The organism is Arthrobacter wenxiniae (genome assembly GCF_013376105.1).
In the GTDB taxonomy this organism is placed as follows: domain Bacteria; phylum Actinomycetota; class Actinomycetes; order Actinomycetales; family Micrococcaceae; genus Specibacter; species Specibacter wenxiniae.
The window spans coordinates 1-56991 of sequence record NZ_JAAMFM010000003.1; the positions used below are offsets into that span (position 1 = coordinate 1).

At 67.8% G+C, this 56991-nt stretch carries 52 protein-coding genes and 2 tRNA genes (1 of these 54 only partly in view); 12 read left to right on the forward strand and 42 right to left on the reverse strand.

Annotated elements, in window-relative coordinates; genetic code table 11:
- From G6034_RS03165 to G6034_RS03210, 10 genes are all read right to left on the reverse strand, one after another.
- Nucleotides 1–130: sugar phosphate nucleotidyltransferase (locus G6034_RS03165; RefSeq protein WP_246295274.1), on the reverse strand; the 130-nt coding region annotated here is incomplete at its 3' end.
- Between the two features lie 207 nt (nt 131–337).
- Nucleotides 338–850 carry an acyltransferase gene (locus G6034_RS03170; protein ID WP_218063507.1) on the reverse strand — a complete coding sequence of 171 codons (513 nt, stop codon included), beginning with the start codon at nt 848–850 and terminating at the stop codon, nt 338–340.
- 291 nt (nt 851–1141) lie between these two features.
- The gene (gene wecC, locus G6034_RS03175) at nt 1142–2422 is read right to left on the reverse strand and encodes a UDP-N-acetyl-D-mannosamine dehydrogenase (protein WP_176633666.1); all 1281 of its coding nucleotides are present in this window, start codon (nt 2420–2422) and stop codon (nt 1142–1144) included.
- On the reverse strand, nt 2403–4160 hold the full coding sequence (locus G6034_RS03180) for a glycosyltransferase family protein (protein WP_343037917.1): 1758 nt from the start codon (nt 4158–4160) through the stop codon (nt 2403–2405). Before G6034_RS03180 ends, wecC begins: the two co-directional genes overlap by 20 nt.
- A 143-nt stretch (nt 4161–4303) precedes the next feature.
- Complete coding sequence (locus G6034_RS03185; protein WP_343037918.1) at nt 4304–5152, reverse strand: ABC transporter ATP-binding protein; 849 nt, start codon at nt 5150–5152, stop codon at nt 4304–4306.
- A gap of 34 nt (nt 5153–5186) precedes the next feature.
- Nucleotides 5187–6074: an ABC transporter permease gene (locus G6034_RS03190; RefSeq protein WP_176633669.1), complete on the reverse strand. Its 888-nt coding sequence runs from the start codon at nt 6072–6074 to the stop codon at nt 5187–5189.
- Complete coding sequence (locus G6034_RS03195; RefSeq protein WP_343037919.1) at nt 6067–7827, reverse strand: glycosyltransferase family 4 protein; 1761 nt, start codon at nt 7825–7827, stop codon at nt 6067–6069. Before G6034_RS03195 ends, G6034_RS03190 begins: the two co-directional genes overlap by 8 nt.
- A complete protein-coding gene (locus tag G6034_RS03200) occupies nt 7827–9023 on the reverse strand; it encodes a glycosyltransferase family 4 protein (protein ID WP_176633670.1) in 1197 nt (398 codons plus the stop codon). Before G6034_RS03200 ends, G6034_RS03195 begins: the two co-directional genes overlap by 1 nt.
- An 82-nt stretch (nt 9024–9105) precedes the next feature.
- On the reverse strand, nt 9106–9486 hold the full coding sequence (locus tag G6034_RS03205) for a hypothetical protein (protein ID WP_176633671.1): 381 nt from the start codon (nt 9484–9486) through the stop codon (nt 9106–9108).
- 321 nt (nt 9487–9807) lie between these two features.
- Nucleotides 9808–10845: an LCP family protein gene (locus tag G6034_RS03210; RefSeq protein ID WP_176633672.1), complete on the reverse strand. Its 1038-nt coding sequence runs from the start codon at nt 10843–10845 to the stop codon at nt 9808–9810.
- A 161-nt stretch (nt 10846–11006) separates the two neighbouring features.
- Here G6034_RS03210 and G6034_RS03215 point away from each other — a divergent pair, with 161 nt between their 5' ends.
- Nucleotides 11007–11504 (forward strand): DUF3515 domain-containing protein, encoded by a 498-nt coding sequence (locus tag G6034_RS03215; protein WP_176633673.1) that lies wholly within the window; start codon nt 11007–11009, stop codon nt 11502–11504.
- On the opposite strand, the gene G6034_RS03220 is transcribed toward G6034_RS03215, so the two are convergent.
- Together G6034_RS03220 and G6034_RS03225 are read right to left on the reverse strand one after the other, a co-directional pair.
- On the reverse strand, nt 11501–12667 hold the full coding sequence (locus G6034_RS03220; RefSeq protein ID WP_176633674.1) for a methyltransferase: 1167 nt from the start codon (nt 12665–12667) through the stop codon (nt 11501–11503). The genes G6034_RS03215 and G6034_RS03220 overlap by 4 nt on opposite strands.
- Nucleotides 12668–13524: 857 nt before the next feature.
- On the reverse strand, nt 13525–14262 hold the full coding sequence (locus G6034_RS03225) for a sulfite exporter TauE/SafE family protein (protein ID WP_176633675.1): 738 nt from the start codon (nt 14260–14262) through the stop codon (nt 13525–13527).
- A gap of 297 nt (nt 14263–14559) precedes the next feature.
- On the opposite strand from G6034_RS03225, the gene relB reads away from it, so the two are divergent.
- Complete coding sequence (gene relB / locus G6034_RS03230) at nt 14560–14787, forward strand: type II toxin-antitoxin system RelB family antitoxin (RefSeq protein WP_176633676.1); 228 nt, start codon at nt 14560–14562, stop codon at nt 14785–14787.
- The gene (locus G6034_RS03235; RefSeq protein WP_176633677.1) at nt 14771–15034 is read left to right on the forward strand and encodes a type II toxin-antitoxin system RelE family toxin; all 264 of its coding nucleotides are present in this window, start codon (nt 14771–14773) and stop codon (nt 15032–15034) included. The genes relB and G6034_RS03235 overlap by 17 nt, the downstream gene beginning before the upstream one ends.
- A gap of 179 nt (nt 15035–15213) precedes the next feature.
- Here G6034_RS03235 and G6034_RS03240 read toward each other — a convergent pair whose 3' ends face one another.
- From G6034_RS03240 to murA, 4 genes are read right to left on the reverse strand one after another with little or no spacing between them, the layout of a single operon-like run.
- Nucleotides 15214–16362, reverse strand: a complete 1149-nt coding sequence (locus G6034_RS03240; protein ID WP_343037920.1) for a D-alanine--D-alanine ligase family protein — start codon at nt 16360–16362, stop codon at nt 15214–15216.
- 3 nt (nt 16363–16365) lie between these two features.
- The gene (locus G6034_RS03245) at nt 16366–17403 is read right to left on the reverse strand and encodes an NAD(P)H-dependent glycerol-3-phosphate dehydrogenase (protein WP_176633678.1); all 1038 of its coding nucleotides are present in this window, start codon (nt 17401–17403) and stop codon (nt 16366–16368) included.
- Nucleotides 17400–18251 carry a lysophospholipid acyltransferase family protein gene (locus G6034_RS03250; RefSeq protein WP_425485451.1) on the reverse strand — a complete coding sequence of 284 codons (852 nt, stop codon included), beginning with the start codon at nt 18249–18251 and terminating at the stop codon, nt 17400–17402. Before G6034_RS03250 ends, G6034_RS03245 begins: the two co-directional genes overlap by 4 nt.
- Nucleotides 18248–19591, reverse strand: coding sequence for a UDP-N-acetylglucosamine 1-carboxyvinyltransferase (murA, locus tag G6034_RS03255; protein WP_176633679.1), 1344 nt, complete (start codon nt 19589–19591; stop codon nt 18248–18250). The genes G6034_RS03250 and murA overlap by 4 nt, the downstream gene beginning before the upstream one ends.
- A gap of 381 nt (nt 19592–19972) precedes the next feature.
- Here murA and G6034_RS03260 point away from each other — a divergent pair, with 381 nt between their 5' ends.
- On the forward strand, nt 19973–20905 hold the full coding sequence (locus G6034_RS03260) for a hypothetical protein (protein WP_218063509.1): 933 nt from the start codon (nt 19973–19975) through the stop codon (nt 20903–20905).
- Nucleotides 20906–20994: 89 nt separating this feature from the next.
- Here the strand turns inward: G6034_RS03260 and G6034_RS03265 are convergent, their stop codons facing one another.
- The 5 genes from G6034_RS03265 to leuC all read right to left on the reverse strand — a co-directional run bounded on the left by G6034_RS03265 (nt 20995) and on the right by leuC (nt 27645).
- Nucleotides 20995–24054: an ABC transporter ATP-binding protein gene (locus tag G6034_RS03265; protein WP_176633681.1), complete on the reverse strand. Its 3060-nt coding sequence runs from the start codon at nt 24052–24054 to the stop codon at nt 20995–20997.
- Nucleotides 23955–24917 (reverse strand): ABC transporter transmembrane domain-containing protein, encoded by a 963-nt coding sequence (locus G6034_RS03270; RefSeq protein WP_176633682.1) that lies wholly within the window; start codon nt 24915–24917, stop codon nt 23955–23957. The genes G6034_RS03265 and G6034_RS03270 overlap by 100 nt, the downstream gene beginning before the upstream one ends.
- Entirely contained in the window at nt 24914–25318 is a 405-nt protein-coding gene (locus tag G6034_RS03275; RefSeq protein ID WP_218063510.1) for a MarR family transcriptional regulator, read from the reverse strand. The genes G6034_RS03270 and G6034_RS03275 overlap by 4 nt, the downstream gene beginning before the upstream one ends.
- A gap of 293 nt (nt 25319–25611) precedes the next feature.
- Nucleotides 25612–26211, reverse strand: a complete 600-nt coding sequence (gene leuD / locus G6034_RS03280) for a 3-isopropylmalate dehydratase small subunit (protein WP_176633684.1) — start codon at nt 26209–26211, stop codon at nt 25612–25614.
- A 12-nt stretch (nt 26212–26223) separates the two neighbouring features.
- Nucleotides 26224–27645, reverse strand: coding sequence for a 3-isopropylmalate dehydratase large subunit (gene leuC, locus G6034_RS03285; protein ID WP_176633851.1), 1422 nt, complete (start codon nt 27643–27645; stop codon nt 26224–26226).
- A 245-nt stretch (nt 27646–27890) separates the two neighbouring features.
- On the opposite strand from leuC, the gene G6034_RS03290 reads away from it, so the two are divergent.
- Nucleotides 27891–28610 carry an IclR family transcriptional regulator gene (locus G6034_RS03290; protein WP_113718557.1) on the forward strand — a complete coding sequence of 240 codons (720 nt, stop codon included), beginning with the start codon at nt 27891–27893 and terminating at the stop codon, nt 28608–28610.
- A 115-nt stretch (nt 28611–28725) separates the two neighbouring features.
- The gene (locus G6034_RS03295; RefSeq protein ID WP_176633685.1) at nt 28726–29259 is read left to right on the forward strand and encodes a DUF1697 domain-containing protein; all 534 of its coding nucleotides are present in this window, start codon (nt 28726–28728) and stop codon (nt 29257–29259) included.
- Nucleotides 29260–29441: 182 nt separating this feature from the next.
- Here the strand turns inward: G6034_RS03295 and G6034_RS03300 are convergent, their stop codons facing one another.
- From G6034_RS03300 to gltX, 6 genes are all read right to left on the reverse strand, one after another.
- Complete coding sequence (locus G6034_RS03300) at nt 29442–31052, reverse strand: GTPase (protein ID WP_176633686.1); 1611 nt, start codon at nt 31050–31052, stop codon at nt 29442–29444.
- Nucleotides 31049–32908 (reverse strand): dynamin family protein, encoded by a 1860-nt coding sequence (locus G6034_RS03305; protein ID WP_176633687.1) that lies wholly within the window; start codon nt 32906–32908, stop codon nt 31049–31051. Before G6034_RS03305 ends, G6034_RS03300 begins: the two co-directional genes overlap by 4 nt.
- Before the next feature lie 90 nt (nt 32909–32998).
- A tRNA-Glu gene (locus G6034_RS03310) sits at nt 32999–33071 on the reverse strand.
- A gap of 91 nt (nt 33072–33162) precedes the next feature.
- Nucleotides 33163–33234: transfer RNA gene (locus G6034_RS03315), tRNA-Gln, on the reverse strand.
- Between the two features lie 129 nt (nt 33235–33363).
- Nucleotides 33364–34155: an HAD-IA family hydrolase gene (locus tag G6034_RS03320; RefSeq protein ID WP_176633688.1), complete on the reverse strand. Its 792-nt coding sequence runs from the start codon at nt 34153–34155 to the stop codon at nt 33364–33366.
- Between the two features lie 7 nt (nt 34156–34162).
- On the reverse strand, nt 34163–35662 hold the full coding sequence (gltX, locus tag G6034_RS03325) for a glutamate--tRNA ligase (protein WP_176633689.1): 1500 nt from the start codon (nt 35660–35662) through the stop codon (nt 34163–34165).
- 105 nt (nt 35663–35767) lie between these two features.
- On the opposite strand from gltX, the gene G6034_RS03330 reads away from it, so the two are divergent.
- Both G6034_RS03330 and G6034_RS03335 read left to right on the forward strand, forming a co-directional pair.
- On the forward strand, nt 35768–36124 hold the full coding sequence (locus G6034_RS03330) for an ArsR/SmtB family transcription factor (RefSeq protein ID WP_176633690.1): 357 nt from the start codon (nt 35768–35770) through the stop codon (nt 36122–36124).
- Nucleotides 36121–36618, forward strand: coding sequence for an SRPBCC family protein (locus tag G6034_RS03335; RefSeq protein WP_176633691.1), 498 nt, complete (start codon nt 36121–36123; stop codon nt 36616–36618). Before G6034_RS03330 ends, G6034_RS03335 begins: the two co-directional genes overlap by 4 nt.
- 99 nt (nt 36619–36717) lie before the next feature.
- On the opposite strand, the gene G6034_RS03340 is transcribed toward G6034_RS03335, so the two are convergent.
- Nucleotides 36718–38508 carry an NAD(P)/FAD-dependent oxidoreductase gene (locus G6034_RS03340; protein WP_176633692.1) on the reverse strand — a complete coding sequence of 597 codons (1791 nt, stop codon included), beginning with the start codon at nt 38506–38508 and terminating at the stop codon, nt 36718–36720.
- Nucleotides 38509–38665: 157 nt separating this feature from the next.
- Between G6034_RS03340 and G6034_RS03345 the strand changes: the two genes are divergently transcribed.
- Entirely contained in the window at nt 38666–40063 is a 1398-nt protein-coding gene (locus G6034_RS03345) for a GAF domain-containing protein (RefSeq protein ID WP_176633693.1), read from the forward strand.
- A gap of 42 nt (nt 40064–40105) precedes the next feature.
- Here G6034_RS03345 and G6034_RS03350 read toward each other — a convergent pair whose 3' ends face one another.
- From G6034_RS03350 to G6034_RS03365, 4 genes are all read right to left on the reverse strand, one after another.
- Nucleotides 40106–41551 (reverse strand): amino acid permease, encoded by a 1446-nt coding sequence (locus G6034_RS03350; RefSeq protein ID WP_176633694.1) that lies wholly within the window; start codon nt 41549–41551, stop codon nt 40106–40108.
- A gap of 151 nt (nt 41552–41702) precedes the next feature.
- Nucleotides 41703–42479: a fumarylacetoacetate hydrolase family protein gene (locus G6034_RS03355; protein WP_176633695.1), complete on the reverse strand. Its 777-nt coding sequence runs from the start codon at nt 42477–42479 to the stop codon at nt 41703–41705.
- Between the two features lie 160 nt (nt 42480–42639).
- Nucleotides 42640–43020, reverse strand: a complete 381-nt coding sequence (locus G6034_RS03360) for a DUF4282 domain-containing protein (protein ID WP_176633696.1) — start codon at nt 43018–43020, stop codon at nt 42640–42642.
- Between the two features lie 101 nt (nt 43021–43121).
- Nucleotides 43122–43952, reverse strand: a complete 831-nt coding sequence (locus tag G6034_RS03365) for a formate/nitrite transporter family protein (RefSeq protein WP_176633697.1) — start codon at nt 43950–43952, stop codon at nt 43122–43124.
- Between the two features lie 148 nt (nt 43953–44100).
- Here G6034_RS03365 and G6034_RS03370 point away from each other — a divergent pair, with 148 nt between their 5' ends.
- The gene (locus G6034_RS03370) at nt 44101–45123 is read left to right on the forward strand and encodes a mechanosensitive ion channel family protein (RefSeq protein WP_176633698.1); all 1023 of its coding nucleotides are present in this window, start codon (nt 44101–44103) and stop codon (nt 45121–45123) included.
- 102 nt (nt 45124–45225) lie between these two features.
- On the opposite strand, the gene G6034_RS03375 is transcribed toward G6034_RS03370, so the two are convergent.
- The 10 genes from G6034_RS03375 to G6034_RS03420 form a co-directional block, all read right to left on the reverse strand.
- Nucleotides 45226–46335, reverse strand: coding sequence for a branched-chain amino acid aminotransferase (locus G6034_RS03375; RefSeq protein WP_176633699.1), 1110 nt, complete (start codon nt 46333–46335; stop codon nt 45226–45228).
- Between the two features lie 176 nt (nt 46336–46511).
- Nucleotides 46512–47564 (reverse strand): 3-isopropylmalate dehydrogenase, encoded by a 1053-nt coding sequence (locus tag G6034_RS03380; protein ID WP_176633700.1) that lies wholly within the window; start codon nt 47562–47564, stop codon nt 46512–46514.
- Nucleotides 47565–47622: 58 nt separating this feature from the next.
- Entirely contained in the window at nt 47623–49044 is a 1422-nt protein-coding gene (locus tag G6034_RS03385) for a cryptochrome/photolyase family protein (protein ID WP_176633701.1), read from the reverse strand.
- 110 nt (nt 49045–49154) lie between these two features.
- Complete coding sequence (locus tag G6034_RS03390) at nt 49155–50003, reverse strand: prenyltransferase (RefSeq protein ID WP_176633702.1); 849 nt, start codon at nt 50001–50003, stop codon at nt 49155–49157.
- Nucleotides 50000–50353 (reverse strand): lycopene cyclase domain-containing protein, encoded by a 354-nt coding sequence (locus G6034_RS03395; protein WP_176633703.1) that lies wholly within the window; start codon nt 50351–50353, stop codon nt 50000–50002. The genes G6034_RS03390 and G6034_RS03395 overlap by 4 nt, the downstream gene beginning before the upstream one ends.
- Complete coding sequence (locus G6034_RS03400) at nt 50350–50688, reverse strand: lycopene cyclase domain-containing protein (protein WP_176633704.1); 339 nt, start codon at nt 50686–50688, stop codon at nt 50350–50352. The genes G6034_RS03395 and G6034_RS03400 overlap by 4 nt, the downstream gene beginning before the upstream one ends.
- Complete coding sequence (crtI, locus tag G6034_RS03405) at nt 50685–52301, reverse strand: phytoene desaturase family protein (protein WP_176633852.1); 1617 nt, start codon at nt 52299–52301, stop codon at nt 50685–50687. The genes G6034_RS03400 and crtI overlap by 4 nt, the downstream gene beginning before the upstream one ends.
- A 71-nt stretch (nt 52302–52372) precedes the next feature.
- On the reverse strand, nt 52373–53284 hold the full coding sequence (locus G6034_RS03410) for a phytoene/squalene synthase family protein (RefSeq protein ID WP_176633705.1): 912 nt from the start codon (nt 53282–53284) through the stop codon (nt 52373–52375).
- Nucleotides 53285–53286: 2 nt separating this feature from the next.
- Entirely contained in the window at nt 53287–54432 is a 1146-nt protein-coding gene (locus G6034_RS03415; protein WP_176633706.1) for a polyprenyl synthetase family protein, read from the reverse strand.
- A 12-nt stretch (nt 54433–54444) separates the two neighbouring features.
- The gene (locus G6034_RS03420) at nt 54445–54951 is read right to left on the reverse strand and encodes a MarR family winged helix-turn-helix transcriptional regulator (RefSeq protein ID WP_176633707.1); all 507 of its coding nucleotides are present in this window, start codon (nt 54949–54951) and stop codon (nt 54445–54447) included.
- A gap of 57 nt (nt 54952–55008) precedes the next feature.
- Here G6034_RS03420 and G6034_RS03425 point away from each other — a divergent pair, with 57 nt between their 5' ends.
- Both G6034_RS03425 and G6034_RS03430 read left to right on the forward strand, forming a co-directional pair.
- Nucleotides 55009–56529, forward strand: a complete 1521-nt coding sequence (locus G6034_RS03425) for an SDR family oxidoreductase (RefSeq protein WP_343037921.1) — start codon at nt 55009–55011, stop codon at nt 56527–56529.
- Between the two features lie 60 nt (nt 56530–56589).
- Nucleotides 56590–56991: the 5' portion of a type IV toxin-antitoxin system AbiEi family antitoxin domain-containing protein gene (locus G6034_RS03430; RefSeq protein WP_176633708.1), read on the forward strand. The gene runs 954 nt beyond the window's last position; only the first 402 of its 1356 coding nucleotides appear in the window; the start codon lies at nt 56590–56592; its stop codon lies off the right edge, out of view.

The window sequence follows — 56991 nt, forward strand, 5'->3', positions numbered from 1 at the left end:
ACGTGCTCCCGCTGCCCGTGAGGTCATGGAGGAACTTCGGCGCCGCCGCCCGCGACAGGGGCCACAGCCGCGTTCCGACACCCCCGGCGGGAATCACGGCAAAAAACTTCTCAAGCGGGCGAATATTCAACTCACGTGCGTCAGCGAAAGAGAAAGTATTAATGATTCACCTATTCAATATCAAAACATCAGTTTGCCTCAATAGAGGATTGACAAATATTCATCAGGTGCAAATTAGTCTGACGAATACAACTATTATAGTGAATGGCTTAGATCGCGTATCTCATCTGCCAGGAAGCCATATTCTATAACTCGTAGAAGGGTTTGCCAATTACTCTCAATTGTCTTGAATCTTTCTTAGTCCTTGTAAAACTTTATAGGCATGTCGCAATACAGGATTCTTCGCCGTTGGAGCTTCCAAACGTCGCACGATCTTTGCTGGCACCCCGGCCGCAAGGCAGTTGTCAGGTATATCCTTAATCACAACTGAACCCGCGGCAATCACACAACCTCTACCTATCTTTACGCCCCCGAGTATAGTCACAGAAGCACCAATCCATGTTCCGTCTCCAACGAAAATTGGATTTACGGTGTTTTTCCCTGCCCTACGATTTGTCGATCCAATTTCATGGCTATCAGTTACAAATCTACAAAACGGACCAACTGCCACATGGTTTCCAATGGTAGTTTCAGCCCGAATGTAATTATCTCGATTTATATATGTATTAGAACCGATGACTACGGGGCCCAAGATTTCAGTACCCCGCAAAATTTGAGTGTGATCGCCAACTGTGACGTCTCGCCCACCGTCGGTCATTATCACCACGCTTGAGTCAATTTTTGCTTGCATTTAAAGTCCTTCAGAATAACAGGCTACAAAAGGTCAATTGCCGATGATGATTATTACGCAACCTCGAGGCCGAATGGTCGGATCTGAAATCACGCTTTATTATGATGCAGGATATTTATGTTAGTAAATTTCCGTATTTATCCAAAAAAAGTTAAATAATTAGAACTCACGCTTTGATTACAGGTACTCAGATTCCCCGGAGAAAGATGGATATATTCCGAAAAGTGTTGAGCCTAATAGCTCATACATGGAGTCTGTTGCGGTTAATTTCGGTTTCTTGCTGACGAATTCCTAGTTTCGCCAGAAGCCTCGCGTGTCAACTAAGTGCTTGCCGGCTAGGGTGGCTCTGTCGATCTCGCTGAACTTGTCGTGGTTCACCAACAATGCGACTACGTCTGCGGCAGAAATCGCCTCAATCGCAGTCGTTTGCTTGATGTTGGAGAATCCCACCAGCTTCTTAGGCAGGATCTCTGAGTGCGGTGCCACCACCAGAATGGTGACGTCCGGACGCTGCGTGGCGAGTTTGTGGACAATGTCCACTGCCGGGGATTCCCGCATGTCGTCGATGTTCGGCTTGAATGCCAGGCCCAAGGCTGCAACGGTGGCAGCAGGATTGTCAGCAATCGGAGCCAGAATTTGCTCCACGACCCGCTGAGGCTTGGAATCATTTACCTCGCGTGCGGTCCTGATGAGCTTGGAGTTCTCAGGATCGGCGGCAACAATGAACCAGGGGTCAACGGCAATGCAGTGGCCCCCCACCCCAGGACCTGGCTGGAGGATGTTGACCCGCGGGTGGTGGTTGGCAAGTTCAATGAGTTCCCACACGTCCACACCCAGGTTCTTGCTGACGATGGAGAGCTCATTGGCGAAGGCGATGTTGACGTCCCGGTACGCATTCTCCACGAGCTTGGACAGCTCGGCCGTGGTGGCATCCGTTTCCAGGATTTCGCCCAGGCAGAAGACCTTATACAGGGCGGTCGCCGCAGCGGCGGCCCCCGGATTGAGCCCGCCAACAATGCGGTCGTTCGTGACCAGCTCGATCATTACCCGGCCGGGCAGTACGCGCTCGGGACAGTGGGCAAACAAAATTACCGGGCGGTCCTCTGAACCGTCAAGACTCAGGTCTGGGCGGCGGTCCAGAATGACCTGCGCCATGTGTGCCGTGGTCTGGGGAGGTGAAGTGGATTCGAGAATGACAAGCTCACCACCGCGCAGCTGGGGCGCAATCGCGCGGGCCGCGTCCTCGATGTAGCTGAGATCTGCGGACTTGTCGGCAAGGAACGGCGTGGGAACGGCGACGATGAACGCGTCCGCCCGGGGGGTTTCCTTTTGGGCGCTGAGGAAGCCTTGCGCCACCGCGCCGGCAACATTGGTCCCCAGATCGGGTTCAACGAACGGAACTTCGCCGCGGTTGACCGCCTCCACCGTGTCCGCCGAAACGTCCACACCAATGACCTTGACCCCGTTGCCCGCCAAAATTGCAGCCGTGGGCAGCCCGATGTAGCCCAGGCCAATGACGGCAACGGTTTCGATGCCAGCTGCAGTTGCTGAATTAGATGTCGGTGTGTTCATTGGGCTCCCCATAGAATTTTAGGTCGCCGGATGCGAGCAGCTCGGCGTCTTCCACTTGCCAGGTGTGTCGGTTGCCAGCCCTCACCTGGTAAAAATTGAACCTGTCTGCAGAATAGATCTGCATTCCGGCTTTTCCCGCATTGCGCAAGAATCCCGTGTCCTCCCCCAGCCCAAGGGCCGGGAACGGATTGGCATTGAAGGTTTCCTTGCGGGCCACAATGGTCGGGCCCATCACGAAGTCCGTGTACCGGTGTTCCTTGTGACCAAAGCGCAGGATGGTGGCCTTGGAAGCCTCCAGATGCATGTAGTGCGCCTGCTTGCCCACAATGTCCGCCCTGGAGAAGTCCATGGCGAACAACTGGTCCGAGAGGTAGGCCGTACCGTAGTGGTCGTCGTCGTCCATCTTTGCCAGGACATCCCCGTCGGCTGCGGCAACACAACGGTTCAGGCACTCCCCCAATGACACCTCGCGTCCAGCCGTCAACAGGACGACGTCAGCAAGTCCGTGGCGTTCCTGCAGCTCGCGCAATGAATGAGGCTCCATTTCAAAGCCGTGGGTCAACAGCACCAGCTGGGTGGTGACGCCGTGCTGCGCGGCGACGGTGCGGAGGACGTTGTCCACCTGCTGCGGACGGATAGTGGGAACCAGCGCCGAGGCCGTGGGGCGGAGCACTCCGGAAGTCTTGTCCGGGAGGGCTCGGGCCAGAACGGATTCCACGCGGTGGGCGTAGGTGTGTTCCTGCCAGATGCGCCGCTGGGCCAGGTGTGCAGTCCTGTCGTTGAGCTCGGGATTTTTTACCAGAGCCCGGCTCAGATGCGCGGCGGCCTGGCGGGTGTCAGCCACCGGGACCTCGTCCTCCGTGAAGAAGTTCCTGATCGCGGCGCTGGGTGTGCTGATCACCGGCGTGCCCGCGGCCGAGATTTCAAAGATCCGCCGGGCGCACATGCTGGCGGAATCCACCACGGAATTGACGTTGAGGAAGACCTTGTAGGCCTTGTAGGCAGAGAGCATCTGCGGGTAGGTGAGCGAGCCGACCACGCGGGAATCGAGCGGGGCCGGGAACTGGTAGTCCGGGTTGCCGCCCAGCTGCCGGGAGAAGATCTCCAGGCCCGTGTCCATTTTGGCCGAGGCATCCATGACGCCGTTGAGCAGCAGGTCCATTTGTTCCCGGCGTTCAGGATACTTGTGCGCAAAGTACATGCCGCCAAATGCCGCGTCCCTCCGGTGCCAGCCCTTTGCAGGCCGGACAGGATTGTGCACGGCGGGTTGCGCGGCAAAGGGCAGCACGCCGATGCGGTCGTGGCTCAAGTCCTTCCGGTAGCTGGCAATGCGGCCTTCATCCGAGGTGAACACTACATCGAAGAGCTTCGCGGCCGGCAGGAAGTCGTCGTAGTGCGGTGGGTCTTCCTTGTTCCAGAAAACGGTGGGGATGCCCCGTTCCCTACAGGCGGCGAGCATATCGATGAACGTCTGTTCTGGACCACCGTTGCCCGCTATCTTGCCCCGCCACAGGCGGTCGTTCCCGGCCCAGGCAGATTCGATGAAGACTAAGTCAAGGCCGTCAAGCTGCTGCATCCAGGCGGCTGGGTCCAGGGCCACGGAAGTCCATTCAAACTGGAAAGCCATGGCCGAGAAGTCGTCGAGAATGACGCCCACGGTGAGATCGTCCCGTCGGGCATGGCCCTTCGGAAGGACGGCTGCTGCGAAGGACAGGTGGCGGTTCCTGCCTCTGCCCACCCAGCCGGCCTCCACGCCCTGGACACTGGTCGGGGCAGCGAAGCCCCGATCAACCCGGCGGCGGTTCTGCCACCGCTTCAATTGCCCGGGACCACCGTTCCGCAGGTGCCAAAGTGCAGTTTTCGCCTCACTGACGGTGTACATCAGCCAGCCGCCGTAAAGCTGCGGTCGCCGCCGCGCTGGTTGACGACGTTGGCCACTTCCAACGAAGCCATGACGTCGGCACGCAGCCCATGGGCGGAGATATTGTTCCCCCTGGCCAAGTGGTTGGTGAACTCCATGTATTTCTTGGTGACGTCCTTCGGATTGCCATCCATGATGAGGTCCCCCTTGTCCAGCCACACCACCCGCCCCGTCATGTCCTTGATGGTGTCCAAGCTGTGGCTGACCAGCAGGACGCAGCCGGCCTTCTCGCGAAGTTCATCCATGCGGCGCTTGCTGCGCGCGGCAAACTGGGCGTCGCCGGTGTTGAGGGCTTCATCGACGAGCAGAATTTCGGGATTTCCACAGGCGGCAATGGCAAAGCGAAGGCGGGACCCCATCCCCGACGAATACGATTTCATGGGCAGGTGGATGGATTTTTCCAGTCCCGAAACTTCCACGATCTCATCAAATCGTGCGTCGATTTCATCGCGGCTCAGCCCCATGGCAAGGCAGCCCAGAACAACGTTCTGGTCCCCAGACAGTTCCGGAACCAGCGCAGCGTTGACGCCCAACATGATGGGTGTGCTGGAGGCATGTATGGCCCCGCCGGTGGGTCGCACCTGGCCACTCACCAGCTTCATCAGGGTGCTCTTGCCCGAACCGTTCCGGCCAATGATTCCCACTGATTCGCCGCGCCGGACCACCAGGGAAAGTCTATTCAAAGCGTGGACGGTGACTGTGTTGGGGCGTGGAGTGAATCGCTGCAGGATCTTCCAGCCAAAGCGAGGAACCTCAGTTTGTTCCTCTGTCGAGATGACCTGGTACTTCATGGCCACGTTGTCTGCCACAACGCAGGGGTCAGCCGTCAAACGCGCAAGTTCATCAGCCGCGGACATAGGATTCCTCGGCTTTCCAGAAGAACAACATTCCCACGATGAGGGCAATGGAAGCCCACGCACTGAGCATGGCCCAGGAATGCCACGATGGCGTCACGCCGTACATGACCGCATCCCGGGTTATGTCGATTATGAGGAACATGGGGTTGGCCTGCATAAGCCAATAAATTGTCGGATGGTTCGAGAATCGGTCCAGAGAATAAAAAACGGCGGACATGTACATCAACAGCCGCAACGTGAATGGCAGCAGGTGCGTAACATCGTTTACGCGCGAAATAATCCGGGCAAGAATCAAGCCGATGCCCAGATTGAAAATGAATTGTAGTGCCAAGACTGGCACCAGTAACAACCATCGCCAGCTGATAGGTTCCACAGGTGGAACCACCAAAATTATGAGCAACATAGCTATGATAAGTGGGATGTTGGCCAACAATTCACGAACATTGACGCCGATCGGCAGTGCCGCGCGAGGGAAACTGAAGCCCTGCACCAGGGCCTTGTTCTGCTGCATTGACCGGGCACCGCTTACGATGGCACCAGAGGTGATTTGGAACATGAAAATGCCGATGACCAAGTATGAAATAAAATTTGGTATGCCCTTGCTTGTCTTTAACAAGAGTCCAAACACCAGAAAATATGTCATGCCATTGAAAACGGGATTCAAGATAAGCCACGCGCTGCCAAGCTTGTCGCGGCGGGTGCCGCTTTGTACGCGGGCGCGGGCGTCGTAGTAAATGAACTGGCGGAAGTCCCAGAGCTGTACCAGATAGTCCAGAAACGGCGGCCGTGCACCAACCCTGCTCAGCTTGCTCAGGTCGACCGGCACGTCACGGACCACGGCCGGTTTCGGCAATTCAGCTGTAATCTCAGTCATGCGCGCCACTCCGGCTAGCAAATTTCAAACGTGCAACTTTCTTGTAGGCGGCACTGTAGGCCGCGGCGTTGGCATTCCACGTGCGCAGTTCCAAAACACCCCTGCGCCCCGCCGTGCCCAAACGCTTCCGCAATTCGGGGTCCTGCAACATCCCGGACAAAACTTTGGCCAAGCCTGACGGATTGTCCGCCGGACTCAGCCTGCCGTTCACATTCTCTTCGATGATCTCACGAAGCGCGGGCAGGTCGCTGGCCACCACGGGGCGGGCGCTGGCCAGCGCCTCCACGGGCTTGAGCGGCGTGACGGCCCGGGTGACGGCCAGGTCCTTGCGGGGAACCACAAAGACGTCCAGCGCCTGGTGGTACAAAGGCGTGGACTCGCGGGGAACCCGCCCAGTAAATGTGACCTTGCCGGCCAGTCCCAGTTGCTTGGCCTGGTCCTGCAGGGCAGGCAGGGATGTGCCACTTCCCACAATCAACAGGCGGAGCTTGGGGAATGTCGGCGCCAAAATGGCGAAAGCGTCCACCAGGTCATCAATGCCCTCGTAGTCCACCAGCGAGCTGACGGTGCCGATGTAGTCGAGCGCGGGATCCAGCCCCAATGCCCTCCTGGCCTCTTCATGGGTCCTGGGCTCTTCCAGGAACGGCCCGCCCACGGCGTTGGGCGCCAGCAGGACCTTGTCTGCGGGAATGCCCGCGTCCACGATCCTTTCCTTCATCGCCTCGCCCAGGGTGAACACCTGGTCTGCGGCCTGCATGACGTCCACCTCGCGGGCCTGGAACTGCACATAACGCTGGCTGGCCCTCGCCTCCTCGCCGCGCGTGGAGGCCCACGTGTCCGCCAGCTGCCCCCGCACCTCGTAGACCCACGGAATGCCCAAGGCGCGCGCCACGGCACCCACCACGAGGCCGTTGGCAAAGTGCGTGGTGGTGTGCAGCACCTCCGGCCGGAATTCCAGAGCGATCCGCAACAGCGCTTCGGCTTCCTGCTGCATGCGGGCATCCGCCGTGGCCGCCAGCCGCGACGGAATCATCCGGCGGTACATGATGCCGTCAATCACGTCCTGCTCCCGCGCCGTCACCTTGCCCACCTGCACCGGGTAGCCAAGGCGCGTGACGGCAAGAACGTCCCAACCGGCGTCGCGCTGGGCGGTGAGGATGGAGTGGCTACGCTGGGCATACCCGCTGCCCGTGTGGGGCAGGGAATTCGTCAGGAAGTGCAGCACGCGGCCGGGCACGGGTTCCATGGGAACAGCCCCCAGCTCCGGGGCCCAGCCCGAAAAGGTGCGCAGCTCCCCCGCCAGGCGCCGGCGGTGCTTCGCCATGCCCCCACGCTGGGAGGCGAGGGCGGCCACGGCACCCGCCATGTCGCCGTCGTACCACTTGCGCCGGGCAAGCGTGGCGGGCAGCCGTCGTGCCCCCGTTGCGGCCGGCAGGAACTTGTCCGCCCAGGCGGGCTCCCCCGCGGCCAGTGCGACGTCGGCCGCGAGCCTTGCGCGGTTGCCCGCCAATCCGCCGGAAAGCGCCTTGTCAAGGCGGCGGGCCAGCCCGCCGGAGTCGCCGGATACGAAGGCGGCCACCAGCGCCGGCGCTGCCGCGGAGTACGGCAGTACCCGGCAGACGGCCCTGGCCACGGGCTGCACCAGGCGGGAGGGAAGCCGGCGGGAAATCTGCAGGGCCAACACCACCGGATCGTCCAGCAGGTGCCGGGCAGCTGTGGTCGCTGCCAGGGTGAGGTTCTTGCGCAGGTCCACTAGACGGCACTCTTGCTGCGGACCAGCGCCCCGATGGTGTCCATGTACTTGAGCGCCAGCGACGGGTAGTTGGCGTGTTCGCGGACCCAGTCCCGGCCCGATGTTCCGGCCTGGAGCCGCGTCCTGTCCGCCGCCAGCGTGCGCCAGAGTTCCGCAACGGCCTCGGGCTTCCAGGCGACCACGTCGCCGCCGTCGGCCTCCTGGACGATGCGTGCCGCCTCGCCGCGCACAATGGCGGTGACGTGGCGGCCGATTGACATGACCTCATACGTCTTCGACGGCACGGTGGCCTCGAAGGACTTCCAGTCGTCGCGCAGGGAGACGATGCAGGTGTCCGCCTTCTTGTAGCGGTTCAGCACGTCCTGGCCGTGGAGGGACTCATGGAAGGTGACGGGTGCGTTGAGTTCCTCGGCCAGGTCCATCAGGCCCGGGCGCTGGGTGCCGTGGCCCACCATGTGCAGGCGCATGGAATCACCCACCAGGGCGCTGGCGCGGACCACCACGTCCAGGCGCTGGCTCTCGCCGTGGTTGCCCAGGTAGAGCGCCTCGAAGGTGTCGCGTTCCTGCGCGGGCGGCTCAAAGACCGGCACGGAATCCAGGTCCAGCCCGTTGCTGATGGTCACCACGTTCTTCACGCCGCGGGCACGGAGGGTCTCCGCGAAGCCTTCCGTCACGGACACGACGAGATCGGCACGCAGCTGGATGGCCTCCACCACGCGCTCCACGACGCTCTTGACGCTGCCCTTGACGATCCGCGCATCGCGGGCCAGGTCCGGCCAGGCGTCGCGCATTTCAACGATCAGGGGGACGTGGCGGAGCTTGGCCACCACATACCCGGCCACCATGATGGGCAGGCTGGGCGCGGTGACTACCACCACGTCCGCCTTGCGCCACATCAGCCCGGCGGGGATGGACATGGCCGCCGAGAACACCTGGTCCACCAGCCGCGCGGCGTGGAAGTTGCCGCTGTGGCGGATGTAGGGTACGCGCTTGATCCGCTCCCCGTGGGGTCCCATTTGGCCGCGGAACGGACTGCCGGCCTTTTCCCGCGGGAGGCTGCGGCGGCCTTCCGGGAAGTGTGCCACAGGTGCCACCACGTCCACGTCCCAGTCGGCCTTGCGAAATTCACGGATCAAGGTGGTCCAACGCCGCTGCGGCGGGCTGTGCTCGGGCCAGTAGGAGTGGATCAGGAGCATGAGGCGAAGCGGACCACCCGGCACGTCCGCCGGGCTGGTCCTCCGGCTGATTCGTGGGCGGCCGGAACGGGGAGGGGTCTTCTTAAGCAACGTCCGCCGGCTCCGTCCTTGTTGCCGGCATGCGGCGCCCCGAATGTCCCATCACGCGGAAGTATCCGGCGCCCAGGACCAGCAAAATGGCGATCGTGGTGATTTGGACGGGCAGCGGGCTGCCCTTTGGCGTGCCCTGCTCCATGCCGGCCTTGGACGTTGCGGGCTGCTTTGCCTGGTAATTCTGTGCGTCAGCCTTGGGCACGGCACCGCTGCTGCCGAGGCCCGACGCGGCAACCGCGTTGGGGGAGCTGGCCAGCGCGGGACCGGCAATAAAAAGGGTCCCGAAAATAGTTGCCACGACAATGGCAACGGCCAGCACAAACTGCTGGCGTGAGAGCTGCAGCCCCAAAAGTTCCCCTAAAAATCTCAAACAAACCCGGCTGTGATGAAGCCGGGAACGGTGCGAGTGTGCGTCGGGTGGACGGAATTCGTTGCCCCACCCAATAGTCCAGACAGATTATTATCTCATACCCGGCGGGAGGCGCCGGGCTCCGGGTCTCGACGCGCTCGCAGAGCTCGCTGCTCGACCACCGGAACGCGCCCGCAGAGCTCGCTGCTCGACCACCGGGGCTGGGGTCTCGACGCGCGGATTTCGACAGGCTCAATCACCGGGTCTCGACGCGCGGATTTCGACAGGCTCAATCACCGGGTCTCGACGCGCTCGCAGAGCTCGCTGCTCGACCACCGGGGCTCAACCGCCGAGGCCGGCGGATTTCAGGTATGTTCCGAGTGAATCGTCGGTGAGGGCCTTCGCAATGGCCGAGATGGCGGCGTCGTCCTTCAGCACAATCGACTGGCCGTCCGCGCTGGTGCCGGTGCCCAGCGTGGGCAGCGTGAAGGACACGACGTCCGAACCACGCACGGCGTTCAGGCTCACGGCCAGGGCACCCACCGTGGCCGCGTCCAGGCCCTTGTCCACGCTCAGGTACGGGGACACCTGGTTGACCAGCTCCGTGACCTTGACGGGGTTGGTCAGCGTGGCCGGGGTCAGCACGGTGTTCATGACGGCCTTGAGGAAGATCTGCTGGTCCTTCACCCGCTGGTAGTCGCCGTCCACAAACGCGTACCGCTCCCGCGCAAAGGCCAGGGCCTGGTCCCCGTTGAGCTTTTGCGGGCCCGCCTTGAGCGTGATGTCCGCCGTGTACGCCTTGAAGCCGATGGGCACGTTGACCTCCACCCCGCCCAGGGCGTCCGTGATGGCCTTGAAGCCCTCAAAGTCCACGATCGCCACGTGGTCGATCCTGCTCTTGAACAGCCCCTCGAGCGTCTGCACCACCAGCGGCACCCCCCCGTACGCCATGGCCGCGTTGATCTTCGCCTGGCCGTGCCCGGGGATGTCCACCCAGGTGTCGCGCATGACCGACATCATGTAGATGTGCTTGCGGTCCGCCGGGATGTGCACCCACATCATGGTGTCCGAGCGCTGGTTGGACGGCTGGCCCTCCTCCGCCTGGGCCAGCGCCGCACCGCGGGTGTCGCTGCCCAGCAGCAGGATGTTCATGGCGTTCGACGCCGGACCCTCCGTGGGCTTGACCGGCCGCGCCGCCTCGCTGGGGAACGCCTGCCCGATTTTTTGCGTCTTGGTGTCAAAGCTGTGGGCCAGGTTGTAAACGAACAAGCCGCTGACCACGGCCGCCACCACAAAAATGGCCAGGAAGAACAGCAGCACGTTCCTGCGCGCGTTGCGTCTGCGGCGGGCCGGGACGGGCGGGGCCAAGTCTTCACTCATGGCGCCATCATGCCACCGCCTTGGTGTGAATCTCCGGCAATTTCGCTGGGTGCGGCCCCATTGTTGCTGCGCCGTGACCATCGCGGGCCGGCCGGCTGCGCGGTGCTTTGCTGCGTTTTGAGGTGGGGGGCGTTCCCAGTTTCACCGGATAGGGTTGATTCATGCGCTTGAAATCCCTGTCCTGGCGGTTCGCTGTGCCCTGTGCGGCGCTGTCCCTGATGGTCCTGACCGGCTGCGCGCCGTCGGTGAGCATCGCGGCCGCCCAGGATTCGAACAATCCGGCCTGCGCGCCCATGATGGTGTCCCTGCCGGACACCCTGGCCGGCGCCAAGCGCCGGACCACCACCAGCCAGGCCACCGCCGCCTGGGGCGACCCGTCCCTGGTCGTGCTGCGCTGCGGCGTGGCCGTACCGGGGCCCACCACCACCAAGTGCGTGGGCGTCAACGGCGTGGACTGGATCATCAAGGAAGGCGAGCAGAACTGGACCATGACCACCTACGGCCGCAACCCGGCCGCCGAGGTGACCATCGATCCGAACAAGATCCCCTCCAGCTCCGTCCTGGCCGGACTCTCCAATGCCGCGGAGAAGCTGCCCAAGGAGCGCGCCTGCGTGGGGCCCAGCGACGTCGAGAACCTGCCCACGGCGAAGGCGGGCTAGGGCTTCGGCGGCTTTGCCGCGAGCCGCCAGAGCGAGGTGACCTCCTGGGAGCGGGCGGCAAAGAACGGGTCGCTGCGGTCCATGGACCGCGGGTGTTTCGCCCGGGTGTCCAGCCGGTCCTTGACCGTGAGCCCGGCCTCTTCGATCCATTGGAGCAGTTCCTCGCGGGACCGCAGGCCCAGGTGCTCGGCCAGGTCGGAGAGGACCAGCCAGCCCTCTCCCCCAGGCTCCAGATGCTCCGTCAGGCCGGCGAGGAAGGCCGTGAGCATGCGGCTCTTGGGATCGTAGACGGCGTTGTCCAGCAGGGTGTGCGGCGTCCCGGGCAGCCACGGCGGGTTGCAGACCACCAGCGGCGCCCTCCCCTCCGGGAACATGTCCGTCAGTTCCGGTTCCACGCGCCCGTCCAGCCCGAGCCGCTGCAGGTTCTCCACGGCGCAGGCAATGGCCCGCGGCTCGCTGTCCGTGGCGACGACCCTTGTGACGCCGCGCCGGGCCAGGATGGCGGCCAGCACGCCGGTGCCCGTGCCGATGTCGAACGCCAGCTCCGTTGAGGGCAGGGGGGCCCGCGCCACGAGGTCCAGGTACTCGCTGCGGATGGGCGCAAACGTCCCGTAGTGCGGATAAATGACGGCCTCCAGCGCGTCGACATACAGCCCGTTCCTGCGCCATTCCCAGGCGCCGATGGCACCGAGCACGTCCTGCAGCGGCGCCACCTCCGCCTCCGTCACCGGCCCGGCGGCGGCCAGCCAGGCCTCCTTGACGTCCGGGGCCCGGCGCAGGGCAACGGCCGGGCCGGGCTCCAGCGGAACCAGCAGCAGGCCCAGCACCCGGGCGCGCTGGGAGCGGGCCTGGCGGTAGCGGTAAAACGCCTCGGCGACGGTGCCGCCGTCGTGCTTCTTCCCCTTCGTGGTGCCGTCCGGCAGCCTTCGCGCAATGGCGGAGAGGAGCTGGCGGGCGTTGTGGTAGTCGCCGGTCCACAGCAGGGCGGTGCCCCGGGCGGCGAGGCGGTAGGCGTCGTCGGCCGTCAGGGAGTCGTCAACGGCCACCACGTTCCTGGGCGCCCGGGCCCCGCTGGCGGAATGCCACAGGGCCGTGCGGTCCACGCCGTCCTGCGTCCACGTGACGGTTCCGTGTGGCTCGGGCGGCGTCTGATCGGGGGTCATGGTGCTCCTGGGTTGGGGTCTCGACGCTCGGCCAGAGGGGTTTCGATGTCAGGCTTGACCAGCGGGGTTTCGATGTCAGGCTTGACCATGGACGGCCAGTCCTCAAGTCTAGACGTTCGCGGTTGCGGCATTGGAGCCTGCAAGGCGATGCGGTTCTTCTGCAGAAACCCTGCAATCCTGGCAAAACCTGCGAATCATGGATCGACCAAGGGTTACGACACGGCCTCCGGGCATGATCAAAGGAACCGACCATGAGAGCCGGGCCCGCCCGCACGCAGCTTCGGCGCGACGTTGCCACGTACCTGGGAATTTCCGTTGACACGGTGGCCCGCTTCGGAAGGAAAACCGCCCACCGCAGATCTGAGGATCGGAACCAGCGTGGACAAGACCGCATTGCTTCACAGCAGCGTGGAAGTCCTCCGCCCGCTCCCGGCTCCGCAACGGGCCAGCCTCGGCCGTCGGGTCGGCGCCCGGTACGCCCGTGTTCCGCACCCTGACAATCTGGAAAGGTGTGTCCTGCCGAAATCCGTATCCCTCATTCGCAAGCTGGCCGGGAACTTCTCCGGGGGCGCCGCAAGTGATCCCGAGACCTGCCTGATCGGTGCCGCGGAGGGCTGGCACCTCGGCGGGAACGACAAACGGGTTGTCTTCATCCCCATGATCTCTGGAGCCTCGGCCAAGGCCGCCGGTCTTTGGGACGGCGCCGGTGCAACATTTCAGACAGGTACCTTGGCATCAGCCGAAAAGACCCTGTCGATCCACTCGAGGCCTCCGCCTGCCCCTGAACGATCCTGCCGAAATAACGTCCCCGACGTGCCTTCGGCCACCGGGGCCTCTGACCCATTCCTTCCACACAGTCACAGGAGCGCTGCGGCACCGCGGACCATGGCTGCCGCCCCGCCGGCAAAGGCGAGGATGACGACCAGGAGGCGACCGGCGTCGTGCGTGACATGCTTGGCGGCCCACTCCCCCGCCACCAGGCCCAGCACCATCGCCAGGCATACCGCGATCCAGGCCCAGGCCGGCAGGTCCGGAAAGGATGCCGGGTTGGTGACGGCCTTGGCCGAAATCGAGGCCAGCGAGGTGACCATGAAGTATGGCTGCATGGTGGCGGCAAAGCCCTTTTGCCCCCACCGCGTGGCAACGGCGTAGACGCTCATGGCGGGGCCGCCAACGCCTGCCAAAACGCTCATGCCCCCGCTGGCGGCACCCGCCGCGAACATGGTCCCCGCGCCCGGGTCGCCCGGCCGCGGCCTGGCGAACAGCGTGATGGACAGCCCGGCGATGATGAGTGCGCCAATGCCGACGTCAAGCCAGGCGGCGGGGGCAACTTTCAGCAGGAGGGCGCCGGGGATGACGCCCACCAGCGCCGCAAGCGCAAGTCCGGCAAACTTCCGCCACTCAATGTCTGCCACCACGCGGCCCAGGATCAAGGCCGACGCCGTGGCGCCGCAGATGTTGGCGGTGACCACGCCGCTGACGGGGCCCAGCAACAGGACCATGAACGGGGCCGACACCAGCGCAAATCCCATGCCCGTCAGCCGCTGCAGGGACGCGCCCACAAGGATCGCAAGCAGGAGGAGTGCAATCAGCATGGCGGGCTTCCTGGATAGTTGGGCTGTGGGTTGCTGGGTCTCGACGCGCTCGCAGAGCTCGCTGCTCGACCACCGGGGGGTTTCGACAGACTCGACCGGCGGATCAGCCCCTGCCGCCGTAGATGGCGGGCACCGCCCAAGTTTAGACGATGTGAGGTGTTGAGCCCCAGCGCTACCCATTACCAGGCGCGCGGGTCCGAGGCTGCGTTTGAAGTGTTCAACGTTCCCGCCCACTGGAACCCATGACTGCTCGGGCGTAGCATAGTGAATACATGTAATCTTTGTGAAGGAGGGGCCATGCCTACTTCGGTTCGTCTACCCCCGGAAACTGAAAAGCGCCTCGACCGGTTAGCCGCTTCCACGGGCCGGACCAAGGCGTTCTACGTTCGAGAACTCATCGTCTCCGGCCTCGACCGTCTGGAATGGGAATACTCCGTTGCGCAGAACGCGCACGACATTCGTGCTGGCCGCAGGCGGACCATCCCCAGTGACGAGGTAAGGCGCACTCTTGGCTTGGAAGGTTGAGTACGACCCGGACGCGGTGAAGGCCCTCAAACGACTCGACAAAACTGTCGCCCGACGTATTGTGGACTACCTCGATGAAGTTGCTGCCCTCGAAGATCCACGCTCGCGCGCCAAAGCACTCACCGGATCCTTTGGCGGCCTGTGGCGTTACAGGGTTGGCGATTACCGCATCATCTGCGACGTGATCAGCGAGGAGCTCGTCATCGTTGCCCTCGACCTCGGCCACCGCTCAAAAATCTACCTGTGACGGAGGATTTGTCCGGGTAGCTTGGCTCTGGGTCTCGACGCGCTCGACCGGCGGGGCCTGGGTCTCGACGCGCTCGCAGAACTCGCTGCTCGACCAGCGGGCTGACCCTGGGTCTCGACGCGCTCGCAGAGCTCGCTGCTCGACCACCGGGGGCTCGCTGCTCGACCACCGCTAGTCAATCAGCGCAGGCCGGTCTTTCTGGTCAGCGCCAGCTGGATTAGCTCGTCGATCAGGTCAGGGTAGGACAGCCCGGAGGCGGCCCACATCTGCGGGTACATGGAGCTCGGCGTGAAGCCGGGCATCGTGTTGATCTCGTTGATGACCAGCTCGCCGGCGGCCGTGTAGAAGAAGTCCACGCGGGAGAGGCCCTCGGCCCCCACGGCATCGAACGCCGCCGCGGCCTGCTCCTGGACGCGGGCGATGTCCGCCGCCGGCATGTCCGCCGGGCAGCTGAGGTTCACGGCACCGCCCTGGACGTACTTGGCCTCGAAGTCGTAGAACTGGTGGTGCGCGCCGTCCACCATGGCGATCTCGCCCGGCAGCGAGACGCGCGGGGCGTCGCTCCCCCGGCCCTCCAGCACGGCGATCTCAATCTCCCGGCCCACGATCCCGGCCTCGATGACCAGCTTGAGGTCGTGTTCCCGTGCGGCAAGGATCGCGGCGTCCAGGCCGTCCAGGGAATCGACCTTGGAGATGCCCATGGAGGAGCCGGCGCGGGCGGGCTTGACGAAAACGGGGAAGCCCAGCGCGGCCACACGCTCCCGCACCCGCTCCGGGTGGACGGTCCAGTCCCTGTCCGTCACGGCCACGTACGGGCCCACCGTGAGCCCGGCCGCCTCGAACACGACCTTCATGAAGTGCTTGTCCATGCCGATCGCGGAGGCCAGCACGCCGGCACCCACGTACCGGGTGTCGGAAAGTTCCAGCAGCCCCTGGACGGTGCCGTCCTCGCCCCACGGCCCGTGCAGCAGCGGGAACACCACATCCACCGACCCCAGCTCCTGCGGCACGCTTGACGGCTCGGTCACCACCAGCTGGTGGTCCCCGCCCAGGTGGGCCAGCGAAACAGACTTGTCCCCGGCCACCACCTCAGGCAAGGTGCCCGCGGTCAGGGACCAGCCGGCGACCTCATTCCCGGCCAGCACCCACTGGCCGTTCTTCGCAATGCCGACGGGGACGACGTCGTACTTGGTCCTGTCAATGGCACCCATCACCCCCGCCGCCGTGACGCAGCTGACGGCGTGCTCGCTGGAGCGCCCGCCAAACAGGATGGCCACCCGGATGCGGCCGGGCGCAGCTGTGGAGGGACGTTGTGCTTGAGTGCTCACGCGTTAATCGCCTTCGGATTTCAGTTCGCGGGCCAGGAGGAGCGGCCCCAGATCGTCGACAGTCAGTTTACCTTCCAGCACGGCGACCACCGCGTTGGTGATGGGCATGTCAACCCCCATCTTGGCGGCCAGGTCCTTCACCGCGCGGCCGGACTTGATGCCCTCGGCCGTCTGCGTCATGCGGTTGTTGACCTCCTCCAGCGTCAGGCCCTCGCCCAGCATGCGCCCGGCCGTGTGGTTGCGGCTCAGCGAGGACGAGCACGTGGCCACGAGGTCGCCCAGCCCGGCCAGCCCCGACAGGGTCTCGGCCTTGCCGCCCAGCGCCAGCGCCAGCCGCGTGGTTTCCGCCAGCCCGCGCGTGATGACGGACGCCTTCGTGTTGTCGCCCACCTTCTGCCCCTCGCAGATGCCCACGCACAGCGCAATCACGTTCTTGACGATCCCGCCGATCTCCACGCCCACCACGTCGTCGTTCGTGTACGGGCGGAAGTACGCCGGCTGGCACAGCTCCGCCACCCACTTGGCGGTCTTTTCCTCGGCGCACGCCACCACCGACGCCGTGGGCTCCTGCCGCGCGATCTCCATGGCCAGGTTGGGCCCCGAGACCACCACCACCCGGTCCTTTGCAATGTGCAGTTCCTGCTCGATCACCTGGGACATGCGCTGGTCGGTTTCCAGCTCCAGCCCCTTCATCAAGCTGACGACGACGGCGTCCCGGGCCAGGTGCCCCGCCCACCCGCGCAGCTGCCCGCGCAGGGATTGGGCCGGGACCGCCAGCACCACGAGTTCGGCATCCTTGAGGACCTCGACGACGTCCGTGGAGGCGGTGATGTTGTGCGGCAGATCCGTGGTGGAGAGGTAGCGCGGGTTGCGGTGGTGGACGTTGATCTGGTCCACCACCTCCTGGCGCCGGCCCCACAGGACAATGTGCCGGCCGGTGCCCTGCGAGGCGTCGGCCAGGATCTTGGCAAAGGTGGTGCCCCAGCTGCCGGCCCCCAGCACCGCGACCTTGCACGGCGCCGTGCCATCCACGTAGCTCACTGGGCGTCCCCTGCTTCCGGTGTGCCGGCGTCGTCCTTGTGTTGTTCGGTGGGATTGTGTTGGTCGGTGGGCGTGGCGCCGCGGTCCACGAAGCGGCCATGCGTGGACTGGTGGTGGGCCGCGGGGTCCCAGCGCTGCACGGGGGCCTTCTGGCCGCGCAGGGTTTCCAGCAGGGCCGTGATGTCCTTCATGATGACCTCGGTCATGGCTTCCAGCGTGGCCTTGTCCCCGGGCAGCTTGGCGAATTCGGACAGGTCCACGGGATCGCCCACCAGGACGCGGACCTTCTTGCGTGGAAACACCTTGAAGCCCTTGGCGTAGCGGGGGAACAGCTCCTGCGCGCCCCAATGGGCCACCGGAACCACCTTGGCACCCGTGCTCAGGGCAAGGCGGGCTGCGCCGGTGCGGCCCTTCATCGGCCAGAGGTCCGGATCGCGGGTCAGCGTGCCCTCGGGGTAGACCACCACGGCGCCGCCTTCCGCCAGGACCCTTTCGGCGCCCTCCAGCGACTTCCCCGCCCCCGCACCGGTGCGCTCCACCGGGATCTGCCGGGCACCGCGCAGCAGCGCGCCTATGACGGGGACGTCGAACAGGCTGTCCTTGGCCAGGAAGTGGGGCATGGCATTTTGGGAGTAGAGCATGTGGCCCACCACGATCGGGTCGATCTCCGTGCAGTGGTTGGGCACCACAATGAAGCCTTCCCTGGCCGGCAGCTTCTCCAGCCCCCGCCATTCCTTGCCGGTGAGCGTGTTCATGACGGGCAGGGCAATCCCGGCCATGAAGGCAAAGACCAGGCGCGTGGACCACGGCATGTTCTTGGGCTTGAAGGGGCGTTTGTGGCCGCTCATCCCTTGACCAGCGCCTGCTTGGAGTCGTGGACGTCGAAGTCGGCGCCCAGCCCTTCCAGCTTGGCGGTGAAGCGTTCGTAGCCGCGGCTGATGATGTCAATGCCGGTCACGGTGGAGGTGCCCTCGGCGGCCAGCGCCGCGATCATGTGGCTGAAGCCGCCGCGCAGGTCCGGGATGTCAATGGTGGTGCCCCTGAGCGGGGTGGAGCCGGAGATGACGGCCGAGTGGATGAAGTTTCGCTGGCCAAAGCGGCACGGGACGCTGCCCAGGCATTCGCGGTGCAGCTGGATGTTCGCGCCCATCCGGGTGAGCGCCTCGGTGAAGCCGAAGCGGTTTTCATAGACGGTCTCGTGCACGATCGACACGCCCTGGGCCTGGGTCAGCGCCACGACGAGCGGCTGCTGCCAGTCCGTCATGAAGCCGGGGTGGACGTCCGTCTCCAGCACCAGCGGCTTCAGGTCGCCGCCGGGATGGTAGAAGCGGATGCCGTCGTCGTGGATGTCCATGCCGCCGCCAATCTTGCGGAAGGTGTTCACGAATGTCATCATGTCCCGCTGGCTGGCACCCTCAACATAAATGTCGCCGCCGGTGACCAGGGCGGCCGACGCCCAGGACGCTGATTCGTTGCGGTCCGGCAGTGCCGTGTGGACGTAGCCGCCGAGCTCCTTCACGCCTTCAATGCGGATGGTCCTGTCCGTCTGGACGGAGATGATGGCGCCCATTTTTTGCAGGATGGCGATCAGGTCGATGATCTCCGGCTCCGTGGCCGCGCCGCTGAGCTCGGTGATGCCCTCGGCCCGCGTTGCCGAGAGCAGGACCTGTTCGGTGGCGCCCACACTGGGGTAGGGCAGGGAAATCTTGGTGCCCTTCAGGCCCGTGGGTGCCGAAATCAGGATCCCGGTGCCCGTCTTGTCCACCACGGCGCCGAACTTGCGCAGCACGTCCAGGTGGTAGTCGATGGGCCGGTCGCCGATCTTGCAGCCGCCCAGGTCGGGGATGAACGCGTGCCCGATGGAGTGGATCAGCGGCCCGCAGAGCAGGATCGGAATGCGGGAGTCGCCGGCGTGGGTGTTGATTTCCGAGCTGGAGGCCGTCTTGGCGTTGGCCGGATCCATGGTCAGGTCCCCCGTGACGGGATCCTTGACCACCGTGACGCCGTGGATCTGGAGCAGGGATGTGACAACCTCCACGTCCTTGAGTTCTGGGACGTTGCGAAGGGTTGACGGGGCATTGCCGAGCAGCGCCGCCACCATGGCCTTCGGCACCAGGTTCTTCGCACCGCGAACCAGCACCCGTCCCTTGAGCGGGACACCTCCACGGACCGTCAGAATCCTGCTCATGTATACACATCCTTTGTTCCGGTTCGGATCCCCCCAGGCTCGGAAGCCTCAGTCAAGCATAGTTTCTTCCCTGGGGGATGCCGAAACGGCGGGGCTGCGCGGGGCGGGAGGCGGGACCGGCGTCGGTCCGGCGTCGCACTTCCGGGCAGGATGACAATATGGATATTTGAGGCCGATATATCGGGATCAAATGTCCATCGCGTCATCCTGGGCGGCGGCACCCGGCGAGGGCGGCCGCGGCTGCCTCCTCCACAAGTCCAGCGGGGATCCCGCTTGTCCACAATTTGCAGGAACGGGCGGGCGGGCGCCGCGCAGCCGGAGAATCATGAACGCATGACCATGCTGGAATTGCCTCCGTTCATCACTGCGCCAAGCAAATTCATGAACGAGCACGCCAGCCGACAACTTTCAAAGCGCGCTGACGCCGGCGAACTGGTCCGGATCCGGCAGGGCCTCTACCTGCCAACCGAGGTTTGGGCCGCACTAAAGCCGTGGGAGAAGCACCGCATGAAGGTCCAGGCGGTGCATGAGCTGGCGCTGGCGCCGCCCGTGTTCGCGAGGGAATCCGCGGCAGAGGTCATGGGACTGCCCGTGGTCGGTATTCCACGGGACGTCCAGACGCTCGTCCCGCCGGGCACTCCCGGGGGTCAAAGCAGACGCGGCGTCCGGCGGATCATGGCTGTCGCAGGAGACCCTGAACCGTGGACCATGTTCGGCCTCCTGGTGACCCGGCCGGTCGAGACGGCGCGGGACCTGGCCGTTCATTTGCCCCTCGAGCGGTCCTTGCCGGCCATGGACAAGCTGCTTCAACGCAAGGCGCTGCCCGGCTCGCCCAACAACACCAACTTGGTGTTCGGCGAAGAGGACGTATGCGAATCTGCTGCCAGGCTGCCCTCGATGGCCAAACAGCGCCGGGTCCTGCGGGTGCTTGATGTTGCGGATGGAGGTTCGCAGTCCGCCGGGGAGTCGAGGAGCAGGGCGATCATGATCCTGAATGGATTCCCCCGGCCCGAGCTGCAGAAGCCCTTCCATGATGACCGGGGACTGATAGGTTACCCGGACTTCGACTGGGAGGAATTCAAGATCCTTGGCGAATTTGACGGTTTGGAAAAGTACTCTGCCCAGCGCTATCTCAAGGGAAGGACGCCGTCCGCGGTGGTCGTTGAGGAGAAAAAGCGGGAGGACCGCCTGCGGGCGCGGGGCTACACGGTGGTGCGGTGGATCTGGGACGACCTCAGGGACCCGCGCGTGCTTGTCGCCAAGCTGCACCGGGCGGGCCTGCCCTCCAACGCGGGACGCCGGGTCGGACCATAGGCGCGCAGGATGACGCGATGGACATTTGAGGTCGATAAATCGGGATCAATTATCCATATCGTCATCCGGGGCCGGTCGGGGGCCGGGTTTCAGTGTTCGAAGGCTTCCCACATGGCCGCGTAGGCGCCCCGGCGGGCCAGCAGTTCGTCGTGGGTGCCCGTCTCGGCGATCCGGCCGTGGGCCAGCACCACGATCCTGTCCGCCGCCCGCGCCGTCTGCAGCCGGTGCGCGATGACCACCGTGGTGCGGCCCTGGGCCAGCCGGTGCATGGCCGCGGTGACTTTCGCTTCCGTGGCCAGGTCCAGGTTGGAGGTCGCCTCGTCCAGCAGCAGGATCGCGGGGTCCACCAGTTCGGCGCGGGCCAGGGCGATGAGCTGGCGCTGTCCGGCGGACAGCGAGCGCCCGCGTTCGGCAAGCTCGTGCCGGTAGCCGCCGTCGAGGCCGGCGATGAAGTCATGGGCGCCCACCGCACGTGCGGCCGCCTCCACCGCCTCGTCGCCGGCCTCCGGGCGGCCATAGGCGATGTTGTCCCGTACTGTGCCCGTGAACAGGAACGCCTCCTGCGGCACGTAGCCGAGGCGGTGCCGGTAGCCTGCCAGGTCCAGCCGGCGAAGTGCGGTGCCGTCGACGCACACGTTGCCGGCCTGGGGATCGTAAAAGCGCAGCAGCAGCTTCATCACCGTGGACTTCCCGGCCCCGGTCTCCCCGACCAGGGCCACGGTTTCGCCCGGAGCAATCCGCAGGTCCATGCCGCGGATCGCCTCCGGCGGCTTGAGGTACCGGGCATAGTCCGGGCGGAGGGTGCGGGGATCGGCGGGCCCGCGCAGCTCCGCGCCGGCGCGCGCCGGCGGGGCGGGGTAGCTGAAGTGGACGCCGTCCAGGGACAGCTCTCCGGCGATGTCCACGGATTCGCCCGGACCCCGCACGCCCGCGGGCCGCGCGCCCGCCGGTCGCACGCCCGCGGGTCGCACGCCCACGGGTTCCGGGTCGTTGGGCGTCAGCGTCTCCAGCTGCATCAGCTCGGCGATCCGCAGCACCGACACCCGCGTCTGCTGCCAGGCGTCAAACACCTGCGAGAGCTGCTGGATGGGTGAAAAGAACATGGTGATGTACAGCAGGAACGCGATCAGGGCGCCGGTGGTCAGCGCCCCGGCCACCACCATGTGCGATCCCACGCCAAGCACAATCGCGTCGGCCACGGCGGAGAGGAACGCCACGAACGGGAAGTACACCGCCACGAGCCGCTGTGCCGCCACCCTCGAGGAAAGGTACCGCCGTCCCAGCGCCCGGAACCGCGTTCCGGTTGCGTCCTCGTGGACGAACGCCTGCGATTCCCGCACGCCGGACAGGCTTTCCTGGAAGTCGGCGTTCACCACGGCGATGCGCTCCCGCGACTGGTCGTACAGCCTGCCCGCACGGCGCCGGAAGATGACGGTGGCGGCGGTCAGCGGGACCACCACGGCAAACACGCACAGGGCCAGTTCGGCGTTGAAGATGACCAGCGCCGTGCCCACCCCGGCAAACGTCACGAAGGCCACCAGCGCCGAGAGCAGCCCGTTCTGGATCAGCGACTCAAACTGGTCCACGTCGGTGGTCATCCGGGTCATGATCCGCCCCGCCATCTCCCGCTCGTAGTAATCCAGCGAGAGCCGCTGCAGCTGCGCCCAGATCCGCAGCCGGAGCGAGAGCATGATCCGCTGGGCCGTGCGGCCGGTGATGAACGTCTCGCCAATTTCAATGAACAGGTCCGCCAGGGTCGCCACCAGGTAGACGCCCGACGCCGCCAGCAGGACCGCCACCGAGCCCCGGCTGACGCCCTGGTCGATCCCGGTGCGCACCAGGACGGGCCCCACCAGGGAGGCGACGGCGTCGAGCACCACCAGCAGCAGGCCCAGCAGCAGCGGCCGGCGGAACTCGCCCATGAGCCGCCACAGGCTGAACCGCGGATCCGGCCGGGTTTCCCGCGCCAGGTCCACCGCGGCGGCGTCCCTGACCGGGCGCAGCGCCGCCACGCGCGCCAGCAGCTCGGGCGTGGGTGCCAGGCTCCGCCGCCAGCCGCCGCCCCCGCCGCGCCCCAGGCCGCCGCCCAGGCTCGGGGCACCAATCGCGGGTCCGGCGCCGGACAGTTCCTTCGCCCGGTGGGCGCCCCAGGCCGCCGCCGTGACGCCGCGCTTTTCGGGCACGACGCCGGCCGGGTCGCCGTGCGCTTCCGTCTCACGCTCGGCCAGGCCGGTCAGCAGCGTGCGGTACAGCGCGCTGGACTTTTGCAGTTCGTCGTGCGTGCCGGCCGCGGCGATGCGGCCGCCGTCGAACACCACGATGCGGTCGGCCAGGTGCAGGGAGGAGAGCCGGTGCGCCACCAGGAGCACCGTCATGCCCGCCGTGGATTCCCGCAGGCCGGCGTGGATGGCCTCCTCGGTGCGGGAATCGACGGCGCTCGTGGCGTCGTCGAGGATCAGGATCCGCGGCCCTGACACCAGGGCGCGGGCCAGCGCGATGCGCTGGCGCTGCCCGCCCGAGAGGACCAGCCCGCGCTCGCCGACCATGGTGTCGTAGCCGGCGGGCAGGGCCCGGATGAACTCATGCGCCTGGCAGATGCGGGCCGCGGCCTCGATTTGCGCGTCGGTGGCGTCGGGGCGCCCAAAGGCGATGTTGGCGCGGACGGTGTCGGAGAAGAGGAAGCTTTCCTCAAAGACGGTGCCGATCCGGCGGCGCAGCGAGTGCAGCGTCAGCCCGCGGACGTCATGCCCGTCCACCAGCACCTGCCCGGCGGCCGGGTCGTAAAAGCGCGGGACCAGCAGCGTCGCGGTCGACTTTCCGCTGCCGCTGGCACCCACCAGGGCCACCCGTTCACCCGGCGCCACGCTTAAGGTGACGCCGTCCAGCACGGGGCGGGAGCCGGCGTCGTACGTGAAGCGCACGTCGCGGAACTCAATGGCGCCGCGCAGGTCCGGCACGGGGACCGCGGACGGCGCGTCGGTGATGGCCGGCTTGAGGTCCAGGAGCTGGAAGATCCGCTCCACGCCGGCACGCGCCTGCTGGCCGATGGTCAGCAGACCGGCGAGCTGGCGGGCGGGCGCCATGAGCTGGGCCACATAGGTGGAAAACGCCAGGAACGTGCCCAGCGTGATCTGGTGGTGCAGGACCATGAAGCCGCCAGCACGGCCACCTGCCCCAGCGACGGGACGGCCTGCAGCAGCGGCTGGTAGCGGGCCTGCAGCCGGGTGGCCCGCATCTGGGAGCCGTAAAGGGTGCCGGCGGCCCGCTCCATGCGGCCGATCTCATGCTGCTCCTGGCCGAAGGCCTTGACCACGCGGACCCCGTTGACGGCCTCGTCGACGATCTGCGCAACCTCGCCCTCGCGCTGCTGGGCGTCCCAGGTGGCCGGGAAGATCCGCCAGCGCATCCGGTAGGAAACCGCCAGCAGCGCCGGCGCCATGACCAGGCTGATGATGGCCAGCAGGGGCGAAAGGTACAGCATGACCGCCATGGACAGCAGCAGCATCAGCACGTTCCCGCTCATCATCGGCAGGAACGCGAGCAGGCCCTGGACCAGTGCGGTGTCCGAGTTGGCGCGGGCCACGAGCTGGCCGGTGGGCATGGTGTCCAGGTGGGCGGCGTCCATCGACTGGAGGTGCGACTGCATGTCGTTGCGGAGGTCGTACTGCACGTTCAGGGCCACGCGGCCGCCCCGGTACCGGCGGAGGTAGGAGAAGCCGAACGTCGCCGCCGCGAGCGCGAGCAGCAGCACCAGCCACGGCAGCAGCGGCGAGCTCCGCGTGATGATCACGTTGTCCACGATCTGCCGGGTCACCAGCGGCACCACCGTCTGGCAGGCGCTGCCCGCCACGGCCGCGGATACCGCCAGCGCCATGTCCAGCTTGTGCCGGAGCAGGTAGCCCCAGAGCCGGCGGATCCAGCCCGGCGCGGCCGTCCGGCCCGGCGTTTGCCGGACCCTGTCCTGGTGTTCGACGCCGTCCCCCTGCGTTCCGCGGTCCCTCACCTGGGTCACGGCGTCGCCACCCCGCGGGCCTGCGCCCTCCTGCGTTCGGCGTACACGAGGCTGACGGCGTCGTTGAGCAGGCCCATCGCGTCCATGAGGTGTTCCGGTTCGCCGGTCGCTGCGGCAATTTCGCGCAGTTGGGCGGCCATGGCGGCGTCGGCGCGCGCGAGTGCCGCCCAGCCTTCTTCGGTCAGTTGCAGGCCGGCCGCGCGCTGGTCCCCCGCAACGTCGACGCGGACCAGGAAGCCGCGATCGGCAAGTGCCGCGACCGCGGCACTGACGGCGGGACGGCCCAGGGCCAGCCGGGCGGCCACGCGGGAGGCAATCTCCTCGCCGGCGGACACTGCCGCCAGGACCCGGTAGTGCGGCAGGCTCAGCTCCTCGAGGGAGCGTTCCAAAAGACGCGACACACGCACCATTGCCCGGACTGCCGCGACTGCGGGATCCGGGCCGGCTTTGCATTCCCGCGTTTCCGCCACCCATCCAGCGTAGATACATTGTTCGGGCATCGAACCATTTTTTTGGCTGTGAATTTGCCGGGAAGCGGGGGGCGGGGCCGTGGCGCGCGGTCCCGCACGGCACGGCTTCGACGCCCCGGCCCGTTCGACGGTGCAGGTAATGCGAGCCGGCCACCAGTCAGCCCACGGGAGCAGCACCACCGAATCCGCCTCCGGCCGCCGTTTTCAGCCCCCGACGGCAAAATCTAGCTCTTGGCGGGCAGCGTGGTCGGCTTGAAGGACGGGCGGGTGGCCTCGAAGGCGGTGATGGCCGGCTCGTCCCGCAGCGTCAGGCCGATGTCGTCCAGGCCCTCGAGCAGGCGCCAGCGGGTGTAGTCGTCGATCTGGAACGGCGCCGCCACGGTTCCGGCGGTGACCATCTTGGATTGCAGGTCCACCGTGACTTCGGTGCCCGGGGCGTTTTCCAGGACCTTCCAGATCAGCTCGATGTCATCCTGGGCCAATTCCGCGGCGACCAGCCCCTGCTTGCCGGAGTTGCCGCGGAAGATGTCCGCGAAGCGGGAGGACAGCACGGCCTTGAAGCCGTAGTCCTTCAGCGCCCAGACGGCGTGCTCGCGGGAGGAGCCGGTGCCGAAGTCCGCGCCGGCCACCAGCACGGAGCCGGCGTTGAAGGGCTCCTGGTTGAGGATGAACTCCGGGTTCTTGCGCCAGCTGGCGAAGAGGGCGTCCTCAAAGCCGGTGCGGGTGATGCGCTTCAGGTAGACCGCGGGGATGATCTGGTCGGTGTCGACGTTGCTCTGGCGCAGCGGAACACCGATGCCGGTGTGGGTGGAGAACTTTTCCATGGTGTGAGCTCCTTACGCTACGGTGCTGGCTGGTTCGAGGTCCGACGGCGAGCTGAGGGTTCCGCGCACGGCCGTCGCCGCCGCGACCACGGGCGAGACCAGGTGGGTGCGCCCGCCCTTGCCCTGCCGGCCCTCAAAGTTGCGGTTGGATGTCGACGCGCAGCGCTCGCCCGGTTCCAGCTGGTCCGGGTTCATGCCCAGGCACATGGAGCAGCCGGCAAAGCGCCACTCGGCGCCGAAGTCCAGGAAGACCTGGTCCAGCCCCTCGGCCTCGGCCTCGAGGCGGACGCGGGCGGAGCCCGGCACCACCAGCATGCGGATGTTCGGGTCCTTTTCGCGGCCGCGGATGATGTCCGCTGCGGCGCGCAGGTCCTCGATGCGGGAGTTGGTGCAGGAGCCCAGGAACACGGTGTCGACGCGGATGTCCTTCATGGGCGTCCCGGCCTCCAGGTCCATGTAGGCCAGTGCGCGCTCGGCGGCGGCCTTGGCGTTTTCGTCGCCGAAGGACTCGGGCGAGGGAACGGCGTCGTTCAGGGAAACGCCCTGCCCCGGGTTGGTGCCCCAGGTGACAAAGGGTTCCAGCGTGTTGGCGTCCAGGGACACCTCGGCGTCAAACTCGGCGTCGTCCTCGGTGGCCAGCGACTTCCAGTACGCCACGGCGGCGTCCCACTCGGCGCCGACCGGGGCGTGCGGGCGGCCCTTGAGGAATTCAAAGGTGGTCTCGTCGGGGGCGATCATGCCGGCCCGGGCGCCCGCCTCGATGGACATGTTGCAGATGGTCATGCGGGCGTCCATGGACAGGGCGCGGATGGCGGAGCCGCGGTATTCCAGGACGTAGCCCTGGCCGCCGCCGGTGCCGATCTTGGCGATGACCGCCAGGATGATGTCCTTGGAGCTCACGCCGGGGCGCAGCGTGCCCTCGACGTTGACGGCCATGGTCCGGAACGGCTTCAGCGGCAGGGTCTGGGTGGCCATGACGTGCTCCACCTCGGAGGTGCCGATGCCGAACGCGAGCGCGCCGACGGCCCCGTGGGTGGAGGTGTGCGAATCGCCGCAGACCACTGTCATGCCGGGCTGGGTCAGGCCCAGCTGGGGGCCCACCACGTGGACGATCCCCTGTTCGGCGTCGCCCAGGGAGTGCAGCCGGACGCCGAATTCCTTGCAATTGTTGCGCAGCGTCTGGATCTGGGTGCGGCTGGTCAGGTCCGCGATGGGCTTGTCGATGGCCAGCGTGGGCGTGTTGTGGTCCTCGGTGGCGATGGTCAGGTCCGGGCGGCGCAGCGGCCGCCCGGCCAGGCGCAGCCCTTCAAACGCCTGCGGGGAGGTGACCTCATGGATGAGGTGGAGGTCGATGTAGAGGAGGTCCGGCTGTGCGGCGTCGCCATTGCCCTCGCCCTGCTTGACCACGTGGTCGCGCCAAACTTTTTCGGCCAGCGTCTTCGCGGCCCGCCGCGGCGCCGTCGCGGATACCGTGGGCGCCTGTGCTGGGCCTTGTGCGTCGGGTGTGGTTGCCTCGGTCACGGCCAGCTCCCTTCATCAATTGAACCCGCCCGCGCCCATGGAAGTGGGGGGCGCGGACGGTGCTCGGTGGTTTGTATGATTCCACTGTCCCAGCGTTGTTGGCACAGATGCCAGCCCGCCGATTTGCATCTCACATGCTGAGACGTCAATATCATTACATGGACAATTCTAGTGGCGTTGGCGTCATCGATAAAGCGGCCCTCGTGCTTGATGCACTGGAGGCCGGCCCCACCACCCTGGCGCAGCTGGTTGCCGCCACCGGATTGGCCCGCCCCACGGTGCACCGGCTGGCCCTTGCCCTGGTGCATCACCGGCTGGTCAGCCGGGACATGCAGGGCCGCTTTGTGCTCGGCAGCCGCCTCGTGGAGCTGGCCTCCGCGGCCGGCGAGGACCGGCTGATTGCCGCGGCCGGCCCCGTGCTGCTTCAGCTGCGCGACTCCACCGGCGAGAGCGCGCAGATCTTCCGGCGCCAGGGCGACTCCCGCGTGTGCGTGGCCTCCGCGGAGCGCCCGATCGGCCTGCGCGACACCATCCCCGTGGGCACCCAGCTCACCATGAAGGCCGGCTCCGCCGCGCAGGTCCTGCTGGCCTGGGAGGACCACGAGCGCCTGCTGGAGGGGTTGCACAACGCCCGCTTCACCCCCACCGTCCTGGCGGGCGTCCGACGCCGGGGCTGGGGCCAGAGTCTGGGCGAACGCGAGCCCGGGGTCGCCTCGGTCTCGGCGCCGGTGCGCGGCCCGTCCGGCCGCGTGATTGCCGCCGTCTCCATCTCCGGGCCCATTGAGCGGCTCACCCGCCAGCCCGGGCGCCTGCACGCGGAGGTGGTCTGCAACGCATCCCGCATCCTGACCGAGGCCCTGCGCAAGACGGCGGAGTAGCCTGGCGGCTGGGATCCCCCGTGTTTTCATCTGTGGCGCACTTGTTGTTGATTCCGCGGCGATTTTCAGCAACAAGTGCGTCACAGTTGGGACGCGGGGCGGGTAGGGTCTTGCCATGACGAACTACGCGGTGTTCCTGCGCGGCATCAACGTGGGCGGCATCAACATCAAGATGGCCGATCTCCGCGCGGCCCTCGAGGCGCTGCCCGTCACCGGTGTCAAGACGCTGCTCGCCTCCGGCAACTTTGTGTGCGCCGCGAAGGCCACGGCTGGGGAACTAAAGTCGCTGGTGGAGGCCTGCCTGCGCGAAGACTTCGGCTACGACGCCTGGGTGGTGGTCCTGGACCAGGCGCGGCTCAACGCCATCATCGACGCCTGCCCCTACCCGTCCGACAACAAGGAACAGCACAGCTACGTCACGCTGTCCTCCGACCCCGCCATCCTTGACGAGCTGCAAACGCTGGGAGGCGCGCTGGCCGGCGTCGACCTGGCCAGGCTGTCCCCCGAGGCGCTCGCCTGGCTGGCCCCGGCGGGGGGCACGCTCGACTCGCCGTTCAGCAAGCTCTCCGCCAAGGCCAAATACAAAAGCACGACGACGACCCGCAACCTGCGCACGCTCCTGAAGTGCCGCGACGCGCTGTCGCCGTAGGCGACAGGGCCGGCGTTTCCGCAGGCTGCGTAAAGGAGGCCGTAAGGCCGGATGGCAGCCGTAAGGCCGGATGGCAGCCGTAAGGCCGGATGGCAGCCGTAAGGCCGGATGGCAGCCGTAAGGCCGGATGGCGGCCGTAAGGCCGGATGGCAGCCGAGGGAATGCTGGTTCCGTCGCGACACTCACCGGGCGGCGTCGAGGGCTTCCTGGAACCTGCGGTAGCGGGCGAGTTCGGCCTCGGTGGGTTCCAGCACGAGGGACTCCGCCGCGCCGGCAACGCCCTCCCGCAGCCGGCGCCGGGCCGCGGCGGCCCGTCCCCGGGCGCCCGCCGCGGCAAGGAATCTCGAGGTCACGGCCAGGAATAACCCCACCACCACGCCGGCCGCAACCATCAGCGTGGGCAGCGGCCAGCCCTCCACCCGCGGCGCCTGCGGCACCGGCAGCTGGAAATAGCCCAGCGCGGCGAGCACGCCCAGCCACACCAGCCCGCCCACGGCCACCAGCAGCGCCAGCCACTGGATGAGCGAAAACACCGGCCACCACCAGGCGCGCGCGTTCGCCTTCAGGTCCGCGGAGGCGACGGCCTGGTCCAGCGCGTCGGGCAGGGCTTCCCGGTTGCTCCGCGCCGCCGCCCGGATGGAGGCGCGCCAGGGCCCGGCGGCGCCGTCGCTTGCGGCGTCGGCGAAGTCGCGCAGCGCCGAATCCAGCCGGGCCTGCCCGGCCGCGTCCGCGGGGGGCAGCGACGTCCGGTTCACCTCGGACGCCCCTTCCCGGCGCAGGCCCAGCCGGCGCAGGGGGTCCTTCCGGAACCGGGCCATCCACCGCGTCACCGGCCAGCCGGTCCGTTTCACGGCCTCCAGCCGGTAGGACGTGCGCACGGCGGACACCACGGTCTCCACGTGCACGGCGTCCGCCAGCCCGGCAGCCAGCGCCTTGCGGTCCTGCTGGTGGATCCCGGCGGCACGGCCCGTGCCGGCCGCGGCCCCGAGGTGCCCCGCGGCCACGGCAACGTCGGCGGCCAGCCGTGCCGACTGCGCCGCCTTGGCCTTGACGACGGCGGCCACGCGCCGGCGCAGCTCGTCCACTCCGTCGCCCGTCACCGCGGATACGGCCAGCACGGAGACCTTCCCCAGCCCGTCGCGGTCCAGGATCGAGGACAGGGATTCCAGGACCGGCTTCACCTCGGAGGCGGCCAGCCGGTCCACCTGGTTGAGCACCACCAGGGTGACGGCCGCGTGGGCGGAAAACGGCCGGATGAACTCGTTGTGGATGGCGGCGTCGGCGTATTTTTGTGGGTCCACCACCCACACCAGCACGTCCACCTGCCCGGCCAGGCGCTCGGCGGTCTCGCGGTTCGCACGCTGCACCGAGTCGAAGTCGGGGAGATCCAGCAGGACCAGGCCGCCGCCGTCGTCCCTCAGGCAGGGCACGGGCCCGCCTTCGCGGCGCTCCGCCACCTCCAGCCAGTCCAGCAGCGGCGCGCTTCCGTCCGGCTGCCACACCATGGCCAGCGGCTCGCTCGTGGTGGGCCGGCGCACGGCCATGCGGGCGGCGTCCGTGGCGGCCACGGCGTTGAACAGCGACGACTTCCCGCTGCCGGTGGCCCCGAAAAATCCCACCACGGTGTGGTCCGCGCTCAGGGAGCGGCGGGACGTGGCCCGTTCCAGGACGCCGTACGCCTGCTGCAGCGCGGCGTCGTCGAGCCTGCCTTCGCCCAGCTCCCGCGCCTCGTTCAGCGCGTCGAGCCTGCGGGCCAGGGCCGATTCGGTGCGTGCGTCGCGGTGCCGGCTCATGCGCCCTCCCCCAGTTTCGCCAGCCCCGCGGCCAGCCCGTCAAGCCTGTCCGCCGCCGTGCCGCACCGCAGCGGCCCGATCCGCTCCAGGAAGCGCCGCTCCTGGCCTTCCAGCAGGCCGGCGCAGCGCCTTTCCAGCGACTGGCGGGCCTCGTTGGCCAGGCGCCGCACGGCATCCTCGCCAAACACGGCTTCCAGCAGTTTTTGGCCGACGACGGCGGTGCCCCCCGCAATGCCGATCTCGGCTCCCGTCAGTCCCCCAGTCAGCGAAAAGACGACGATCATCAGGACCACGCCCAGGCCGTTCACCCCGAAGGACAGCCACCGGGCCTGCGACCGCTTGGCCGCCCCCTCGGTGCGGATCATGGCCAGCACGTCCCCCTGCCAGGCGCGGATCCCGGCGGCGACCTGCGCCGGGAAGTCCGGCGTTGTCCCGGAGAGGTCCTCGGCGCCCAGCAGGGCGCGCCCGGCGGGATCGGCCCGCCAGCGCTGGTCGGCATCCTCGGCGGCCCGCGCGGCCTGGTCCACGATGACGGCCTGCAGCCCGGTTTCGATGGCTGCCTCCACCTTCACGGCCGGCGGCGGCTGTCCCTTGAAGAAGGCGCCGATCCGGTCCCGGACGCGGCCGATCCCGCTTTCCAGCGCCCGGAAGAAGTCGCCCGTGCCCACGAAGTCCTGCCAGCGGGCCAGCACCTCCCCGCGCAGCAGGGAGCCGTCGCTGGTGGCCTTGGAAATGCGCGCCCGGGCGTCGGTGAAGGCGGCGGCGGCGTCGTCCGCCAACTGCCGGCCGGCGTCGTCCTGGTCCCTGGCGGCGTCGGCGAGCCCGGCCACCTTGCCGGAGAGGGAGCGCACGGTGCCGTTGAGGGTGCGGCGGGCGATTTCCGCGCGGCCCGCGGAGTCCGCGGCGAGCTCCCGCAGCCACAGCGAAATGGGCGCGGTGCCGGCGGCCGGGAGCATGCCCAGTGCGTCCAGGGCCGCCTCGGGCACCACGAAGAGCGTGGAGCCGGCGAGGCCCTCCCGGGTGAGCATGGCGCGCAGGTCCGCGCTGACCTCGCCCTCCGCGCCGGGCGGCACCCGGTCCAGGACCACGGCCACCAGGATGTCGCGGGAGGCGGCGTCGACCAGCAGCTTCCAGGGCACGGCGTCGGCGTAGCGGTTGGCCGTGGTGACGAAAAGCCAGAGGTCGGCGGCGGCCAGCAGCTGGGCGGCAAGCTGGCGGTTGTCGTCGGAGACGGAGTCGACGTCCGGGGCGTCGAGCAGGGCCACGCCCTCGGGGACGGCAGGGTCGGCGACGAGCACCAGGGACTGCATGGCCGCCGCGTCCGGCGTGGCCCCGGCACGGGTGGCGGGGGTGCCGGCGCCGGACAGTTCGCCGCGGACGCGGGACAGGGTGGGCAGGACGCGGGCGGACGTGAACCAGGCGGCATCGTGCGGATGGTGGAGGAGGATGGGCTGGCGGGTGGTCGGGCGGATGGCGCCGGCGCGTGTGACGGGGTGGCCGGCCAGGGCGTTCACCAGCGTGGACTTCCCGGCGCCCGTGGACCCGCCCACGACGGCCAGCAGCGGGGCGTCCAGGCTGCGGTAGCGGGGCAGGATGTAGTCGTCGAGCTGGCCCAGGGCGTTGCCGGCGGTCCGGCGTGCGGCGGCGGCGCCGGGCAGTTCGAACGGGAGTTCCAGCGAGGCCAGCTCGCCGCGCACCTGGTCCAACAGCGCGACCGCGGCTTCCTGGGCAGGGGCGGCGTCCTGCGCAGGGGCGGCGTCCTGCGCCCGCCCGGGATTGCCGCTTTCCGGGATATTGCCTGAATTTGTTGGATTCACTGCTTCATCATGCCAGTTCCGGTGCCGGGCGGGCGGCATTGCTGCACGGAACCCGTGAACATGCAGGGAGCGGCGGGGCGGGGGAATGCAAAAGGCCGGAAAGCCTTTAGCTTCCCGGCCTTGCTTTTGTGACCCCAGCGGGATTCGAACCCGCGTTACCGCCGTGAGAGGGCAGCGTACTAGGCCGCTATACGATGGGGCCCTAATACATTCGATTCATTGCTCGGCGAACTCCAGAAACATTACCGGAATTTTGCCGTGCATGCCAATCGAAATGGCAGCTTTTGCAAGCGCTGGGATACCAGGACTCGAACCTAGAATGTCGGTACCAGAAACCGATGTGTTGCCAATTACACCATATCCCAAAGGCTGCGTTCTGCCGTGAAATCCGCGGGTTTCCCCGGTCCTTCAGCGGCCCTCGCGCCGGGATAAAACTATACCCGAGACTTTGCCAGACGCCAAAACCGCGGGCCGCCGCGGGACTGCGCGGTGAATCACTGGCCGGAGGGCGCCGCAAGCGCCGCGAGCGCGTCCAGCCCCACTACCACGCGCACTCCGTCCGCCACCCGGCCAGCCACGCGATCCACCACCGGGTCCGCCCTGCCGTCCGACGGCGCGCCCGTGCCTTTCCTGTCCAGCCAGACCGCCTGCAGCCCCGCCGCGGCGGAGCCCACGCCGTCGATCAGGTAGTTGTCCCCCACGTACAACGTTTCCCCCGGCAGGGTGCCCAGCAGGCGGCAGCCTTCCCAGAAGACCTTGGGCTCGGGCTTGGCCGCGTTGACGGTGTCAATGCCCACCAGGATGCCGATGCGCTGCAGCCCCGCGTGGTCGAGCTTGGCGCGCTGGTAGTCGTGGACGTTGTTGCTGACGGCGCCGTAGGGAATGCCTGCGGCATCCAGTGCGTCGAGGGTGGGCGCCACGTCCGGATAGGCCTTGATGGAGCGGGGCTGGGCACGTTCAAAGTCCTCGATCCACTCCTGCTCGGCCACGGCGTCGAAGCCGGGGACGCCGAGGTGGGCAAACACGGCCCGGGCCCGCAGCCCGCGCTGCTCCGTAAAGGAGAACTCGCCCGCCACGTACCGCTCGTAGTACCTCCCGGCGTCGGCCATGTACAGGGCCGCGAAACCATCCCAGTCACCCGGGCCGAAGTTCGGCAGCAGGGGCCGGCCCGCGGCGATCATGGCGTCCTTCATGGCCGCGTGCAGGTCCACCAGGGTGTCGTCAATGTCAAACAGGACGCCCCTGACCGGGGGCGCGGGGGCGCCCGGAACAGGGGTGCTGTGCACGGCCAGGTCAGCCGCGGAAGGCCTTGAGGCGGGCCAGCGAGGAGTCGCGGCCCAGGATGACCATGGATTCAAACAGGGGCGGGGAGATGCGGCGGCCGGACACGGCCGTGCGCACCGGTCCAAACGCCAGCCGCGGCTTGATGCCCAGGCCTTCCACCAGGGCGGCCTTCAGCGCTGCCTGGATCGACTCGGCGTCCCAGGAAACCACGGGTTCCAGCGCCGCCAGCGCGGTGTCGAGGACCTCGGTGAGGTTGTCGGGCAGACCCTTGCGCGCATCGTCGGCGACGTCAACGGCGTCGTCCTGCTTGAAAAGGAACGCCAACATCTCAGGCGCCTCGCCCAGGAGGGTGATGCGCTCCTGGACCAGGGGGGCGGCCTCGGTCAAAATCTCAGATTCGCGCTCGGTCAAAACATCCCCCACCACGCCGGCGGCCCGCAGGTACGGGACCAGGCGGTTGCGGAAGTCCGTGGCCTCCAGCATGCGCACGTGCGTGCCGTTGATGGCCTCGGCCTTCTTGATGTCGAAGCGCGCCGGGTTGCCCAGGACGTCGTGGATGTCGAAGCTGGCCACGAGCTGCTCCACGGTAAAGATGTCCTCGTCGGCGGAGAGCGACCAGCCGAGCAGGGACAGGTAGTTCAGCAGGCCCTCGGGGATGAAGCCGTGGTCCCGGTGCAGGAACAGGCTGGCCTCGGGATCGCGCTTGGAGAGCTTCTTGTTGCCGGCGCCCATGACGTAGGGCAGGTGGCCGAAGAGCGGCTGGTACTTGGCCACGCCCACTGCGTAAAGGGCCTGGTACAGGGCGATCTGGCGGGGCGTGGAGGAGAGCAGGTCCTCGCCGCGCAGCACGTGGGTGACACCCATGAGGGCGTCGTCCACGGGGTTGACCAGCGTGTACAGCGGTGCGCCGTTGGGGCGGACCAGGGCGTAGTCCGGGACTGATCCTGCCTTGAAGGTGATCTCGCCCCGGACCAGGTCCGTGAAGGTGATGTCCGCATCCGGCATCCGCAGCCGCAGCGCAGGCTTCCGGCCCTCCTCCTTGAACGCCGCAATCTGCTCCGGGGAGAGGTCGCGGTCAAAGTTGTCGTAGCCAAGCTTGGCGTCCCGGCCGGCCGCCTTGTGGCGCGCCTCGACCTCTTCCGGCGTGGAATACGACTCGTAGACGTGCCCGCCGGCCACCAGCTTGTCAATGACACCCTGGTATATATCGCCACGTTGCGACTGCCGGTAAGGTTCGTGCGGGCCGCCCGTTTCCACTCCCTCGTCCCAGTCGATCCCCAGCCACTTCAGCCCGTCCAGCAGCTGCAGGTAGCTCTCCTCGCTGTCCCGCTTCGCGTCGGTGTCCTCGATGCGGAAAATGAGCCTGCCGCCGGTGTGGCGCGCGTACGCCCAGTTGAACAGCGCGGTGCGGATCAGCCCGACGTGCGGCGTTCCGGTGGGCGAGGGACAAAACCGCACCCGGACAGGGGTTTCGGCGGTGACAGGGGGGATCTGGGCTGCAGTAGTCATGATGGTTCAAGTTTAGACGCACCGGGGGGCCGTCCTGGCCGGTGCCTGGATGGGCCCCGGCCGAACGGTTGACAGGCCGCCGGCCCCTGCGTAACGTACAACCAAATGGTTGTAGATGAGCTTCGTGAGGCCGAGCTGGACCGCGTGTTCCGCGCGTTCGCCGATTCCACCCGCCGGGACATCGTCCGGAGGGTCACCGGCGACGGATTGAACGTCTCCGGCCTGGCGCGGCACTACGCCATGAGTTTCGCGGCCGTCCAGAAACATGTGGCCGTGCTGGAACGTGCCTGCCTTGTCACCAAGGAACGGCGCGGAAGGGAGCAGCTGGTGCGCGCAAACCGCGACGGCCTGGAAAGGGCCCGGCGGCTGCTTGAGGAGTATGAGGCGATCTGGCGGCAGCGGGCCGGGCGGATTGCGGACATCCTGGCCGAAGGAACGGCGCAGGGAAGGGAAGCACCATGACAGTCATCAGTTCCACCAAAAACCCCGAGGCGCTCAGCCTCACCATCGTCGCGGAGTTCGACGCCGGCGTCGAGCGCGTGTGGCAGATCTGGGAGGATCCACGCCAGCTGGAACGCTGGTGGGGGCCGCCCACCTGGCCGGCCACCTTTGAGGAATTCGACTTCCGCCCCGGCGGCAAGTCCACGTATTACATGACCGGGCCCGACGGCAGCAGGGCCCGCGGCTGGTGGCGCTTCACCGCCATCGGCGCCCCGGGCCGCCTGGAGCTCGACGACGGATTCGCCGACGACTTCGGCAACCCCGTCGAGGACATGGGCACCGCCCGCATGGCCGCCACGCTGGAGGACTTGGGCGGTCGCACCCGGATGACCATCGCGTCCACCTTCGAAAGCGAGGAACAAATGCAGAAGATGCTGGACATGGGCATGGAAGAGGGAATGGGCCAGGCCATGGGACAGATCGACGCGATCCTGGCCGGCCAGCCGGCCGCCTGAACCAACAATGCCGCCGCTCCCGCAAAATGCCGCCGCCATACCTGCGGCAGAATGCGGGAGCGGCGGCATTTTTCACCGCCGGGGCTCCGCGACCGGGAGTCACCGCGGGTGGTGGGACTCCTGGAGCTGGTAGACGGGGGTGTCCAGCCCTTCCATGCGGGCCTTCAGCTGCAGGGCCAGGTACTTGGAATAGTGGCGGCTCTGGTGCAGGTTGCCGCCGTGGATCCAGAGGTTCGCCACGTTGGTGGGCTTCCACATGTTGCGCAGCTCCCCCTCCCACGGGCCCGGGTCCCGCGTGGTGTCCGAACCGTAGCCCCAGCACTTGCCCACGGCATCGGCCACCTCGGGGGAGACCAGGTCGGACAGCCAGCCGTTCATCGAGCCGTAGCCGGTGGCGTACACGATCAGGTCCGCCTCCAGTTCCGTCCCGTCCGCCATGACCACGGCGTTGCCGGTGATCTTGGCCACCTGGCCGGCGGCCAGGCGGACACGGCCGTCGATGATCAGCTGGGAAGCGCCCACGTCGATGTAGTAGCCGGAGCCGCGCCGCAGGTACTTCACGAACAGGCCGGAGCCGTCCTCGCCGAAGTCCAGGTCGAAGCCGGCCGCCTCAAGGTCGCTGTAGAACGCCGCGTCCCGCGTGGCCATTTCCGCGTAGACGGGCTTCTGGGCGTCGGGCAGGATCCGGTAGGGCAGGGAGGCAAAGAGCAGGTCCGCCTTCTCCGTGGTGACCCCGTTGGCGAGCGCCTTTTCCGAGTACAGGTCCCCCAGCCCCAGGTCCATGAGCGACTCGCTGCGGGAGATGTGCGTGGAGGAGCGCTGGACCATGGTGACGTCGGCCCCATGCTCCCAGAGGTCGGCGCAGATGTCATGGGCCGAGTTGTTGGAACCGATGACCACGGCCTTCCTGCCGGTCCAGTCGCCGCCGCCCGGGTGCCGGGAGGAGTGGTACTGCTCGCCCAGGAACGCGTCGGCCCCGTCGAAGTGCGGAACGTTCGGGTAGCCGGAGACACCCAGCGCGAACACGAGCTGCTTGGGGCGCAAGGTGACGGGAACGCCGTCGCGCCTGACCTCCACCACCCACTCGCCGGCGGCCTCGTCGAAGGCCGCCTTCACCGCCTCCGTGCCGGACCAGTAGTTCAGCTCCATGATGGCCGTGTAGTGCTCCAGCCAGTCGCCAATCTTGTCCTTGGCGGCAAAGACCGGCCAGTCGTCGGGAAAGTCCAGGTACGGCAGGTGGTCATACCAGACCGGGTCGTGGAGGTGGAGGGACTTGTAGCGGTTGCGCCAGGAGTCCCCGGCCCGGGCGTTCTTCTCCACCACGATGGTGGGCACGCCTTGGCGGCGCAGGCGGGCGGCCAGGCCGATGCCGCCCTGCCCGCCGCCGATGATCAGGCAGTACGGCTGTTCGTCATATCCGAGCCGGGCCTCGTTGTCCTCCTTGCGCTCCAGCCACGACCTGCGGCCCTGGGTGATCTGGTGCGCCACGCCCTTCTCGCGCCTGGGACCCTTCCGCTCTTCGAAGCCCTTGAGCTCCTGCATGGTGGTCAGCAGCGTCCAGCATTTCCCGTTCTTCAGCCGGAGGTGGCCGTAGCCCGTGGCGGCGCCGGTCTCGAAGCGGATCCAGGCCTCGGCGCTGTCCGTGTCGCCCGTGGCGTCCTCGGCCAGTTCCCAGCCGCTGGGGGCCACATGGTCCAGCCGGTCCGCGAGCATCTGGCCGATCTGCTCCCGGCCTTCGAGGGTTTTCAGGTTCCAGGTGAAGGCGACGAAGTCCCGCCAGTAGCTGTCCGGCGCAAATAGCTCCGTGGCCACGCCAATGTCCCTGGCAACGAGTGCCGCATTGAGGCTGGCCAGCCAATCCGAGACGATGTTGTTCGGCGTGCGTGACATGTTCACTCCCTTGTGTGCTTCCCCGCGCCCCGCTGCAGGGGGGGGCGTAGGCTGGTGGAAACGTGATTGATCTCACAAGTAAAGCCCCGCGGGGGTTGCACGGGCGTTACACGCGCTCCCCGTCCCGGCGTTCCGTTGTCCGGCACAGGAAGAATGCATGTCCCAGCAGTTGTCCACCCCAAGCACGACGGCGGCTTCGTCGTTGCGCTTTTCCGATCCCGTGAACTATTCCCGGTTGTTGCGCAACGCGCACGAGGATGTCATTTCCGGCGGCCACCGTTCCGAAATCGCGGAGGGGATCCAGGAATCCTGGCACCGGTCCCTGGCCCTGGGGATCAGCCCGGACCAACACAGCCCGCGGCACGTGCGCGAGTCCGCCGACGTCGTTGGGGTGCGCGCGGAGCATCCCCTGGCTGACGCCGTCCCGGCCCTGGCGGAGCTGCTGGGTGACGATTCCCCGGACGGCCGGCGGCTGGTGATTGTCACCGACGCGCTGGGCGAGGTGCTGTGGCGGATCGGCAGCCGGGACGCGCTGACGCTGGCCGAGAGGTTGGAATTCGTGGAGGGCGCGGACTGGTCCGAATCCGGCATCGGCACCAACGCGATCAGCGAGGTGTTGCGCACCGGTTCCCCGGGCCAGTTGTTTTCCGCTGAACACCTGGTGCGCACCCATCACGAGTGGGCCTGCACCGCCGCCCCCATTCGCAACCCGCTGACCGGCGAACTGCTGGGCGTGCTGGACGTCTCGGGGCCGCTCACCACGCTGACGCCGGATTCCCTGCGGATGGTCCGGTGCGCCGTCCGCGTGGCCGAGGAAATTCTGGGCCGCGCCAGCGGAGCCGGGGCACGGTCCGGCGCTGCAGGCCCGGTCTGTTCCGATGCGGCGGCGATGCGCGGCGCGTTGGGGGCGCACGATGCGCGGGCAGCGCAAGGCGCGGGTTCCGGCGTCGTTCCTCCCGAGGCCGGTGGCGGCATCGCGGCAATTGAGCTTTTGGGCGAACAGCCGTCGGTGGTGTGGGCCGATGGCCGCCGGGTTGCCCTGACGCTGCGGCGGGCGGAAATCCTGGCCCTGCTGTGCTCGCGGCATCAGGGGTGGAGCGCCGACGAACTCGCGTATGAGCTCTACGGGGAAGCGGGGACGGCGGCAAGCGTGCGGATTGAGGTGCACCGGCTCCGGAGTGTGCTGGGGCCGGTGATTGCTTCGAATCCGTACCGGCTGGCAGGGAACGTGCGCGAAGTGGTCGACGCCGGCCGCGTGCTGGCGGCGCTGCGCGGCGGGGACGTGCGGGCGGCGATGGCGCTGTACGGCGCGCCGCTGGTGAGCCGGTCGTCGGCGGTGGCCGTGGAACTGTTGCGGGAGGAGCTCGACGCCGCCGTGCGGACTGCCCTGCACGCGGACGCCTCCGTGCCAGCGCTCACCCGCTGGCTGGCAACGGACATGGGCGCCGGCGACGCTGCTGCCGTGGAGGCGTTGGAGCGGCTGGTCGGCGCCGGCGATCCGAGGGCGGCCGTATTTTCGGCCCGGGCCCGGCGGCTCGAGAACGCGCTTTTGTAGCTTTTCACGGCCCTTCCTGCAGGTGCGGCGCAGTCGAGGGGCTCAGCTGAACAGCTCGTTCGCGGGCTCGTTGTCCTTCACGAACTGCCAGCCGATCCAGAGCAGCAGGGCGAAGACCGGGATGGCGCAGAGTGTCCACAGGCCCAGGTGGAAGACCGTCCCGTCGGGCCCGGTCATGGTGTCGAAGCCGATCAGCCCGGTGATGGCCAGCAGCGCGGCCAGGCCCACCCAGCTGGTCCACGGCGAGCCGGGCATGGGCAGCGAGGACACCTTGCCCTTTTTGCGCCGCAGCATGATCTGGCTGGCGAAAATGGTGCCCCACGTGAAAATGACGCCAATGGAGGCGGTGTTCAGCGCCAGGTCGAAGGCGTGCGAGCCGCCCAGCAGGACGTTGGCGCCCACGCCCACGACGTAGACCGCGGCGATGGCCAGGATCGCGGCGTAGGGCACGTGGCGGGAGGACATCCTGGTCAGCCACTGCGGCGCATGGCCGTTGTTGGCCATGGTGCGGAAGATCCTGCCAATCGAATACAGGCCGGAATTGCAGGAGGACAGCGCGGCAGTGATGACCACAAAGTTCATCACCGAACCCACCCAGTCCAGCCCCATCGAGGCGAACACCGTGACGAACGGGCTCTCGCCGTTCTTGTAGTTCCCGGACGGCATGATCATCGCCAGCAGCGTCACCGAGCCGACGTAGAAGACAACGATGCGGACCACCACGGCGCGGATGGCGCGGGGCACCTCGCGCTCCGGGTTCTCCATTTCGCCGGCCGTGATGCCCACGAGTTCAATGGCGTTGTAGGCAAAGATGACGGCGTTCAGCACCAGGATCATGACGAGCCCGCCCTTGGGGAACATGCCGCCGTCGGCGTGGAAAAGGTTGCCAACGGTGGCATGCTGGCCCCCCACTTGGGCGTTCATGATCACCATGACCGTGCCCACCACCAGGAACATCACAATGGCCGCGACCTTCAGGCAGGACGCCCAAAACTCAAACTCGCCAAAGGCCTTCACGCTGAGCAGGTTCACCGCCACCAGCAGCACCAGGGCGCACAGGGCGCTGGCCTCCACCGGGACGCCGGGGAAGAAATATTGGAAGTACAGGCCTATGGCGATCAGCTCGGCCACGCCCGTCATGGCCCAGTTGATGAAATACATCCACCCGGACAGGTACGCGCCCTTCCTGCCAAACAGCTCCCCCGCGTAGGAGACAAAGGAGCCGGAAGTCTGCCGGTACATGACCAGTTCCCCGAGGGCCCGCATGAGCAGGTAGGCAATGGCGCCGGCGATTGCATAGGAGAAGATCAGCGCCGGGCCGGTCGACGCTAGCCGGCCTCCGGCACCCATGAACAGGCCGACGCCGATGGCCCCGCCCATGGCGATCATGGTCACGTGGCGCCGGGACAGCGTGCGCTGGTAGCCCTCGCCGGTAATGGATCCGGGAATGGGCGCAGCGGTGGCTGTGCCGGTGGCGTTTTGTGACACGCGAAAGTCCTTAAGATCGGCTTGTGCCCTGCAAAAGGCCCCCAAATCACGCACTGGCGGCGGGTGGGGGCGCAGAAGACGTGTCAATACTACTACGACGCCGGACCCGCTTCCGTGGCGTGGAGCACAGCCGCCCGCGTGGGGCAGCCCCTTAGCGGCGCACCACCGGGTTGGAGAGGCGGCCGATCCCCTCGATCTCGACCTCATAGCGGTCGCCGTCCTTGACCAGGCCGACGCCGGCGGGGGTGCCGGTCATGATGACGTCGCCGGGCAGGAGGGTGAATGCGCGGGAGACGATGGAGACCAGTTCGCGGACGCCGCGGACCATCTGGTTGGTGTTGCCGTCCTGGCGGAGCTCGCCGTTCAGCCAGCCCTGGATGCGGAGGTCCTCGGGGTCCAGCTCGGTTTCAATCCACGGGCCCAGCGGGGCGGACGTGTCGAAGCCCTTGGCGCGGGCCCACTGGCCGTCGGTCTGCTGGACGTCGCGGGCGGTGAGGTCGTTGCCGCAGGTATAGCCGAAAATGACCTCGTCCGCGCGCTCCTCCGGCACGTCCTTGCAGATGCGCCCGATCACGATGCACAGCTCGGCCTCGTAGGAGATTTCTTCCGAGAATTCCGGCATGACAACGGGTTCGTTGGGGCCGACGACGGACGTGTTCGGCTTGAGGAACAGCAGCGGGTGGACGGGGACCTCGTTGCCCAGTTCGCGTGCGTGCTCGGCAAAGTTGCGGCCAACGCCCACCACCTTGCTGCGCGGGATGATCGGGGCCACCAGGCGCACGTCCTCCAGCGGGTACTTGATGGTGGTCCGCTCCACGCCGTTGAAGAACGGATCGCCCTTGATGACAGTGACGACTTCACTGCCGGGCTCCCCCTCCACCACGCCGTACATCGGGTCATTGTCTACTACAAAACGGGCGATTCTCATGGAGTTGAGTCTAGCTTCCAGGATTGGTTTGCCGGCAACGGCAGTGAGGGGGCCCGACGGCGATCGGCGATCGTTAGGGGCGCCACGGGGCCGGGCCAGTGCGGGCGGGGCCGGTGCGGGGCAGGCCCCGGGGCTGGCCCCGCCCGTCGGCGAACGGTTCCTAGAACCCGGGCGCGGCCGGGGGCGGAGTCGGGGACGCCGGCGGGTACTGCGGGGCGTACGGATAGTTGGCCGGCGCCCCGGGACCGGCATTCGGCCGGCCGCCACCGCTGAGGCGCACAAGCTCCGCCGTGTTCTCCGCGGTGCGGATGGCCGCGATCAGCGATTCCAGCCCGACCCTCGCCAGCACCAGGTACAGCAGTGCCACGATCGGGCCGACGATGATCAAGACCAGCAGCCCGATGACGGCATTGACCCTGAAGGATGCGATGACTGCAATCAGGTAGGTCAAGCCAATGACCACCATGATCAGGACGTAAACGATCTTGGCAATGCTGGGTGAGATGAATTTGGTAAATGACAGGTCAAAGAGTGCCTTCAATTTTTCCCCCTCTAAAGTGATGAGCCCATTGCTCCGTCCGAGTCCACCACGGCGCCGGCTCCAGGGCAAGTCCTTTCCGGCATGTGGCGAAAGGGCCCGCCCTATCGCTCCCGGGCGCCGCCCTCCGCGTCCGAGCGCCGTTCCTTGATGAGCTCCTTGGTGCGCACCAGGCGCAGCACCGTCACGAGCCCCAGCCCGCCGGCCACGTTGAGCAGCACCGTGTACCAGAACCAGCCGAGCCACTGCAGGTAGCCAAAGGGGGCGCCGGCGTGGATGGCCCCGAAAATCAACAGCGAATCCAGCACGGAGTGAAAGAGCGGCAGGCCCGCGAGCAGGAAACCCCCTCCGACGGCAGCCGCGATCTTCGCCGGCACGGAATCCGTTCCGTGCTGCATGCGGGTCATGAGGGTTATGGTGCTTCCGCCCAAAATGGCCAGCGCCGCGGTCTGCACCGACAAGGGCGCCATGGCATAGTGCGCCGCGGCGTCAATGACTGTGTCCCGCCATTCGGGGAAGGCCTGCATGACCAGCCACATGAAGATCCAGCCTCCCACGAGGTTCGCCGCCAAGGTGCCGCCCCACAGCTTGAACAGCTGGCCCGGGCGCGCCTCCTTGGCGGCGACGGCGGCGACGGGGACCAGGAACCCCTCCGTGAACAGCTCGCTCTTGGCCAGCAGCAGCGCGATGAACCCGATGCTGAAGGCAAGCCCGGCCAGGAGCCGGCTGCCGGTCTCATGTTCGACGGCCAGGTAGGCCATGACACCCAGCCCAACCTCAATGCCGCCAAACAGTCCCGTCACCAGGACCGAGGCCCACGTCCTGTGCAGCCGCTGGGCGCCTTCCTCCACGATGCGGTCAAAGGTGGTTTCCAGCTCCTCCTCCACCGGGGCGTCATTGTTGCCAAGCTCGCGCCTGCGTTCCTCGTCGTCCATGGCTCCTCCTCGCCAACAGGGTCCGCCGCCCTGGAGCGCGCCGACACTTCGATCGATGTGTTTCTGTGCGTCATTCGCCCGGCCGGTCCCAGTTGGACAAACCCCCCGGGTCCTCTGACACGATCGAATGATGGCAGACCTTAACGTAATGATTCCACCCATTCTTGCCGTTCTTGCCGCCATCGCGGCCGCGCTGCTGCTCACCACGGTGCTGCGCCACGGCGCCAACCGCGTCTTTCGGAACGTTCCGGACTTTCGGCGGCGGTCCGCGCAGGCCAAGCTTCCGGTGTTCGGGGTGTTGTCCTTTCTGGGCGTTCGCATTGCAATTTCCGCCACGGTTTCCGGCCAGCCGTGGTTCCAAGCTGTCGATTTTGTGCTCGTCGCCGGACTCATCGCGGCCCTGTGCTGGCTGGCACTGGCCGCGCTGTCCATCACCGAGCGGCTGGTGCTGCGTCGCTTCTCCGCCCGCGTCGGCGACAACCGCCGGCTCCGCCGGCTCACCACCCAGGTCACGCTGGGGCGGCGCTTCCTGGCGGCCCTGCTGATCACCCTGGCCGTTGCCGGGCTGCTGCTGACCATCCCGGAAGTGCGGGCGCTGGGCACCGGCCTGCTCGCCTCTGCCGGGCTCATCTCGATCGTGGCCGGCCTGGCCATCCAAAGTTCCCTCTCCAACGTCTTCGCCGGGGTGCAGCTGGCCTTCACCGACGCGATCAGGATTGACGACGTCGTGGTGGTCGAGGGCCTCTGGGGAAGGATCGAGGAAATCACCATGACCTACGTGGTGGTCCGCGTGTGGGACGAGCGGATGTTGATTCTTCCCTCGACCTACTTCACCACCACGCCCTTTGAGAACTGGACACGGAACAGCCCCAAGATCATGGGCGCCGTCGAACTGGACCTGGACTGGCACGCTCCCGTGGCAGAGCTTCGCGCCCACCTCGACGACGTCCTGGCCGCCACCGCGCTCTGGGACGGGCGCACCGGGAAGCTGGAGGTGACCGACGCCGTGGACGGCCTGGTCCGTGTCCGGATTGTGGTCAGCGCCGCCGACAGCGGTGCCCTCTGGGACCTGCGCTGCCTGGTGCGGGAGTCGATGATGGCGCATGTGCAGCAAAGGCACCAGTCCTCGCTCCCGCGGCAGCGTTGGGAAATGATCAGCGCCTCAACTTAGCCGCCGGCGGCCGGGCGCCCCGACGGCGCAGGGCGACGTCCCGGCGTTGTGCCTCCAGGAATCAGGAGCCAGGAATCGGGAACCAGGTAACGAGGACGCGGACTACGCCAGGCGGGTCAGCCAGCCGTGCAGGTCCTCGAGCCCGCCGGTCTGGATGCCCAGGAGCTGCTCGCGGATGGCCATGGTGACCTCGCCGGTGCCGGACCCGGGCGACGCGATGGTGCCGTCGGCCGTCTTCAGCTCGCCGATGGGGGTGATCACGGCCGCCGTGCCGCACGCGAAGGCCTCGGTGATTTCGCCGGACGCCACGCCTGAGCGCCACTCGTCGATGGTGATCTTGCGTTCCTCGACCTTCATGCCGCGGTCCGCCGCCAGCTGCATGACCGAGGAGCGGGTGACGCCGTGCAGGATGTGGCCGTTGAGCGCGGGGGTGACCAGGCGGCCATCCTTGAACACGAAGAAGATGTTCATGCCGCCGAGTTCCTCGATGGCGTTGTCGTTGAACGGGTCCAGGAACAGCACCTGCTTGCAGCCCTGGGCCTCGGCCTCCATCTGCGCGGCCAGGGACGCGGCGTAGTTGCCGCCGCACTTGGCCTCGCCGGTGCCGCCCTCGCCGGCCCGGGCATACGAGGTGGACAGCCAGATCGAGACGGGCTTGAGCTCGCCGCCGAAGTAGTTCCCGGCCGGGGAGGCGATGACCCGGTAGGAAACTTCGCGGGCCGGGCGGACACCCAGGAAGGCCTCCGTGGCGATCATGAACGGACGCAGGTACAGGGCCTCCCCGTCGCCGGAAGGAACCCAGTCCACGTCCGTGGAGACCAGCTGGCGCAGGGATTCGATGAACGTTTCCTCGGGCAGCTCGGGCAGGGCCAGGCGGCGTGCGGAGGTGTTGAAGCGGGCCGCGTTGGCCTCGGGGCGGAACGTCCACACCGAGCCGTCGGCGTGCCGGTATGCCTTCAGGCCCTCGAAAATCTCCTGGCCGTAGTGCAGCACGGCGGCCGCGGGGTCCATGGCGATGGGCCCGTACGGCTCAATGCGTGCGTTGCTCCAGCCGCCCTGGCCGTCGGCGCCCACCTTGTAGTCCACCACGGCGGTGTGGTCGGTGAAGTAGTCGCCAAAGCCGGGGTTCGCCAGAATGGCGCTGCGCTCGGCGGCACTCTTCGGGTTGGCGCTGCGGTGCTGGGTGAATGCCAGCTGCGCTGTCTGGGTCATGCTTCCTCCACATGGTTGTGCCCGTCGTGGGTGGTGCCAGCCTGGGCGGAGTCTTTGCCGAAAAATCCGAACGTTGAATCGTGTTCCTGCGCCGAATGTTTCAGTTACGGTGCATTCACTCTATTGGTTAAGCGTACTCCTGCCCACCCCGCGGAAAGCGCGCCGGTACGACGCCGTTACACGGCCAAGGCGATGGCGTCGCCGATGGCGCCGGTGGGGCGGGGGGACGACGGGCTGCGGGTGGCAATGTCCGCCGCGACGGCCGCCTCGATGCGGGCCGCGGCCCCCGGGTGGCCCAGATGGTGCAGCAGCAGCGCCGCGGAGAGGATGGCCGCCGTCGGGTCCGCCTTTTGCTGCCCGGCAATGTCCGGGGCGGAGCCGTGGACGGGCTCAAACATGGACGGCGCGGTCCGGTCCATGTTGATGTTCCCGGAGGCGGCCAGGCCAATGCCGCCGGTGACGGCCGCGGCCAGGTCTGTGATGATGTCGCCGAAGAGGTTGTCGGTGACGATCACGTCAAAGCGCCCCGGGTCGGTGACCAGGAAGATCGTGGCAGCGTCCACGTGCAGGTAGTCCACGCTGACGTCCGGGAATTCGGCGGCGACGGCCTCCACGGTCCGCTTCCACAGGTGCCCGGCGTGGACCAGCACGTTGTGCTTGTGCACATAGGTCAGTTTCTTGCGGGGGCGTTCGCTGGCGCGGCGGAAGCCGTCGCGGACCACCCGCTCCACGCCGTAGGCGGTGTTGACGGAAACCTCCGTGGCAACCTCGTGCGGCGTGCCCTTGCGCAGCACCCCGCCGTTGCCGACGTACGGCCCCTCGGTCCCTTCGCGGACCACGACGAAGTCGATGGCGCCGGGCTCAGCCAACGGCGAGTCAACGCCGTCGTACAGGCGGGACGGGCGCAGGTTGACGTAGTGGTCCAGGGAAAAGCGCAGCTTGAGCAGCAGCTCGCGCTCGATCAGCCCGGAGGGGATGGCGGTGTCGCCGGGGGCCGCGCCGACCGCGCCGAAGAGGATCGCGTCGTGGCCGCGCAGTGCGTCGATGGTGGCGTCCGTGAGGGTCTCGCCCGTGGCCAGCCAGTGCTCGGCGCCGAGCTTGTAGTCCGTGATTTTCAGGCCAACGCCTTCGGTGGCGGTGACCTTCTTCAGGACCTTCACGGCCTCCGCCGTGACCTCGGGGCCGATGCCGTCGCCGGCGATAACTGCAATGTCAATCGATGCGCTCATGCGTCCACCCTAGCGAAACCATCCACATGATGGGCAAAGGGTCCCACATTTCGAGACATTATTTGATGGAGGCATATGCGTCCAGGGCGGCCCGGCGGGACTCCTGCAGGTCCACCAGCGGGTCGGGGTAGTCCGGCGTCAGCAGCTCCGCAACCCAACGGCGGACGTATCTACCGTCCGGGTCAAATTTTTTTGCCTGGGTCTGGGGATTGAAGATTCGGAAGAACGGCGATGCATCCGCGCCCGAACCCGCCACCCACTGCCAATTGGCAGGATTGGATGCGGCGTCGGCGTCCACCAGGGTGTCCCAGAACCACTGCTCCCCCACCCGCCAGTGGATCCCCAGGTTCTTCACCAGGAAGCTGGCCGCCACCATGCGGATCCGGTTGTGCATGAATCCGGTGTGCCACAATTCGCGCTGGCCCGCATCCACCAGCGGGATCCCGGTGCGCCCGTGCCGCCACGCAGCCAGGTGCCCTGCGGCGGAGCCGGGCTCCGCGCCGGCCGCACCCGCCCCGGCCCCGGCCGGATCCGCCCCATCCGCGGCGCCGGGCTGGCGCCACGGGAAGCGGTCGAACTGCGGGCGCAGGTTGGCGGTGGCCAGGTCCGGGTGGTGGAAGAGCTGGTGCCAACAAAACTCGCGCCATCCCAGCTCCGTGCCGAACACTGCCGGCCCCGGGGATCCCGGCAGCTGGCCGCGCCGTGCCGCGAGCGCGGCCCAGACCTGGAACGGGCTGAGCTGGCCCCACCGCAGGTAGGGGGACAGGCGGCTGGTGCCTGGCCTGTCCGGCCGGTCGCGCGCCTCGGAGTAGTCGGCGACCGGGCCGTCAAGGAATCCCGCCAGGACCCCGTGGCCGGCGGCCGCCGTGGGGATCCACGCCTGCCGCAGGCCGGCTGCCCAGTCCGGGGCGGTGGGCAGCAGCGACCAGTCCCCCAGCCCGTCGCTGCCCGCCAAGGGTCCGCCGAAGCCGTGTCCGGCGTCGGGCACGCCAAGCGGCGCCCGAAAGTTCCGGTCCGCCAGGGCACGCCAAAACGGCGTGAACACCTGGTATGGCTTTCCGGCACCGGTGCGGACCGTCCACGGTTCGTGCAGGAGCGAGGCCTGGAAACTTTCGGCGTGGAGTCCGGCACCGGCGGCCCCCTGCTTGACCGCCGCGTCCACGGCGCGTTCCGGGCCGCCGTAGCGCCGGTTCCAATACACCGCGCCCGCGCCCAATTCCCCGGCCACCGCGGTGACCACGTCGGCGCCGGCGCCGCGGCGCAGTATCAGCGGAATGCCCAAGGCTGCCAGTTCGGCCCGCAGGTCCTCCAGCGCGAAGTGCAGCCACCATTTGGCCGCCCCGCCCAGGGGCCGGATGCCGTCGGATTCCTCATCCAGCACATACAGGGCCGCCGCGGCGCCATCGCCGACGGCGGCCAGCAGCGCGGGGTTGTCCGCCACGCGCAGGTCGTCCCGAAACCAGACGAGGGAAGCTTTCATGGGTGGGCCTTTCGGTGGGGACGGGTGGCGTCAGGGACGGCGGACGGCACGGGCGGGTGGCGTCAGGGGCGGGTGGCGTCAGGGGCGGGTGGCGTCAGGGGCGGGTGGCGTCAGGGGCGGGTGGCGAGCCAGATCAGTGTCAGGGTGACGAGGAAGCCGGTCAGGTAGTTCAGCCACAGGAAGCGTTTCCAGGCGGCGTTGGTCCCGGCCGACGTCGCGTCGGTGACCCCAAGGCAGGGGGCGATGTTGAGCAGGTAGGGCCCGGCCAGCACGGCCGCAAACGGCGCCGCCGTCCCGAGCATCAGCACCCCGGCGCCGGCGTAGGCGGTGAACGCAAACCAGGCCGTGAACCGGGCCCCCAGCACCGTGCCGATGGAGGCCAGCCCGCCGTCGCGGTCCGGCACGATGTCCTGCACCGCGCCAAAAGCGTGGCTGGCCATCCCCCAGAGGAAGAACGCCCCCAGGAACGCCCAGATGCCGGCCGTGAACGGGGCCTGGGCGAGCGCCAGGCCGTAGACGGCGGGTGAGACAAAGTGCGTGCTGGAGGTCAGCGAGTCCAGGAACGGGCGCTCCTTGAACCGCGGACCCGGCGCGCTGTAGGCAACCACGGCCAGGAGCGAGACCGCCAGGACAAGGTTCGCCACGGCCCCGCCCTGCGTGGCGAGCACCACGACGAAGGGGACGGTGGAGACGGCGGCGGCCCACAGGATGGTGCGGTGGTGCCGGCGGTCCAGCACCGCGCCCTCCACCCCGCCCTTGCGCGCATTGAGCAGGTCGGACTCGTAGTCAAAGACATCGTTGATGCCGTACATGGCCAGGTTGTAAGGCCCCAGGAAGAAAAAGGTTCCCACGGCCCAGAGCCAGTCGATCCGACCCGTCGCCAGAAAGTAGGCCGCCGCGAACGGGTAGGCCGTGTTGACCCAGGACACAGGCCGGGAGGTCACCAGCAGGTTCTTCATTTGGGCCTTTCCCGGGTGAACAGCAGCCAGAGGCCGGGCAGGAGCAGGGCCGCCGCGGCCGGGTACGCGAAATCCTCGACGGGCGCCAGACCCACACGGGCGCCGGCGAGCGCGTGCCCGGCGTAGCCGAACAGCCCCGAGCCGATCATGAGGTTGTCGAAAACGCCCGTCAGGACCACCAGCACCACCAGGGTGGCGGCGACGCCGGCCACCGGCCGCGAGGTGCCGCGCCCGGGCGTGCCGCGCGCCGGGAGGCCGAGCCTGGGCTTGCCGCGCCGTCGGGCCAGGGCCGCGAGCAGCACGGCGAGCGCCGGGACCAGGAACAGTGCGTTGAGCTGGGCGTAGTTCACTGGGGTCCCCGCCCGCCGGCCAGCCGTTCCCGGAGCCGCAGCAGGCGCACCGCGCCGGTAAACAGGATCATGGTCTGGTAGCACAGGAACAGCAGGAAGAAGGCCTCCTCCAGGGGCAGCCCAGGACCCAGCATGACGCCTGTCATGAGCGGGGACTGCCGGTGCAGGAAGATGCCGGCCGCCAGGGCGGAGATGTCCCAGGCCAGGAAGAACACCGTGCCAAGGAGCAGCACGGCCGCCGCCGGCCCGGGCCGGGCAAAGAGGAACAGTTTCCAGCGGGCATCAAGCAGGGCCATGCACACGAGCAGGAGCAGCAGGATCAGCAGATAGCTCATGCGGCGCCCGCCGCCACGGCGCCCGCGGACGCGGCCACACCGGGCTCCGGCAGCGGCCCCGCCGAGCGGTCGCCCCTGACGGCCTTGAGGACGATCTCGGCGCTGATCATGCACAGCGGCACGCCGATGCCCGGACGCACGGAACTGCCGGCATAAAACAGCCCCTCCACCTTGGCATTGCCGTTGCCCGGGCGCAGGAAGGCGCTCTGCCGCAACGTGTGCGCCAGGCCCAGCGCGCTGCCGCGCCACGCGTTGACGTCGTCCTGAAAATCCGCCGGGCCGTAGCTGCGCCGCACCGTGATGCGCTCGGCGAGGTCCGGCGTCCCCGTCCAGGCGGCGAGCTGGGCGATGGCGGCGTCGGCGACCCTCTCCACCACCGGCGAGCCGCCGCCGTCGGGCCCGCCCTTGCCCCATGACGGGAGGGCCGGGGCGGGGATCAGCAGGAACAGGTTCTCGCCGCCGGCCGGGGCCACCGTGGCGTCCGTGGCACTGGGGCGGCAGACGTAGATGGAGGTGGTGTCCGCCAGGTCCCGGCCGTCCGCGATGCGGGCAAAATTGTCCTGCCAGTCGTCGGTGAACAGCAGGTTGTGGTGGGCCAGCCGCGGCAGTCCGCCCCGGACGCCCAGGCAGAGCAGGACCGCGCTGATGCCGGGGTCCGCCCGCCGCCACTTCCTCGCCGGCTGCGTGCGGAGCGCCTCCGGCAGCAGGGCCGTCTCCACGTGGTGCAGGTCCGCCGCCCCCACCACGATGCGTGCCGGCGTGCGCTGTTCGACCCCGGCCGCGTCCACCCAGGCGACGGCCTCGCACCGGGCGCGCTTGCCGGCCGGGCCGGTCACGATGCGCGTGGCGGTGGCCCCCGTGACGATGGTGACCCCCGCCCGGCGGACCACCCGCTCCAAGGCGTCGACGACGGCGGCAAAACCGCCCTGCGGGTACAGCACGCCGTCCTGGAGGTCCAGATGGCTCATCAGGTGGTAGAGCGCCGGCGCCTTGTAGGGGCTGGTCCCCAGGAACACGGCCGGGTAGCCCAGGATCTTTTGCTGCAGCGGGTTCGGGAACCGGGAGGCCACGAAGGAGTGCAGGGACCGGGTCAGCAGTTGCGCCAGCCGCGGCGCCTGGCGCAGGACGGCCGGCGCGGCCAGGCCGCGCAGCGTGCCGAACGGGTCGTACAGGAAGTGCCTTTTGGCCAGCGTGTAGGCCAGTTTGGCGGAGTCGAGGTAGCCGTCCAGCCGCTCCCCCGACCCCCGCTCGAGGGAGTCGAACAGGTCCCGGGCCGCCGCGCGTCCGGTGTGGACGTCGACGGGGGCCTCCGTCCCCGCGTCCCAGAGCCGGTAGGCGGGGTCCAGGCGGGTCAGCTCGAGCTCGGCGGCGGCGCTGGTGCCCATCATCGCGAACCAGTGGTCGATCACCTCCGGCATCAGGTACCAGGACGGGCCGGTGTCAAAGGTGAAGCCGCCCTGTTCCCAGCGGCCGGCCCTCCCGCCCAGGACGGCCTGCTTTTCCAGCACCGTCACGGCGTGGCCGTCCCGGGCCAGCAGGCCGGCGGCGGCCAGCCCGGAGATGCCCCCTCCGATGACGACGCACTCCGTGGAATCGGGCTGCTGCCACGGCATGCCCCTTGCCGCCCTGCGGGAGGTCAAGCCGGCGTAGGGCAGCGCCCGCCGGAGCAGTTGCAGGCGCCGGTTCATCGGGACACCGCCGCGCCGGCCCGGAAGCCGCCCTGCACGAGGGTGCGGCGGTTGCCAGCGCACACGGCCAGCGCGATGCAGGCCTTCTGGACGGCGGGGACCCTGACGCGCCGCCGGGGCAGTTCCGCGGCCGGAACGTGCTCCAGCTTCGCCGCGAGGGCCAGGAAGAGGTCGTGGGCCAGGCGCACGGCCCGCCTGGCCGGCGGTGCCAGGTAGCCCATTCCGGCCTTGGCCACGGCCAGGTCGCGGCGGATCTCCGCCAGAAGCTCCCGCTTGTCCCGCTCGGTGAGTCCCTCCGGCCCCACGCCGGGAAGATAGCTGCGCCCCAGGTCGGCGCTGTCCGCCCCGACGTCCCGCAGGAAGTTGACCTTCTGGAAGGCGGCGCCCAAACTGCGGGCCGAGCGCACCAGCTCCTCGTCGTGGCCGGCGCTGGCGCCGTCCATGGCCCGGAAGACCTGCAGGCACATCAGTCCCACCACTTCGGCGGAGCCGTAGATGTACTCGGCCAGGGTGTCGGGGGAATGGGAGTCCACGTCCAGGTCGGTGCGCATGGACGCAAAGAACGGCCTGGTCAGCGAGGTGTCGATGGCGGTTCGCCGGGCCGTGGCGGCAAAGGCGTGCACCACCATGTTGGTGCTGTAGCCGGTGGCCAGCGCCTGCTCCGTTTCGCGCTCCAGCCGGTCAAGCTGCGCACAGACGCCGGCCGGGTCGAGGCCGGCGGCGCGGGCGGCGCCGTCGACCAGTTCGTCAGCAACCCGGACCAGCGCGTAGATGTTCTCGATGTCCCGGCGCGGCTGGGCGCCCAGCAGCCAGCACGCCAGCCCGAACGACGTCGAATAGCTCCCGATCACCACCCCGGCGCTGCGCGAGGCGGTTTCGGAGTAGCGGGTGAGGGGGTCGGTTCCCATGGTCAGCTCCTTCTGGTCAAGACGTAGTCGCAGATCTGCCGCAGTTCCACCCGCAGGGATGCCGGCAGCTGCAGGTCCTCGGCCCGCCCCAGTGCCTGGGCCACGAGCGTCTCCGCGAGGTTCACGGCGTAGCTCTCCGCGCCCAGGTCCCGCAGCACGGCCCGGACCTCCGCGACGTCCTGGACGCCGCCGCGGAAGGCCTCCAGCGCCGCCGCAAAGGCTTCCGAGCCCTCCGCGAACGTGGTGAGGATGGTCCGCTTGCCTTCCCTCAGGTCCGACTCGACCGACTTGCCGGTCACGGCCGGCTGGCCAAAGGTGCCCAGCACGTCGTCGATGAGCTGGTAGGCCACCCCGATGTCGCGCCCGACGTCGGCGAGCGCGTCTGCCGTGCCGGGCGGTTCCCCCGCCAGCAGGGCCCCGGCCCGCAGGGGCATTTCAAAGGAGTAGACGGCGGTCTTCAGGCGTTCCATGTTCAGCACCTGCGGCAGCCCGGGCGGGGCGCTGCGCAGGGAGAACAGCAGGTCGTCGAGCTCGCCGGCCGCGGCGGCGAAGAAGGCCTCGTGGATGGTCGCCACGATGGCGCCGGCGTGGGCCCGGCCCGCGCCGGCCAGCGTGGCCAGGCGCACCGCGCCGGTCAGCAGCAGGTCCCCGGCGATGATCGCCGCCGAGTAGCCGGCATGGTCGGCGTCGGCGGGGGTGTGGCCCTGCGCCAGGGCCGCGTCGCGGTAGACGGCGCCCAGGTTGCCGGAACCGCGCCGCACGAAGTCACGGTCGATGACGTCGTCGTGCACCAGCAGCGCGGCGTGCAGCATCTCGAAGGCCGCGGCCAGTTCGGCGCAGGCCGTCCGGTCCCGCCCGCCGAAGGCCTCGTAGCTGACGTAGACCAGCTTCGGCCTCATCAACTTCCCGCCGGTGACGGTGCCGGCCATGTGTTCCCAGAGGGCGCTGAAGGAGGGGGAAAACGCGGCGGCCCGGCGGCGCTGCGCGGCAAAATGCTGGGCCAGGAGGGCCTTGACCTGTCCTTGGAAATCGTCCCAGGCCACGGGCGCGCGGGTGTCCTCGGGGGGCGCGGCATCCGGGCTCCCGTCCCTGGGCGCGTACAGCGTGGCACCGCGGCGGGCGGTCTGGCTCTGATCAGTGACTGGCATGGCTGTGCTCCCTTAGTTGTCGCTGGGTGGGGCTGGCGGTTCTCCGGTCTGCTGTTCCAGCACGGCAACCCGGTGGTTCATGGAGGAGACCACGCTGTCCAGGAAGTCGACGATGACCCGTTGGCCGTCGTCGTCGTAGCTGCGCACCTTGGAGTCGACCTCCAGGATCATGGGCATGATCTTTTCCATGGTCCGGCGGATCGAGTCCTCGCTGGGACTGATCTGCCAGCGGCGCCTGTCGGTCGGGTGCGGCGTGCGCTCGGCGTGCCCCTTGGCCACCAGCCGGTCGATGACGGTGGTCGTGGCGGCGGCCGTCAGGTGCAGCGCCTGGGCCAGTTCCCCCGGCGACATGCTCCGCTGCTTGAGCAGGTGCTGCATCGCCTGGAAGTCGGTCTCGTTGAGGTCCATCTGGCGCCGCATCATGAACTCCATGACCTCGTTCAGCACCAGGATCTCGCGAATGAGCACGGAGGCCCGGTGCATCGGCGCCGGGGGACGCCACCTGCTGGCATCGTCCATAACGTGTCCCTCATTCCTTCATAATAAGAAAATCTAATTACATAATGATGGAGGAAGGTGCGTTTGTCGAGTGGAAAGTTGGATGCCGTGGCCATCATCGCCGTAGCAGGCGCCACCGGGTACATCGGCGGCCGGCTGGTCCCGCTGCTGCTCGACGCCGGCGCAGAGGTGCGCGTGCTGACGCGCCACCGGGACAAGCTGCGCGACGTGCCGTGGCGGGCCCAGGTGGAGATTGTCGAGGGGTCGATGGAGGATGCCGCCACAGCCCGTGCGCTGTGTGAGGGCGCCGACATGGTGTACTACCTGGTGCATTCCATGTCCGGCAAACGGCAGGCTGCGGGCGCCTTTGAGAGGGTCGAACGCCGGTGCGCGCTGAATCTGGGCCGGGCGTCCCGCGACGCCGGCGTCAAGCGCCTCATCTACCTCTCGGGCCTGCACCCCCAGGGCGAACTGAGCCGGCACCTGGCCTCCCGCACCGAGGTGGGGGAAATCCTGATGGCATCCGGCACGCCCACGGCCGTGCTGCAGGCGGGGCTGGTGATCGGCTCGGGATCCGCCAGTTTTGAAATGGTCAGGCACCTCACCGACGTCCTGCCCGTCATGCCGGCGCCGCGGTGGGTCCTGAACAAGGTCCAGCCAATTGCCATCCGCGACGCGCTGCACTACCTCCTCGGCGCGGCACGGCTCCCCGCGCAGACCAACAGGACCTTCGACATTGGGGGCCCGGAGGTGCTCAGCTATGCGGAGATGATGCGCCGCTATGCCGACGCCGCAGGGCTGCGCCGCCCGCTCGTCGTCCCCCTGCCGGTCCTCACGCCGTGGCTGGCCGCGCAGTGGGTGAACCTGGTGACGCCGGTCCCCCGGAGCCTGGCGGTGCCGCTCGTGGAATCCCTGCAGCACGACTGCGTGGCGCAGGAGCAGGACATTGCCTGCCACATTCCGGAACCCGACGGTGGCCCGACCCCCTACGGGCGCGCCGTGCAACTTGCACTGCACAAGATCGAAGCCGACACCGTGGAAACCACCTGGGCCACCGCCCACGCGCTCAGCGCCCCCGCCGAGCCGCTGCCCAGCGATCCGGAGTGGGCCGGGTTGACGGTCTTCATCGATGAACGCAGCAAGGCCCCCAACGCCTCCGCCAGCCGGGTTTGGGCCGTCGTGGAAGGCATCGGCGGCGAGAACGGCTACTACTCACTGCCCGTCGCCTGGGCCATACGCGGCTGGATGGACAAGGCCGCCGGCGGGGTGGGGCTCTCGCGGGGCCGGCGGAGCAACCAGCACCTCCAGCTCAACGACGCCGTTGACTGGTGGCGGGTGGAGACCCTGGAACCGGGGCGGCTGTTGCGGCTGCGGGCGGAAATGATCGTACCGGGCCGCGCCTGGCTGGAATTTGAAGTCTCTCCTGTGGCACCGGCCGACGTCGGCTCCGCAGAAGGCGGCAGCATCTTTCGCCAGCGCGCCATCTTCCTCCCGCGGGGCCTGTCCGGGCGCCTGTACTGGCTGGCCGTGCTGCCCTTCCACGGCATCATCTTCAAGGACATGGCCAACCGCATCACGGCGGCCGCCGCCCGCCCCTGACCCAAGGCACGGGCAACGGCACCTGGCGTGGATGTCGCCTGCGCCGCCAAGAAGACGCCCGTGGGGCACGTCCTGGCGACGCTGTGCGCCGGGGCCGCCGCCGTCATCGGCTCGGTCCTGGGACTGGTGTGCGGCTCGCTCGGTGCGCAGTCCGCGCCGGGCCGCTTCACGACGGTGTTGGCCGTGGTTCCGTGGGGCCAGGTGCTGCTGGGGGTGCCCGCGGCCGCCTGTCACCGCGACAATTGCCGCCGCTCCCGCATTTTGCCGCCAGTAGACCTGCGGCAAAATGCGGGAGCGGCGGCAATTACTGCAGCTGGACCAAATTTCAGCTGGTGCAGGCCTGCCGAGGGTTATCCACAGAACCCGGATTGCCCCTGTTTTGGCACAGACCCTGATGACACGCTGGGAGGCATGAACAAACCGCACCTTATCCTTCCGGCAGATTTGAGACTGGTTGGACAG

What these genes read in the sequence shown, in the direction of transcription:
- G6034_RS03265 (WP_176633681.1), bottom strand. Translation starts at nt 24,054, where the DNA reads ATGGTCCTGCACCACCAGATCACGCTGGGCACGTTCCTGGCGTTTTCC.
- G6034_RS03340 (WP_176633692.1), bottom strand. Translation starts at nt 38,508, where the DNA reads ATGTCACGCACGCCGAACAACATCGTCTCGGATTGGCTGGCCAGCCTC.
- G6034_RS03290 (WP_113718557.1), top strand. Translation starts at nt 27,891, where the DNA reads ATGGACAATTCTAGTGGCGTTGGCGTCATCGATAAAGCGGCCCTCGTG.
- G6034_RS03345 (WP_176633693.1), top strand. Translation starts at nt 38,666, where the DNA reads ATGTCCCAGCAGTTGTCCACCCCAAGCACGACGGCGGCTTCGTCGTTG.
- G6034_RS03295 (WP_176633685.1), top strand. Translation starts at nt 28,726, where the DNA reads ATGACGAACTACGCGGTGTTCCTGCGCGGCATCAACGTGGGCGGCATC.
- G6034_RS03415 (WP_176633706.1), bottom strand. Translation starts at nt 54,432, where the DNA reads ATGCCAGTCACTGATCAGAGCCAGACCGCCCGCCGCGGTGCCACGCTG.
- G6034_RS03410 (WP_176633705.1), bottom strand. Translation starts at nt 53,284, where the DNA reads ATGGGAACCGACCCCCTCACCCGCTACTCCGAAACCGCCTCGCGCAGC.
- G6034_RS03300 (WP_176633686.1), bottom strand. Translation starts at nt 31,052, where the DNA reads ATGAGCCGGCACCGCGACGCACGCACCGAATCGGCCCTGGCCCGCAGG.
- relB (WP_176633676.1), top strand. Translation starts at nt 14,560, where the DNA reads ATGCCTACTTCGGTTCGTCTACCCCCGGAAACTGAAAAGCGCCTCGAC.
- G6034_RS03380 (WP_176633700.1), bottom strand. Translation starts at nt 47,564, where the DNA reads ATGAGCGCATCGATTGACATTGCAGTTATCGCCGGCGACGGCATCGGC.
- G6034_RS03305 (WP_176633687.1), bottom strand. Translation starts at nt 32,908, where the DNA reads ATGCCGCCCGCCCGGCACCGGAACTGGCATGATGAAGCAGTGAATCCA.
- leuD (WP_176633684.1), bottom strand. Translation starts at nt 26,211, where the DNA reads ATGGAAAAGTTCTCCACCCACACCGGCATCGGTGTTCCGCTGCGCCAG.
- G6034_RS03375 (WP_176633699.1), bottom strand. Translation starts at nt 46,335, where the DNA reads ATGACCCAGACAGCGCAGCTGGCATTCACCCAGCACCGCAGCGCCAAC.
- G6034_RS03335 (WP_176633691.1), top strand. Translation starts at nt 36,121, where the DNA reads ATGACAGTCATCAGTTCCACCAAAAACCCCGAGGCGCTCAGCCTCACC.
- G6034_RS03385 (WP_176633701.1), bottom strand. Translation starts at nt 49,044, where the DNA reads ATGAAAGCTTCCCTCGTCTGGTTTCGGGACGACCTGCGCGTGGCGGAC.
- G6034_RS03260 (WP_218063509.1), top strand. Translation starts at nt 19,973, where the DNA reads ATGAACGAGCACGCCAGCCGACAACTTTCAAAGCGCGCTGACGCCGGC.
- G6034_RS03250 (WP_425485451.1), bottom strand. Translation starts at nt 18,251, where the DNA reads ATGAGCGGCCACAAACGCCCCTTCAAGCCCAAGAACATGCCGTGGTCC.
- gltX (WP_176633689.1), bottom strand. Translation starts at nt 35,662, where the DNA reads ATGACTACTGCAGCCCAGATCCCCCCTGTCACCGCCGAAACCCCTGTC.
- G6034_RS03355 (WP_176633695.1), bottom strand. Translation starts at nt 42,479, where the DNA reads ATGAGAATCGCCCGTTTTGTAGTAGACAATGACCCGATGTACGGCGTG.
- G6034_RS03200 (WP_176633670.1), bottom strand. Translation starts at nt 9,023, where the DNA reads ATGCTCCTGATCCACTCCTACTGGCCCGAGCACAGCCCGCCGCAGCGG.
- G6034_RS03390 (WP_176633702.1), bottom strand. Translation starts at nt 50,003, where the DNA reads ATGAAGAACCTGCTGGTGACCTCCCGGCCTGTGTCCTGGGTCAACACG.
- G6034_RS03365 (WP_176633697.1), bottom strand. Translation starts at nt 43,952, where the DNA reads ATGGACGACGAGGAACGCAGGCGCGAGCTTGGCAACAATGACGCCCCG.
- G6034_RS03215 (WP_176633673.1), top strand. Translation starts at nt 11,007, where the DNA reads ATGCGCTTGAAATCCCTGTCCTGGCGGTTCGCTGTGCCCTGTGCGGCG.
- G6034_RS03190 (WP_176633669.1), bottom strand. Translation starts at nt 6,074, where the DNA reads ATGACTGAGATTACAGCTGAATTGCCGAAACCGGCCGTGGTCCGTGAC.
- G6034_RS03370 (WP_176633698.1), top strand. Translation starts at nt 44,101, where the DNA reads ATGATTCCACCCATTCTTGCCGTTCTTGCCGCCATCGCGGCCGCGCTG.
- G6034_RS03170 (WP_218063507.1), bottom strand. Translation starts at nt 850, where the DNA reads ATGCAAGCAAAAATTGACTCAAGCGTGGTGATAATGACCGACGGTGGG.
- G6034_RS03225 (WP_176633675.1), bottom strand. Translation starts at nt 14,262, where the DNA reads ATGCTGATTGCACTCCTCCTGCTTGCGATCCTTGTGGGCGCGTCCCTG.
- G6034_RS03420 (WP_176633707.1), bottom strand. Translation starts at nt 54,951, where the DNA reads ATGGACGATGCCAGCAGGTGGCGTCCCCCGGCGCCGATGCACCGGGCC.
- G6034_RS03400 (WP_176633704.1), bottom strand. Translation starts at nt 50,688, where the DNA reads ATGAGCTATCTGCTGATCCTGCTGCTCCTGCTCGTGTGCATGGCCCTG.
- murA (WP_176633679.1), bottom strand. Translation starts at nt 19,591, where the DNA reads ATGAGCAGGATTCTGACGGTCCGTGGAGGTGTCCCGCTCAAGGGACGG.
- crtI (WP_176633852.1), bottom strand. Translation starts at nt 52,301, where the DNA reads ATGCCGTGGCAGCAGCCCGATTCCACGGAGTGCGTCGTCATCGGAGGG.
- G6034_RS03210 (WP_176633672.1), bottom strand. Translation starts at nt 10,845, where the DNA reads ATGAGTGAAGACTTGGCCCCGCCCGTCCCGGCCCGCCGCAGACGCAAC.
- wecC (WP_176633666.1), bottom strand. Translation starts at nt 2,422, where the DNA reads ATGAACACACCGACATCTAATTCAGCAACTGCAGCTGGCATCGAAACC.
- G6034_RS03330 (WP_176633690.1), top strand. Translation starts at nt 35,768, where the DNA reads ATGGTTGTAGATGAGCTTCGTGAGGCCGAGCTGGACCGCGTGTTCCGC.
- G6034_RS03220 (WP_176633674.1), bottom strand. Translation starts at nt 12,667, where the DNA reads ATGACCCCCGATCAGACGCCGCCCGAGCCACACGGAACCGTCACGTGG.